The organism is Rhizorhabdus sp. P4_G5 (genome assembly GCF_056401065.1).
This window is the reverse complement of record NZ_JBFUKB010000004.1, coordinates 228,947-282,397: the sequence shown is the minus strand read 5'-3', so window position 1 is coordinate 282,397 and position 53,451 is coordinate 228,947. Positions and strand designations below refer to the sequence as shown.

Below are 53,451 nucleotides of genomic sequence, written 5' to 3'. Positions count from 1 at the left end.
CTACCTCCTCGGGCAGATCCTCTTCACCGATGGCGGCACCGAGGCGCTGCTCAGGCCCATCGCCGTCTGAGCCACGGTTGTCGTGGGAGAGGATCCGGGCCGCCCTCAGGCCGCAAAGCCTCTCCCGCCCCTGTTAAATCCATGCGGTACACCCTAAGGTCCATCCTGACCTATGAGTGATGGATCTCCGACATTAGCCCGCATTCGGCCCGGGCGCGTGAGCGCGACCGAAGCCGCGCGACGTCGCGATCTGTTGCTCGACACTGCCATGGACGAATTCACCACGCATGGCTTCGCCGCGGCAAATCTCGATCGCATCGCCCGCAATTGCCGCATCAGCAAGATGACCATCTACCGCCAGATCGGCGGCAAGGAGAATTTGTTCCTCGAGGCTACTCAGCGCGGCGCGCGGGAGTTGCTGAACAGCTTCCAGGCCATTGTCGACAAGGGCGAGTCCCCGAGGAAAACCATCCTCGCCATCATCCGCCAGTGCCAGCAGGCCAGCGGCGAAACCGATTTCGGATCGCTCCAGATGGCAATTGCGGAATGCCGCTCCTTTCCCGAAATCGCCAACACCATGCTGGAGGACACGCTCAATATCTACCGGCCGGTGGCCGACTATTTCTACGGGATTTGCGCGGGCAGCATTTCCCGCGAACAGGCGCACCGCGAAGCTCTGATCCTCATGAGCATGTCCGTCGGCGGCTTCCTGAAGCTGCTGGGTTCGACCGAGCCGGACAGCGCCGAATGGGCGGAAGACGTCTACCGGATCTTCATGCAGGGCGCCGGCATAACCGAGGCGATGATCGGCGCGGGAGACGACTGAAGGCCTTTTTCGAACTCAGCTTTCCGGAACGGTGGGCGCGTTGACGCGCACGGCGATATGGCGGTGACGAATGCGCCAGCCCTTGTCCGTACGGCAGGCGATATCGGTGTAGGCGACATTGCTGATGGCGCCGCCCACGGTGCTGACCAGCGCGCGCGACAGCATGTCGACCGTCCCATCCTCCCGCAGATCGGCCACGATATTGGAGGCGAGGTGGATCACCTCGGTGCTCAGGGTCTTGCGCCAGAACTCCTTGATCGCCGGCAGGCCGATACAGATACCTCCGCCCACGTCGCTGAAATCGACCGTTGCGTCCTCGGTGAACACTTCGTTCGCGCGGGAAAAGCGACGATCGTCGATCGCATGGGTGTAGAGCCACACCACTTGCTGCAGTTCCGCAAAATCAGCCGCGTCGATCATGATGCCACCTCGCCCTGTTCTCCAGCGGCATGGCGCATCGCCCGCCATGCATAGACCATCGCCGGTCCAAGCGTTCCGCCGGGTCCGGGATAACATCTTCCCATCACGCTGGCGGCGGAATTGCCCGCGGCGTAAAGTCCGGCGATCGGATTGCCGTCGCGATCCATCACGCGGCCATCGCCATCCGTCAGCAAGCCGCCCTTGGTTCCCAGGTCCCCGGGCCAGATGCGTATGGCATAGAAGGGCGGTTTCTCAAGCGTGCCGAGATTGGGATTGGGGCCATGGAAGGGATCGCCCCAGCCATTGTCGAACCGATTGCCGCCGCGCTGGTAGTCCTCGTCCACGCCCTTGCGGGCAAAACCGTTGAAGCGGTCGATCGTGGCGGAAAGCGCGGCGGCATCCAGCCGGGTCTTTCCGGCCAGTTCGCGCAGGCTGGCAGCCTTGATCATGAACCCGCCGTCCAGCCAATCCCGCGGCATCTGGCGCGCCCCGAGATAGGTAAAGGCGTAATTGTCCCGGTGCCGGCTATCCATGATCAGCCAACTGGCCTCGGTGCCGGCATGGTCCAGCATCGCGCGGCCGCAATCGCAATAGGGTTGCGCCTCGTTCAGGTAGCGCTGCGCATGCTGATCGACGATCAGGCTGTGCGGCAGCGACCGTTCCGTGAGCGTCAGGGAATTGGTGCCATCCGGCAGCCGAACCACCGGCATCCACCAGCCTTCCTCCATGAGCGCCGTGTCCGCGCCCAATGCCATCGCCGCCTCGATCGGTTGGCCGGTATCGCCAGGGGCGGTGGTGGTGAATTCTCCGCCCATCGGCTGATAACGGCGACGGAAGGCATCATTGCGAGAATAGCCTCCTGCCGCCACCAGCACGGCCTTGCGCGCCTGCACGCGGACATGCCGCCCGTTGTGACGAAAGAGCACGCTATCCACCCGCCCGTCATGGCGTTCGAACGCCTCGACATCGGCCTCCAGCAGCAGGTCGGCACCGCTCTTTCGGGCCAGCCGCATCAGTTCGCCCATGGTGGCACGCCCGGCCAGCAGGGCCGTCCGGCCAGAGAGCTTCCAGCGCAGCGTGCGCGCGAAGATCCGGGCCAGCGTCCACAAATGGCCGAGCTTGCGAAAGGGTGCGAGCAGGGCCAGAAATTCGTGCCGTTCGAACACCAGCGGAATGGGATGATCCTGCTGCCGCAGGGTCTTGAGGTCCCCGCCCAGCCCGCTCCCGTCGATGATCGGACAAGCGAGGCCCCGGCCCACCTTGGCGCCCGGTAATTGCGGATAATAATCGGGGTAATAGGTGAATTCCCAGCGCATCCCCAGATCGCCGAAATGGGCAACCATCTCGGGGCCGGCATCAATGAAGGCCGCCATGCGCTCGGGTGCTGTCGGCGGACCGCAATCGCCTACCGCATGTGTCAGATAATCCCACGATTCCTCGCGGCTGTCCGCCATGCCGTTTTCGGCCATCAACGGGTGATTGGGCACCCACATGCCACCGCCGGAACAGGCCGTCGTGCCGCCCCATTTGTCGGTCTTTTCCAGGATCAGGACTGACAGGCCAGCATCCGCGGCGGTGATCGCGCCAGCCAGAGCGGCTGCGCCGCTGCCCACCACCACCACATCCACCGCGGACGGGATGCTTCCGGTCATGTATCTCTCCCGCGATCTTTCGCTGCGGGCCTTGTCTGGCACAGCCCCCTGGCGGTGCCCACTCCCATCTACCCGTCAGCCCTGAGTGACGATCAGGGATTCGTAACTCCTGACGAAGCTGTCCTTCAGTTCCGGCTCTTCGGCCAGGTGCAGTTCGGGCAAGCGCGTGACCATCGCCTTGAACATGATGCAGGCTTCCTGCCGGGCCAGCTGGTTGCCCAGACAGAAATGCGGCCCCGCGGCGAAGGCAATGTGGAAATTGTTCTTGCGGGTGATGTCGAACCGGTCCGCTTGCGCGAAGCGGGTGGGATCGCGGTTGGCGGAATTGAGCGCGGCGACCACCGGGGCCCCGGCCGGAATCACATCATCGCCCATGGGCACATCGACAAGTGCCTCGCGCGGCAAGGACCAGTGCGAAGGGCTTTCGTAGCGCAGCATCTCTTCCACCGCCGCGCGCACCAGTTCCGGGTCTTCGCGCAGCAGGCGATACTGGTCCGGGTGCTTGAGCAGGAGGTAGGTGCCGTTCACCACCAGGCTCGCGGTCGTTTCATGGCCCGCCATGATCAGCAGTTGCAGCGTGCCGAGCACTTCCAGCTCGCTCAGCTTGTCGCCCTCGTTCTCCGCGCGGATCAGGACCGAAACCAGATCGTCGGACAGGTTCTTCGAGCGCTGCCGCACCAGATCGCGGAAGTAGTAATAGAAATTGCGCTGCGCATCGCGGATCTTGGCGATCTGTTCCGCGCTCGGCGCATAGGTGCGAGGCGCCCGGACGATCGCATCCGTCCACGCTCCCCACAGGGCGTGGTCTTCGTGCGGCACGCCCATCAATTCGCACATGACCTTTTCCGGCAGCGGAAAGGCCAGGTCTTTCAGGACGTCGAATCGCGGCTTGTCCCGCACCCTGTCGATCAGCTCATGTGTGATCGCCTTTACCCGCGGGATCCACGCAACCACGCTGCTCGGCTTGAAGGCGCCTTCGAGGATATTGCGCATCCGCCTGTGATCGGGCTCGTCCATGTGGATCAGCATGGAGGTAAACGCCCGGCGCGCGTTCTCCAGATCCTGGTCATTCCCGATATCGCCGGTATTGGCGTTGATTTCGGCTTCCGCCTGGCGCGCACGGCTGAAGCGTTCATCGCGATAGACCGCGACGACATCGTCATAACGGGTGACGAAGCGCATATCCCCCGCCGGGGCGACGGGTTCATTGTCCCTCAGCCAGCCCAGCAGCGGATAGGGATCCGAAAAATCCTGATGCCTGGCAAGCAACTCCCCGGCCGTGCCGAACGGATGGCCTGCTTCGGCAGAAAGATTACCCATCACATCCCTCGCGATTCTGAGTTGCGCATCCAATGATACTGGTTAGTATCGAAATCAAGGAAAATGTGAGTCAGAGGAGCCGGACATGGCGCAACAAGTGGGGGGCACCGCCGTCCCAGCCCATATCCCCGCGGACATGGTCGTCGATCTCGACCTCTACAATCTGCCGCTGACCAACGCCAAAGACCCTCAGGCCGCCTTCATGGCCTTTCGCGATTCGGGCGATATCTTCTGGACGCCGCGCCATGGCGGGCACTGGGTCGTGACTAGGCCGGAAGACATCCGCGCAATCCAGAACGACACCGAAAACTTCGACCGTTCGCAGCAAAGCATCCCGAATTTCGACATGGGCGGCCGCAGCCTGCCGATGATGTCCGACCCGCCCGAACATGAGTTCCTGCGCCGTCCGCTCACCCGCGCCTTCCTGCCGCAGGTGATGGCGCAGATGGAAGACAAGGTGCGCGGGATCACGGTGCAACTGATCGAGACCTTCGCGGAGCGGGGCGAGTGCGATTTCGTGGAAGAATTCGGCAAGGTCTTCCCGATTCTCGTGTTCTTGGACCTGGTCGACCTTCCCCGCGCCGATCGGGTCACGTTGCTGCCGATGGCCGAAGCGCTGACCCGCGGCGCTTCCGCAGAAGAACGGGTGATCGCCTGGAAAGAGATTCTCGATTATCTGACACCCATCGTCACCGCGCGGCGCGAAAAGCCCGGCAATGACCTGATCAGCCTGATGGTCAATACGGACATCGGTGGCGAAAGGATTTGCTTCAGGGATGCGCTCACCATGTCCGGCACGGTGACGCTGGCGGGGCTCGACACGGTGGCCGCCATGCTCGGCTTCGTCATCCGCCATCTGGCGATGAACCCGAAGGATCGGGAACAGATCGTCGAGTCTCTGGATGACGATGAGTTCATGAAGCTTGTGGTGGAGGAGCTACTCCGCCGCTATCCCATCGCCAACAGCGGCCGCGTCGCCAGCCACGACATGGACTGGCGCGGCGCGCCTATCCGCAAGGGTGACATGGTGCTGGTCGCCAACGTCTTTGTCGGCCTCGATGAAGCGCGATTTCCGCATGCGCTGGTCGTCGATTTCTCACGCAGCAACGTCCGGCATCACAACAGTTTCGATTCCGGCCCGCACACCTGCGTCGGCGCGTCTCTGGCGCGGCGGGAACTGCGGATTTTTCTGGAAGAATGGCTAAGGCGCATCCCGAAGTTTTCCATCAAGCCCGGAACCACCCCGATGATGGCGACCGGCATGGTCTCCAGCGTATTGGCCCTGCAACTGGAATGGCCCGTCAAGGGCTGACCGCCATAGACTCTCCGCGCGCGGCAACCCGGCTTGCGCCAAACTGGAATGCGGCGCGAACAAGCATCGGCACACACATCAAGCGAGGCAAGAAGCACATGGGTGAGAAAACGGATGCCATCATCGTCGGAGCCGGTTTCGCCGGCCTCTACATGCTGCACAGGCTGCGAGAAAACGGTCTCAGGGCCCGGCTGATCGAGACCGGTTCCGATGTCGGCGGGGCCTGGTACTGGAATCGTTATCCGGGCCTGCGCTGCGACGTCGAAAGTCTGGACTACCAGTACCAGTTTTCGGAGGAGCTGGAAGCCGGCTGGAACTGGCCGGAGCGCTATTCCGAAGGGCCGGTGATCCAGAAATATCTGGCCTATGTGGCAGATCGGCTAGATCTGCGCCGCGACATCACTTTGAATACGCGCGTCGAATCCGCCAGCTTCGACGAAGCCGCCAATGCCTGGCGGGTAGGTTGCGACAATGGCGAAACGCTGTCCGCTACCTGGCTGCTGCTGGCAGTCGGCCCGCTCACTGCGGTCAACACCCCGCAATTCGAAGGCCTGGACAGCTTCAAGGGCCGCATCCTGCATACGGCCCGCTGGCCGCACGAAAAGGTGGATTTTTCGGGCCGCAAAGTGGCCGTGATCGGTACGGGTTCCTCCGGCATCCAATGCACGCCGATGATCGCCCAGGAAGCCGCCCAACTCACCGTTTTCCAGCGGACACCGGCCTACAGCATGCCCGTCACCAACCAGGTGATGAGCCCGGACGATCAGGCCGCCGCCCATGCCCGTTTCCCGGCGGACCGCGATGTCCGTTATGCCTCTGCCGGCGGCATGGTGTTGTCGCCCAACCCCAAGAAGGTGTTCGAGGTCTCTGCCGAGGAACGCGAGGCGGAATTCGAGCGCCGCTGGATCATGGGCGGTTTCGGCTTCCTCATGTCCTTCAGCGACATTCTCATCGATGAGGCCGCCAACGCCGAGGCCGCCAATTTCGTGAAGCGCAAGATCCGCGAAAAGGTGAAAGACCCGAAGACCGCGGCGGCCTTGACGTCACAGGACTATCCCCTCGGCGCGAAGCGCCCGTGTCTCGACGTCAATTACTATGAAAGCTTCAACCTGCCGCATGTGAAGCTGGTCGACGCCCGGAAGAACCCGATCGAGCGCTTTTCCGAAGAGGGGATCGTGGCCGGCGGAGAGACCTATCCCTTCGACGATATCGTGCTCGCCACCGGTTTCGACGCCGTGACGGGGGCCGTGCTCAAGATCCGCATTACCGGGCGCGACGGCGTGACGATGCAGGACGCCTGGCAGAACGGGCCGCGTACCTATCTCGGTCTCAGCGTAGCCGGTTTCCCCAACATGTTCACCCTCGATGGCGCGCAGAGCCCGTCCATCATCGTGAATACTCCCCTGGCGATCGAGCAGCAGGTTCGCTGGGTGGCGTCCTGCATCGAACATGCGCGCCAGAACGGATACGCCACGATCGACGCGTCGCCCGAAGCGCAGTCCGAATGGGTCGATCATGTGAATATGGTGGCGAGCTACACGCTCTACCCCAAGGCCGATTCCTGGGCGATAGGGGCCAATATCCCCGGCAAGCCAAGGGTTTTCATGTTCTACCTCGCCGGTCTGGGTGGCTATGGGAAAGCCTGTGACGAGGTGACCGCAGCCGGTTATCGTGGCTTCCATATGCAAAAGGCGACCGGAATGGTCGACGCGTGACAGAGGCATGGTCGCGGTGGTCGGCGGGATCGTAGTCCATTTCGTCGGCCTGGATCGGGGGCGGACCGCTCGCAATATCCACGCCGGCACAGAAATCGACGCCCGCGCCCCGGATGACGACGACCCGCACCTAAGATCGCTGACGTACCTTGGCGAAATCGGCAGGCGCGAAACCTAATCCTGGGGGACGTATTCCGGAGCGTCGGTGCGCCTATGCGGAGAGCATTGCACAAGCGCGATCTACACGCTGAGGGCCGAAGTGACTGTCGACTACGATCCCTATTCCGACGAGGCGATGACCGACCCCATGCCGCTCTATGCGGCGATGCGGGCCGAAGGTGGGCCACACTACATCCCGAAGTACGACGCCTGGGCCATTGCGCGGTTCGACGATGTGATGGAGGCCAGCCTGCGCGAGGATGTGCTCGACTTCTCGCAGGGCGGCTCGCCGGGGCAGGTACTGCTGAACGAGCCGTCGCCCGCCAGCTTTGCAACCGCCAATGCGCCCGTTCACCGCAAGTGGCGGCAGCTGGTCGCCCCGCAATATGGACCGGCGGCCATCCGCGCCGAGCAGGATCGCGCGCGCGCGCTGGCGCGGTCGGTCCTCGATCCGCTGTTGAAGCAGGGCCGAATGGACGCGCACAACGATTATGCGCGTCCGGTCATGTGCCGGAATTCCATGCACAATCTCGGTCTGCCGATGTCCGACGCCGAGACCATCAGCCGATGGCTCCAGCAGATGATGTTCCGCGAGAAAGGGCAGTCGGGTGCCACCGCGGCGCTGAACCAGGAGGCGGCGGGCCATCTTTTCGGCTATCTGGCGGACTGGGTCGCCCAGTTGCGCGCCGATCCGTCGAAAGCCACCGGGCAGAGCAGGAGGTTGCTGGAGGGCACCATCGACGGGCAGCCCACGACTGACGAGCAACTGATGGGCGATCTGTTCGTGCTGCTGATAACCGGGGCGGAAACGACGCCCATGGCCACCGCCGGCACGCTCTACTACCTGGCGCGGCATCCCGACCAGCGCGAGGCCGTGATCCGCGACCCCGCCCTCGCGCGCGCCGCTTTCCTCGAAACCTGCCGGCTGGACCAGCCTACCAACATGCTGGCCCGGGTCGCCGCCAAGGATTTCGAATTGTCCGGCCGCCATATCAAGGCGGGACAGAAAATCCTGATGATCTACGCCTCGGCCAACCGCGACGAAAAGCATTTCGAGCGCGCGGATAGCTACGACATGCATCGCAAGCAGCGGCGCGACATGTCATTCGGAATTGGCGGACATTATTGCCTCGGCGCGCATCTCGGGCCGGCGTTCGGAACGATCATGGTGCAGGAGGTGCTGCGCGCCGCGCCCCGCTATCGCATCGACGAAGCGGGCTGCAAGCGATCCTATGCGGAGTTCCTGGCGGGGTTCGTCGAGGTGCCGGTGATCTTCGAACCGTAAACCGTCAGCAAGGGCCGTCCATCGGAGGGCCGAGCCCAAGCTTAATCTACCGGCTCCAGCAGTTCCAGTCGTCGAGATTTGAGACGGTATGCGTGATGTAGCGCAACCCCGCCTGGCTCGCGAGCCCAGCGGTGCTGTTTGCGTGCGCCGGCGGCTTTTTCCGTCACAAGATGCGGAACACGAATTCACCGCAATTGTTCAGGCCGGCGACCGTTGACCGCGCTCGATCCGCCAGCAGCTTGCCGCGCATCCACAAATCCGGCGAGGCGGCCGGATCCCCGCGGTCGTGCGCGGAAACGGCGCAGGACGCGCGCGCCGGGTTGGCGAGGACACGGGCGAAGCCCAGCGGCATGCGGATCATCATGCCATCGGCCGGCGGCCCTTCCTCGATCAGCAGCACATTTGTCGCAGGATCGGCAGTCAGCCGCTCGGCCAGCACGCACCCGGCGGAACCGGCGCCGACGATGATGTAGTCCCAGCGGCCGGCAGCGCCAGCGGCGGTGTCAGCCGGCAAAGCTCTGCACCTCGCCGGCGTCGGTCACCGAGATCGGGGTCAGCACGCGGTGGCGGAAGCGCCAGCCCTCGACGGTGCGCACATATTGATCGGCATATCGGCAGTTCACCGTCACCGCCGGTCGACCGCGCCACTGCACGTTCTCGATCACCATCACATTGCCGCGCGCTCCATCGGCGGTCGCCTCCAGCCCGGAAAGCTGGGAGAGCTGGTGGATGAAGCCGATGGCGGGCAGGAAGCCCTCGAACATCGCGCGGATCGCCGCGCGACCGACGGTGTCGGGGTCGGGCTGGCCGAGCATTGGCGCGAAGCCGGTGAGGACGCCGTCCTCCGCGAATGTCGCGGCGACGTCCGCGGCATCGCCGGCGCTGGCCGCGTGGCTATAGCGCGCCACCAGCATCTGGATGGCGATGGCGTCGTCGGCAGTGAGGGTCATAAAGGGCCTCCCGTGGGCTGCGGCTCTGCCGCCGGTTGCTATCGGCGTGCGTCAGGCGAAATGCGGCGCGATGTCTTCCATGAACCATTGCGCGTAGTCGGCATAAGCCTCGGCATCCTCGACCGGCGGAATGGGATGCGCGGCGATGGTGACGCCGTTGCGCTGCAGCCAGCCCATCTTGTCGATCATCTCCTGCGCGGAGAAGATCTCCTTGCCGACCGGCGCCGCGCCCTCGACATGGCCCTCGCCGATGAACGTGACGGCCAGCATGTACATGACGTCGAAGTCGCCTCCCCGGAACTCCGGCAGCGAGCGGATAAAATCCAGCCGCGCGGGCAGTTCGTCGGGCTGGGTCAGGAACGGCACCCAGCCGGTGGCGAAGCGCGCCAGCCGCCGCAGTGCCGGATCCGAATCGCCTCCCAGCCAGATCGGGATGTGCGGCGCCTGCGCGCCCTGCGGGTCGCACACGACATCGCGGAACGACACGAATTCGCCCTCGAAGCTGGCGATCGGCTTGGTCCACAGCTCGATGATCGCGGCGAGGTATTCGTCCATGATCCGCCCGCGCTTGTGGAACGGCACCCCGAGCGCGTCGAACTCCTCCTTCAGCCAGCCGGCAGCAAAGGTCACGTTGGTGCGCCCGCCGCTCAGCCAGTCGATCGTCGACAGCGCTTTGGCGATGGTGATCGGGTGGTGCAGCGGCAGGATGGTGATCGAGGTGCCGATGCGCATCCGCTCGGTCGCGCCGAGGTAATAGCCCTGGGCGGCGGCGGCGTGGAAATAGTGCGAGCCGGACAGTTCCACATGGCTGCTGGGGACGACGAGGTGCTCGGGTACCAGCACCATGTCGTAGCCCAGCGCCTCGACCCGCTTGAGCATCCGGGTCTGGATGGCGCCGGTGACGTCGGCCTCCCACTCGTGGGCGACGTTCTTCAGGCGGGTCATGTTGGGCAGGGTGAAGGCGAATTTCATCGGGCGGCTCCGGCAAAGGGCGAGGGGTCAGTCGCAGCGGATGTGGAGGTGTTTGGGCACCCGCAGCCAGATGCCGCGGATCGCCGGCGGCGGCATCGCGGGGTCGAGCCGCGCGTTCGGCATGCGCGCGATCACTGCCTTCAGCGCCCGACCCATCTCCAGCCGGCCGAGGTGCTGGCCGATGCACAGGTGCGGGCCTTGCGCGAAGGCGAGGTGGCGGTCGGAATTGGCACGGAAGATGTCGTAGCGGTCGGGATCGGGGAAATGCGCCGGATCGCGGTTGGCCGAGCCGATCGACACGTCGATCACCGCTCCGCCCGGAATCTCCACCCCCGCCAGCACGGTGTCGCGGGCGGTCCAGCGGAAGGTGAGCGAGACGGGCGGGTTCCAGCGCAGCCCCTCCTCGATCGCCCGCGGGATCAGCTTGGCGTCCTCGCGGACCGCGGCGAACTGCTCCGGGTTGGTCAACAGTCCGGTCAGCAGCACGCTGGTGCCGCGGTAGGTGGTGTCGCCGCCGGCGTTGAGCAGCTGGCGGAAGAACGAGATGATCACCTCGTCGGGCAGGCGATCGCCATCGATCTCCACCTGCGACATAACGCTGACGATGTCCTCGCCAGGCTTGCGCCGCCGCTCCGCGACGAGATCGGCGATATAGGCGCCGAGCTTGTTGCTGGCGTCCACCGCGTTCTCGACGCTGGCGACGAAGCTGGTCTGCGCGACCGCCAGCTTGTGGAACAGCGCCATGTCGCTTTCCGGCAGCTGCATCATCGAGAAGATCACCTGGAACGGGAAATGCAGCGTGAATTCCTGGATGAGATCGCCATGGCCGCGCGCGACGATCGGATCGAGCAGCCGCGAGACCACCGGATCGACCAGCTTTTCGCCCCACAGCGCCACATATTGCGGCAGGAACGCCTTCTGGAAGATGCGGCGGAAGCGGGCATGCTGGGCGCCGTCCATCGTGCTCACGCTCGCCCCGAAGCTGATCCCCAGGTTCTTGGCCAGCGCCTGTTGGGTGAACACCTCGGGCGTGCGCAGCACTTCGACGACGGCGTCGTAGCCTGTGACGGTATAGTGTGGAAACGGCGCCAGGGTGGGGTCGGTGCCGCAGTCGAACAGGGTGGGATAGTTGACCTCGTGGACCGAGCCCTTCCCCATCAGATCGTGGATCAGCGGATAGGGATCATCGAAATCGCCGATCACCATTTCGTCGGCGAAGAACGGGTCGAAGCTGCGATCGTCGAGGTCCTGCAGGGGTGGAATCGCGGTCATGTCTTGCCCTTCGTCAATCCGGAGCATCGTGCGTGATCACAGCGTGTCGCCGTCGACGGTGCGGCCGGTGGTCGGATCGGCAAGGCCGGCCCAGCAGTCGACCACCTGCTCCTCGCCAAGCCATGCGGCCACCCGGACCCCGATCTCGCGCCCTTCTGCGACCAGCCGGTCAAGCACCGGCCGCACCACCGCGTTGAGCCGAGGTTCGGCCATCGTCATCCTCCCGCCGGTCGTGCCGCGCCCAGCCGGTTGCCAGCGTCGTCCCATAGTGCGTCGGCCAGATCGCGCGCCTGCGCCGTCCAGCCGCCCAGCTCACCTTGGAGCAGCTTGAGCCGGTAGGTCCAGAGGTGCAACGGATACTCGAGGGTGAGCCCCATCGCGCCGGTGAACTGGTGGCAATCGTAAATCACCGTGCGGACGTTCTGCTGGATGTAGGTGAGCGCGGTCAGCGCGTCGGCCGGGATCAGGCTGTGCGCGGCGCGCAACGCCAGCCAGCGGGCCGCCGAGACGATCTGCTCGCACCGGGCGAGGCGGTGCTGCACCGCCTGGAAGTCGCCGAGTGGCTGGCCGAACTGCCAGCGGTCCTTCACGAAGCCCACCGTCGCATCGAGCGCGCCGCGCATGACCCCGGCCGCCTCCGCCGCCACAGCCAGCCGCCAGCGCCGCTCGACCGCGCACGCCGTATCGGCATCGAGCAGGCGTGCGCCGGAGGGCAAGGCGTTCAGCATGCCGACCGGGTAGGCGATCACGGTGTCGAGCGGGATCACGTCGCCAGTCGAGATCGGGGCGACGACCAGCCCTGCGTCGGTGCGGATGCAGGCGAGCGAGGCCACAGTGAGGAAGCGGGTCGGCAAGCCGATGCCCTCGCACATCGCGATGCCATCGCCCGGATCGGCGCCCAGCAGCGGCCCGACCAGCGCGCTGGCGGCGACTTCGGCGCTGCACGCCAGTCGCCCTGCCCTCTCGACCAGCAGCGCGGCGTCGAGCGGGCCGAAGCCCTCCTCCCCGGCAATGGCGAGGAACCCGGTCTCGGCGATATCGGCGCGCAGCTCGGCACGGTACGCGGTGTAGGCGGCATGCTCGGCATCGAATCCGGCATGCCGCTCCAGCAGGCGGTCGAGCGCATCGAGCAGCATCGCCTGATCTTCGGAAAAGTCGAGGTCCATCAGTCTTTTAGTCCCAGGCCTAGTACATCGCGGGCGATCAGGTTGAGCTGGATTTCCGCGGCGCCCGAGGCGATGCCGGCGGCGATGGCGCGGCGGTGGTGGGTCTCGATCATCGGATCGTCCAGCCCGGCCAGCAACGACGGCTGAAAATCGAGCACGAATTCGGCCACCGCGTTTTCCGCCGCGATCGTCGCCGTGCGCGCGACGCTGGTGCCGCCATCGGGGGGCAGATTGCGGGAGCGCCGGTCGATCACCTCGTAGGTCAGGTTGCGGGCCGCCTCGCAGGCGGCCTGGGCGGCTGCGGCCTTTTCGCGCGCGGAGGCGCCGAGCGCGCCGTTCGCGCCCATGAGCCGCACCGCGCGATCGAGAATGCGCGTGGCCAGCGCATAGCGCGGGATACCGACGCGCTCGAAATGCAGCGCATAGCGCGCCACTTTCCAGCCATTACCGACCCCGCCGAGCACCTCGTCGGCGCGAACCTCGACATCGTCGAAGAACACTTCGTGGAGGTCGCCGTCACCGACGACGCTGCGGATCGGACGAACGGTGATCCCCGGGCGGTCCATCGGCAGCAGGAACACGGTGATGCCGCGCTTCGGGTCGGCCTCGGGGACGCGGGCGAGCAGGAAGCAGTAATCGGAGAGGGCGGCGTACGAGGTCCAGATCTTGGAACCGTTGATCCGGAACCCGTCGCCATCCGGCTCGGCGCGGGTGCGCAACGCAGCCAGGTCCGATCCGGCCGACGGCTCCGAGAAGCCCTGGCACCAGACCACGCTGCCCGCGCTCATCAGCGCCAGATGGTGACGCTTCTGCGCTTCGCTGCCAAAGGCCATGATCGCCGGGCCCAGCCAGTTGACGTTGTAATATTGCGGGCCGCGCGGCTCGCCCGCCTCCCACATCAGCTCGCCCAGGATGAAATGCTCCCACGGCGGCGCGTCGCGCCCGCCGTGCTCGCGGGGCCAGTGCGGCACCAGCAGCCCGGCCTCGGCCAGTTTCGGGCAGAACGCGCGCGAGAAATCGGTCAGCTCGCGCGAGCCGGGGCTGCGCCGCGCGATGTCCTCCCAGTTGGTCGGCAGTTCACGGGCGAGAAAGTCGCGCACCGCCTCGCGGAACGCCAACTGGTCGCCAGACCAGGCAAAATCCATCGCGACGACGCCTCTCCAAAGGTTGTCCACATAATGGGATTAATGGGTAACATTAAATCGCGTATTCCTTACTTGTCAAAGACTCGTTTTCCCATATTATGGCACACCATGTCTGGATTGCAGCCCACAGGCGCGAGTCACACGGCCGGCGCCCAGGCCATCGGCCGCGCGGCGGAAGTGCTGCGGGCGGTGGCGGCGTTGCAGCGCGCCGGCGCGCCGCTGGCCGCAATCACCCGCACTACCGGGCTCAGCCGCTCGACCGCGTTCCGCATCCTGCGCGCCCTGGTCGAGGAGCGGCTGCTCGATTTCGATCCGGCCCAACGCCGCTACGTGATCGGGCCGCTGGCCTTCGAACTGGGGCTGGCTGCGACGGAGGGCCGGCCGGACGGCCTGTGGACCCAGCGGATCGAGGCGATCAGCCGCGCCTCGGGGCTCACCGCCTATCTGGTCGCGCGATCGGGCGCGGACGTCGTGTGCCTCGCGACGGCGCAGGGCTCGTCGGTGATCCGCGCGGTGCCGCTGGTGGTCGGTCAGCGCCTGCCGCTGGGGGTCGGCGCCGGCAGCCTCGCCATCCTCGCCACGCTGCCGGACGACGAAGTCGATGCGCTGCTCGCCGCCAACGCCGGCAAGATTGCCCAGATCGCCCGCGGCCGGGCAACGCCCGCGCTGCTGCGCGCCCGCATCGCCCAGGCGCGCGCCGACGGGCATGCCTTCAGCCGCGATTCAGTGGCCCCTGGAGTGGCCGGGGTGGGCATCGTCGTCACCAGGCCGCACGAGGCGGCGACCTACTCGGTCAGTGTTGCCGCCGCTGCAGAGCTCGATCGCGCCGAGCAACTGCGGCTGGCCGCGCTGATGCGGGAAGTCTGCGCGCGCTCGGCCGAGGGCTGAGCCTCGGCCGCTCTCGAAGGTCCCAATCCCCTGATCGGCGACAGCCAGAATATCGAGGCCGCGAACGCTACGCTGCAGCAATACCGGCCGACATCAAGCGAGCCTGATTTCTTGCACCCGTCAGTTCAAAGGTCGTTCGCGGCGGGCTTTGCCGGCCATTGGTCTGCCAGGATTGCCGGCAGCATGTCTATTAGGCGCACGCCGGCTTCATCTTCCTTATCGTCGGCACTGTAGATCACCGTTCCTTCGACCGCCAGGTGCGCCAGCCCATGCAGCGAGGCCCACATGCCCACCACGACAGGGTGGCGGGACGATTCCATTTGCGCCCGCAGCGGAATGCCCTGGTACGCGGCCAGTGCGAACGATACCCGATAGAGTGCCTGCTTGCTCGCCTCCCTGAACGAAGAGCTCGTCCGATCCGTCAGCCCTTCGCGGAACATCAGTCGAAATAGGCCGGGATGCTGCGCAGCATACTCGACATAGCGTGTCGCCACAGCATGCAGTTCCACAACCGGATCGTCGTCCCGCGGTTCGCGGTCGATATATGCGCCCAGTTCGCAAAAGCCCCCTTCGGCGACCGCTGTCAGAAGCGCACGCGCGTTGGCGAAATGGTGCGCCGGCGCAGTGGCGGATACGCCGGCGCGCTTGGCGGTCGCGCGCAGGGAAAAACCTTCCGGCCCGACCTCCTCGATCATCTCGCGCGCGGCTTGCACAAGGGCCTGCCGTAGGTTGCCGTGATGATAGGTTTGCGACTGGATGTCCATTTTATCTGTTTCAGGCCTCTCATCGGATGACTATCTTTACACCGTAAAGATAGTCGGCTAAACCCCATCTTGATAAATTTGTTCGAGTCGACTCGTCGATCCTTTCCCTCTCTGGGCGATCGATCGCGACCGGCATCCGACGTCTGGGAGTCTATCGATGCTGGCGGAGTTCCGTGCGGGCGCCAATGCGGAAGAGATCGACGCGTTTCTCAACGCGTTCGATCATCACTCGGAATTCTATCGTGACAATTATTTCAACGTGATCGAGCGCTTGGCCGAGCGCCGGATCCGGGCATTGCGCACAACCGCTTGGGACAATGGCTACAGCATCGTCACCAGCTACGACATGGTGCGCAAGGTCACCGACCGGCCCGACCTGTTCACCAACGAATTCGGCTATCGCGTCGTCCCCAAGACCGTGATGCCGCTCATGGCGCCTACCGACCTTGATGGTGAAGCGCACGCACGGATGCGCAAGGCGCTCAATCCCTGGTTCTCACCGGCGAACATCCTTCGCTATCGCGAAACTGTGCTCGCCGATATCGAGAGGATCACGGTCGATCTGCGTCAGCGCGGCGAGTGGGACTGGGCTGCCGATTTCGCCCAGCCGGTCACTGCGCGGGTCACCATGCGCCTGCTCGGCCTGCCCGAGGAGGAATGGTCCGAATACGCGCTACCCATCCATAATGCTGCGTTCTGCATCGGCTCGGTCGAAAGCCGTATCGAAGGCGCAAGCCAGTTCGGCCGCAAGGTGCACGAAGAAGTCGCGCGCCTGGCGCAGGATCCGGAGGGGCCCGGCCTCATCTGCCATCTGGCGAGGACGGATTTCGACGGATATCGGTTTTCGGCCGAGGATATCGAACGCTGCGTCCTGAACATCATCATCGGCGGCCTCGATACCACCCAGGCCACCTTCAGCTGCGCTGCGGTGTATCTAGGTCGCAATCCCGAACGCCGGCAGGAATTGCGCGACAACCCCGATCTGGTGCGTACCGCAACGCTCGAATTCCTTCGGGTTTTCGCATCCGCGCCGATGACCGGCCGGTATAATGCCGAAGATGTCGAGATCGATGGCTTCCGCTTTCCAAAGGGCGAAGCGACCCTGATCTTCTGGCCGGCGGCCAATTTCGATCCAGCCTTCCTCGGCGCGGCCACCGAGATGGATTTCACGCGGTCTGGCGCACGGAGCGTCACATTCGCCGCCGGGCCGCACCGGTGCCTTGGCCAGCATCTGTCCAGGATGGAGCTCGAAGCCATGATCGGCACGCTCGCAAACTCGGATTATGAACTTGTCGAAAGCGGCGTCGAACCTGCCGGCAACATATCCGCGGCACTCGCCTATCTCCACGTGCCCGTCCGTTCGAAGCAATAGAACGAGCCCGCCTCCCCTCCCAGCTCAGGTAGTCGTAATGGATCGCAAAACCCAGGTCTCCATCGCCAAGCGCTTCCTTGCCCATCTCGAAGCAGGAACCACCGACAGTGCGGACAGCCTGATGTCGGTCCCCGTCTCGGACTACATCGATCGCGACATGTGGGACGAGGAAATCGAGCAGTTCTACAAGCGCAAGCCGGTCGTCGTCGGGCTCTCGGCCGAATTGCCCGAGGTCGGATCCTTCCTGTCCGTCACGATTGTCGATGTTCCCATCCTCATCACCCGGACCGCAGAAGGCTTGCAGGCATTCCTGAACGTGTGCCGTCATCGCGGCGCGCAGGTCGCGCCCGAAATGTGCAGTGGCCGGCAGACACGCTTCACCTGCCCATATCACGGCTGGACCTATGACAATGCGGGTAAGCTGATCGGCGTTGCCAATGCCAAAACCTTCGGCTCCTTCGACACCGCGACGCGCGGCCTCACCCGGATCGCCGTCGCCGAACGCTGCGGCATCGTCTTTGCCGTCCTCACCCCCGGCATCGAAATCGATATCGAGGAGTGGATGGCAGGCGCCGATGTGCACATGGGACTCGATAATCGGTTCGAAGACTACACCCTTGTCGGCACGCGCGAAGTCGAGGCCGCCAACTGGAAGCTCGTGGTCGAGGGGCATCTCGAAAGCTACCACTTCGCCTCCCTGCACCGTGACAGCATCGCGCCTTTCATGGTTTCGAATTGCACCACATTTGATCGCTTCGGCCCCCATATCCTCATCACCTTCGTTCAGCAGCACATCGAAAAGCTGCGCGACATGCCGGAGGAAAGCTGGGAACCGCTGAAAGAAGACATGATCAACCTCCAGTACGTGATGTTCCCGGGCACCATGGTGGTCGTCTGGCAGAACGCCATCGGGCTCCAGATCATTCAGCCGAGCAAGGAGCCTGGCCGCTCCACCAGTCGCCTGGTCTACGCCGTGCGCACCGAATGCCTCGACACCGAAGAGGCGGTGGCCAAGGCCAACGCAACGCTCGATTTCAATGCCAACCTCGTGGCAACGGAAGACTACGTCGCCAGCTTCCAGATCCAACGCGGCTTTGAAACGGCGGCGCAGTCTGAAATCCTGTTCGGCAAGAACGAGTTGGGACTGCATCTGTTTCGTCAGGCTCTGGAATCCCAGCTTCCGCAAGCAGCGGAATAGCTGGCAGGAGCCACGGGCCAGAATCGTCAAGATGCCGATCAGGAAAAAAGATCACCGAATGTTCGTCGAGCGCTCGGTTCGTCGAGTTGTCAGGTGGCCATGACGCGATGCATGACACGCGGATAGGCGCGATCGAAGACGAGGTAGTGCTGGGTCAGCTCGTTGTTCCACATCACGATAGTGCCAGGTTCCCAGCTGACTCGGAGCTGCAGTTCGGGAATCCGTGCCTGCTTGAACAGGAAATCAAGTAGGGCGTCGCTTTCGTCACTGCGCAACCCCTTGATCGACTTGGTGTAAACGCGATTGACATAGAGCGCGCGGGCGCCGGTGCGCCTGCATGTCAATATGACTGGATGGTAGACCGACGGGGAGCCGGGCTTTTGCAGGCCCCAATTATGTTCGGCCGTCAGCGTTTCCAGAAAATCCTTGATGGGCGCGGACAGCCTCTCATACGCCGTTACCATGTCGGCGAACAGAGTGTCCCGGCCGTATTCGGGAATGTCGATCGCCTGCAGGACGCTGATGTAGCGGGTATCAGTCCGCGTCGCGCCGTCGGTATGCCAGCTATCGGCAAATCGGTTGCCGACCTCCTTGGCGTCGCTGCGCAGGACTTTGACACCCACGACGCCATCATAATCGGGATGCTGCGGATGCTCCGCGGTTTCGGGCTCGCCGAAATGGCTGGCAAACTGAAGGAGATGCCTCGGCTGCACATTTTGCTGGTCTCGAAAGACGAGGACTCGGTATTGATCGAGCGCCGCGTAAATGTGGTCGAGAGCGTCCGCATCGAGGTCTTTCGACAGGTCGATACCGGAGATCTGCGCTCCAAACACGCCCGATAGCTGCTTGACGGCGATCGACGGTCGAGCCGCCGACGGCGACGCCAGCTGAATATCGCTTGCCATGGTTGGACCTCTCCACGATCGATGGCCGCCTTTTTCAACGAGTGCGTGCCGAGTGTTGAGGTTATACCCGCCCAATCCGGCGAACCGAATGAGAAATCGCAACACCAGGCTTCAGGTTTCTCACCGCCGGAGTCATTGCAGTCCGGAAAGCAGAGGCCGCAGTGGTGCGAGCACATCTAAATGCGGGCCCGCGGTCCGCGTTCTTCTATCGCACGAAAATTGGAAAAATGGTGCCCAGGGACGGGGTCGAACCGCCGACACTGCGATTTTCAGTCGCATGCTCTACCAACTGAGCTACCTGGGCACTTGGCGTTGGAAGGCGTGCCTATAGAGGCGGGGTGCGCGGTATGTCCAGCCTGCTTTTGCCGATTTATTCGGGTTCCGGATCGGCGGGCGGGCCGGGGATGCGATAGCCCTCGTCCAGCCATTTCAGCAGGTCCCTGTCGCGGCATCCCTGGCTGCAGAAAGGGCTGAACTTCTGCTGCTCGGGCTTGTGGCACAGGGGGCATCTAGGGATTTTCGGCGTCGACATGTCCGGCCGATATGGCGAGTGCGGGGTCGGCGCGCAAGTTGATGGATGCGCCGATTCGTCGCGTCAGCTCTTCGCGCCACGCCACATTCTTCTCGATCAGCGCGATCACCACCGGCGCCGCGGTCAGCGTCCGCAGGCCTGCGCCCGGCGTCCGTTCGGCACGGCGCAGCAGGGCGCGCGCCGCCACGCCCGCCGGATCCCCCTGCACGCGCTCCGGCAGCGACAGCTGGGCGCGGCGGCGGACGATCTGGAGGAAGCCGAAGCCGTTCACCGCGGTCCGCTCGAACGGCTGCGGCAGGACGGCGTCGACCGCTTCGGCCGCGGCGAGGCGGGCCGCCTTGCTGCCTGCGGTCGGCAGGTCGATGCCGATCGAGCCGCTGATGCCGTGGCGCAGGATCATCCGAGCTGCCGCGGCGGCCCCCGCAATGGCGAGATCGGCGGGCGGGAGCCAGCCGTCGACGTCGATCAGGCTCATCGCCGGGGTGAGGGACAGGCGCAGCGCCCCCCCGTCGAACCCGGCATGGCCGGTCGCTGCCTCGTCGATCAGCTCGGACCAGCCCGCCGCCTCCAGCGCATCGGGCTGGTGCGGGTAGAGCCGGCGCACGGGATCGCCCGATGCCGTGATCCGATCGAGCAGCGCGGGCGCCGGTCCGGGCACCGCGTCAGCCGCCGCCGGCCGTGCGAGCGCGAGCTTGGCGCGGCCCGGCTCGGGCAAGGCCGCGCGATGGATCTCCACCATCAGCCGCCCACCCTCGGAAACGCCGCCCGGCACGGGCTCGATCAGGGCTTCCTCGCCGGTGTCGAGCCTCACCACGGCGCGGCGGCCGGGAATGACGATGCGGGCGAGTCGCGCCGATGCCACCGTGCCTGCGCGCACGCCATCGTCATCGGCCTCGATCGCGGCGACAACGATCGCGCCGTCCTCGATCAGCGCGGCGCGCACCTCGCCGATGCCGGCTTCATATAGCCATTCACGCATCGGGGCGATTTCGGCGTGGACCGATCGTCTGCCGATCCGGACATCGCCGAAGAATCGGCATCTAGCGCGGCCGATCCGATGCGATCGGATCATGAACGGCACCAGCCGCCGGCAACAGTCCCGCCGATGCGAGCAGCGCCCGGGTTTCGAACAGCGGCAGGCCCATCACGCCCGAATGGCTGCCCGACAGCATCCGGATCCAGCTCTCCGCATAGCCCTGGATCGCATAGCCACCGGCCTTCCCGTGCCACTCGCCATCGATCAGATAGGAGTCGATCTCGGCCACCGTCAGCCGCTTGAAGGCGACGATGCTGGTCGACAGGCGATGTCGCGCGACGCCGCCGGCGTCGATCAGCGTGACGGCGGAATGGACCCGGTGGCGCCGCCCCGACAGCAGCGTCAGACAGTTGCGCGCAGCCTCGGCATCCTCGGTCTTCGGCAGGATCCGGCGGCCGGCGGCAACCACCGTATCGGCGCCGAGAACAGCCATGCCGGGGTGACGCGCCGCCACCGCCATCGCCTTTTCCGCGGCCATGCGGGCGGCATAGGGCAATGGCAGCTCGCCCTTCCCCGGTGTCTCGTCGATATCTGCCGGATCGATGGCGGCAGGGCTCAGCCCGAGGCGCGCGATCAACTCTGCCCGGCGCGGACTGCCCGACGCCAGGACCAGCGGACTTGCGGAGCGGGACAACGGCCGCCCTTATTTGAAGCGATAGGTAATGCGACCCTTGGTCAGATCATAAGGCGTGAGCTCGACCAGAACCTCGTCGCCGACGAGCACCCGAATGCGGTTCTTGCGCATCTTTCCGGCGGTATGGCCGAGGATTTCATGGTCGTTTTCCAGCTTAACGCGGAACATGGCGTTGGGCAGAAGCTCAACCACCTGCCCGCGCATTTCCAGCAACTCTTCTTTCGCCAAACCGCAGCCTCATGGGGATATAATATTGGAATCGGCGCCGCCATACCCGCTTGACCGACAAAAGAAAAGCCGCACCGGGGCGATGCCCGCGAAGATCGGGCGGCGTATGATTGCGCCCCGACGAGCATTTCTTTAGCGCCAAAGTGGCCTCACGGAGAACAAGATGACCGACGACGATATCAAGGACGGTTTCCGCAACGCCATGCGCCGGCTGGCAACCACCATCGCGCTGGTCACCGCGGGCCGTGGCGAGGGCTGGACCGGAATGGCCGCCACCGCCGTGATGTCGGTCTGCGCCGAACCGCCGACCTTGCTCACCGCGGTCAACCGCTCCGCCAGCATCCACCCCGTCCTGTCGGAAGGCTCGCACTTCTGCGTCAATCTCCTGGCCGATCGGCACCGCGATCTGGTCGGCATCTTCAGCGGCCAGAAAAAGGGCCGCGCGCGCTTCGAGACCGGCGGCTGGATCGAAGGCCCCGACGGCATCCCGGTGCTGCAGGACGCGCTGGCGAGCATGGTCTGCCGAACGACCCAGACGATCGACATCGGCACCCACACATTGTTCATCGGTGAAGTGGAACAGGTTCTCAACCATGACGAGATCAACCCACTGGTCTGGGTCGACGGCACCTTCGCCAACGCGGCGCGCTGACGTCGCGAACCCATGAAGGAGGCCGCATGCTGACGGCCCGCCTGCCTGTTCCCGTCGCCCTGGGCTCGCCCCCGGGGCCCGCTGCTTCTCATGGCGCCGGACTGTAAGCGGGCCCGGGCTACGTCGAACGCGGTTCACCGACATCGTAGACGCGCAGGTTGCGATCACCGATGCCGAGGCCTGGCCAGGCCGCCCGCCACTCGGACAAATGCGGGGCCGCAAAATGGCGGTCGAGCGCGATCTGATCGGTCCACATTTCCTTCACATGGATGAGCCCAGGATCGAAAATGTCTTCGGCATAGCCATATTCCAGGCAGCCTTCCTCGGCGCGGCTTATATCCGCCATCCGTTTCATGATCGGCCGAGCCGCTTCCAGATTTTGGGGCGGCAGGCGAACGGTTCCTACGATCAGCAACATGACGCGACCCTATCGAGGCAATCGGGCGATGGGAAGAATGCTCCGCCTGCGATGCGAGCCGATCTGGAAGCAGCGGGCGCCCGACCCGGCCATATTGCACCAGTGTGGATGGAATGACAGTAAGCGAGCGCTTGCAGACAGGCGGCCGCCGCCTGTTACCGCAACGACCCCGCGATTGCCTCTCAGCCTCTTGCCTTGGCAGCCCGAAAGCGGCCATCGTCGGTCTGGACAATAGCACATGAACGGGAGCAGGCGCATGTTTCACCTGTCGCTGCCAGTAGCTGCCTTTTCTGAATGCATCGCCTTCTATCGCGACTGTTTCGGGGCGGATATTGAGATGCTCGGCGATCGAGCAGCCAATCTCTATGTGTTCGGCGGCCAGCTCACTTTGCACGACAAACCGGGTAGCGCCATACGGGCCGAACAGCGACAGGAGATGCACTTTGGCCACGTCGTCGCGAACGCAGAGTGGTTCGCGATCCGCGATCGCGTCCGATCCTCGGCGCAGGCGGTGCTTCACTGCGTGGAGCCGGTTGCAGCGGCAGGGACCCGAGGAAAGTTGCTCGTGGTCGATCCGAGCGGCAATATCGTAGAGATCAACAGCGGCCCTTCTCCTGCTGGCCGTTGCTGACTGTTCTGGCACGGGGCAACGGGTCTCAGGCAACGCCCCGCCGGGACTTGGCCACTGCCAGAACCTGTCGCGAAATGTCGGTTTTCCACAGTGAACGATCGAAACTGCCCGACCGCGACGACCCGCCCAGGCAGTTCGACATCCGCCGCCGCACCCTATTTCAACCGCTTCGCCTCGATGATCTCCACCGGCTTCCTGATCAGCTGGCCCTTCATCGCGCCCGATCCGCCGGGCCAGGTTCGCGACGCGAGGATGCGCTTGACGACGGGCATGCCGGATATCACCCGTCCGAACGCGGCATAGCCGGCCGTGTCGCCGCGCCCGCCGGGCTGCGCATCCATCGCCGGGGCATCGCCGACCAGGATGAAGAACTCGCCCTGCGCGGTGCCGGGCTCGCGCCGCGCCATCGATATCGTGCCGTCGAGATGATGGATGCCGGTCTTGCTCGTCGGCTCATGCGCGATCGGCAGCAGCGAACGGCGCGCGTCGCGGTGCACGCCGCCCTGAATGAAGCCCCGCTTCGCATTACCCAGAGCGCGCGCCGCGCGATAGAATTGGGTGCCGTCGAGCTTATGCTGGTCGACATAGGCGAGAAAATTGCCCGCCGTGATCGGAGCATGGCGGACATCGAGCGCCAGCACGAACGTCCCCTCGCTGGTCTTCACCGCGACCTTGGCCTTGTCCGGTGCGGCGAGCGCCGGCGTGGCGACAAGCAAGGCAAGCGAGATGGCGATCAGCTGTCGACGAATCATTTTACTGTTTCTAGCGGCCCGGCAGCGGTCGTCCATCGTCAAGACGGGCGTGCGGAGCGATGGCCGTGCCGCCCGCCCGCCGCTTATGGCTGGCCTATCGCGGGCCATATGCGATAGACAGGCCCTGCTATGCCGGGAGTGAAATGATGAAGCCGAAGCGCGCTGCCATGGTCGCGGGTCTGTTGATTGCGTGGCCGATCGCAGCACCGGCGAACCTGACCGATCCGACATCGGAGATGCGGCAATATGTGCATGCCCGGCTCGCCGACGCCAACGGCATGCCCGAGGCGGCCGCTGCGAGCTATGCCCGCCTGCTCCAGGCGTCTCCGCAGGACAGGCAATTGGCCCTGCGAACCTATCGCCAGGCGCTGACGGCAGGGAATTTCAAGCTGGCGAGCCTTGCCGCGAACCAGCTCGACAAGGCCGGCGCGCTGCCCGCCGACGCCGTGCTGATGCTGCTCGGCGATGCCGTCACCGCGCGCAACTGGAAGCGCGCCGCCGCGCTGGTCGACCGGATCGAACGCGAGCAGATCTTCGCCTTCCTCGTTCCGGCGATGCGCGGCTGGGTGGCGCTGGGCCAGGGTGAAAATGATCCGGCCCGCAGGGCGTCTCCGGCGGCAGGGACGCCGCTGGCCAACGCCTATGCCCGCGATCATCATATCCTGATCGCGCTGGCGACCGGGCGCACCGACGTCCTCACCGACCTGCGGCGCCTGATCGCCGCTGGCGACAGCCGTGCGACCCGGCTCCAGCTGGCGACGGCAGCTTTGTTGGCCAAGCGTGGAGACAGCGCGGGCGCCCGTTCGATCCTCGACGGCCGGACCCCGGAGCTGGCGGCCGCACGCGCGGCGCTGGATGCGGGAAAGCTGACGACAGGCGCCATCGACACGCCCGCGCTGGGCCTGTCCGAACTGTTCGCGCAGCTCGCCATCGACGTGAAGGGCGACGGCCGTTCGCCGGTATCGCTCCAGCTCGCCCGGCTCGCCGGCTATATCGCGCCCGACAATGCCGCCGCGTCGATCGCGACCGCCGATCTGCTCGCCGCGAACGACTATCATGATGCCGCGCTGGCGCTGCTCGCCCATGTGCCCGCGGACAATCCGCTGTCCGAAGCGGCCCGGCAGGAACGCGGCGGCATCTTGCTGGCGATGGGCAATCGCGAGGGTGCGCTGGCCGACGCGAGGAAGCTCGCCGCTCAACCCGGCGCCGACGCGGCGGCGTTCGTCGAGCTGGGCGGCATTCTCTCCGATCTCGATCGCTCGGCCGAGGCCGCAGGCGCCTATCAGCGCGCCATCGATATCGATGCGGCCCGCGGCCAGCCCAACTGGGTCCATCTCTTCCTCAAGGCCGGGGCGATCGACCGGGCGGGCGATTGGCCGGCGGCCAAGGCGCTGCTGCTCCAGGCCAACAGGCTCGATCCCAGCCAGGCCGTCGTCCTCAACTATCTTGGTTATGGCATGCTGGATCATGGCGAAAACCTGGCCCAGGCGCAGGTCTATATCGAGCGCGCCAGCGGGCTCGACCCCAATGATGCCGCGATCGCCGATTCGCTGGGCTGGCTCTACTACAAGCGCGGAAACTATCCCGGCGCGATCACGACGCTGGAGCGGGCGGTGTCGAGCGAGCCCGGCCAGTCGATAATGAACGAGCATCTTGGCGACGCCTATTGGTCGGCGGGCCGGCGGATCGAGGCGCGCTACGCCTGGCGCGCCGCGCTCGTCCAGGCCGACAAGCCGAGCGCCGCCCGGATCAACGACAAGCTCGCCGACGGACCAGGCGCGACGATGACGGCGAAGTGACCGGCCGGCACGTCGAGAGAGCCTATGCCAAGATCAATCTCGCGCTGCATGTCCGCCGGCGGCGCGCGGACGGCTATCATGACATCGAGACGATCTTCGCCTTCGCCGAGCATGGCGACCTGATCGACATCGTCGACGGCGCCGCAGGGCTGGCGTTGACCGGTCCGTTCGGCGGCGCCCTGGCGACCGATAATGCCGAGGACAATCTGGTGATGCGAGCCGCCCGCAGGCTTGCCGCCCTGCTGGGCCAGGGCGATCCGCCTGCGCTCCGGCTGGACAAGCGGTTGCCCGTGGCAGCGGGCGTGGGCGGCGGCTCGGCCGATGCGGCGGCGGCGCTGCGGATGCTGAGCCGCAGTTACGGCGTTGCGATCGACGATCCCCGGATTGTGGAGCTTGCGCGGGGACTTGGCGCGGATGTGCCGGCCTGCCTCGCCTCGACCACCCTGCGCGGCGACGGGCGTGGCGACGCGCTGACGTCGATCGCGTCCAGCGCCCTTGCCGGTCTGCCGCTGCTGCTCGTCAATCCGGGCACCCCGTTGGCCACCGGCCCGGTGTTCGCCGGCTGGGACGGCATCGACCGGGGGCCATTGGCCCCGGGCGATCCGCTGGCGGCAGCACTGGCCGGCCGCAACGATCTCGAGCCGCCGGCCCGAAAACTATGCCCGGTGATCGGCGATGTCGTGGCGATGCTGGCGGACCAGCCCGGGGTTCTGCTCGCGCGTATGTCGGGATCGGGCGCAACCTGCTTCGCGCTGTTCGATGACGAGCACAAGCGCGACGCCGCCGATCAACGGATCGCCGCCGCGCACCCGGACTGGTGGCGGCTGGCCAGCAGGCTGCGTTAGGCGCGTTGCGAAGAGGCCCCCTGCCCCAGAAGGCCACCGCCTTCACAGCTTTCCCTTTTGTTCTTCATTCCAGCGAACGCTGGAATCTCTCTTGGCACTTTTCTCGACAAGGTAGCGCAGAGAGCGATTTGGGCGTTAAGCCGCCTTGGCGACCGTGACGCCTTCATATTTGGAATCGCTGGGATCGTAGAGCGCCTGGACCACGAAATTCTCCGCGGTCAGCGAGACATTGCTGAGTCCTGCCAGCTTGAAGGTGCCGAGCTTGAGCTCGGCCGGAACCTTGCCGTCGCGCAACGTGACGACGCCGTCGATGAACAGGTCGTCATGACGGGTGTAGAGGATGTGCGGCGCGATCTGCATGGCAGTCCGGTTATAGACCGCGACGATGCACAGCTTGCGGCGCACTGCCTGCGCCAGCATTTCGGCTTCGGGCGACAGCGCGGGGCCATCGGCGGGCGCTGCGGCTCGGCTGAGCGAAAGGGTCTTGCGGGGCGTCGACATCGAAGGCGCGCATATCGGTGCTGGGCCGACAACGCAAGCTTGGGGCGGTTCAGCGTGCCGCAAGGATGACGCGATTAGCGCCACGGGATGATCCGCACCCTCATTGCCGCCTCGCTCCTGGCCGCCAGCCCCGCCCTCGCGCAGGTCGAAGACGCCGAACATCGTGCCGACCGGTTGCGCACCATCGAACTGAACAGCCGCGCGCAGGCGGCGGTCAACCGCCGCGATCGTTCGAACGCGGATATCCGCGCCGCCAACCGCCGGGCGCAGGCGCGCTATGAGCGCGAGCGCGCCGAATGGCGCGAACGAGTCGCCGCCTGCCAGGATGGCGACTACAGCGCCTGCAGCCAGTAATCGCCCAAAACGAATGGGCCGGCGTTTCCCCCGGCCCACCCGCATCACATGTTCGGATAATTCGGCCCGCCGCCGCCCTCGGGCGTCACCCAGTTGATGTTCTGGGTCGGGTCCTTGATGTCGCAGGTCTTGCAGTGGACGCAGTTCTGCGCGTTGATCTGCAGGCGCGGCGTGCCCTCGTCGCGGCCGACGATCTCATAGACGCCGGCCGGGCAGTAGCGCTGCTCGGGCGCGTCGTAGAAGGGCAGGTTGATGTCGATCGGGACGCTCGGGTCCTTGAGCTGCAGGTGGACCGGCTGATCCTCCTCGTGATTGGTGTTCGACAGGAACACCGAGGACAGGCGATCGAAGCTGATCACGCCGTCGGGCTTGGGATAGACGATCTTCGGCGCGATATCCTGGCGCCACATTCCCTCATTGTCCTTGTGGTGCTTGAGGGTGAAGGGCAGCCCGATGCCGAGATTGCGCATCCACATGTCGACGCCCGCCAGCAAGGTGCCGGCGAACGGGCCGAACTTCGCGACGAACGGCTCGCTGTTGCGGACGATCTTCAGTTCCTTGGCGATCCAGCTGTCGTTGAGCGCGACCGGATAGGCCGAAAGCTCGTCGCCCTCGCGCTCGGCTGTGATCGCCTCGAACGCGGCCTCGGCGGCGAGCATGCCCGACTTCATCGCGGTATGGCTGCCCTTGATGCGCGGCACGTTGACGAAGCCCGCCGAGCAGCCGATCAGCGCGCCGCCCGGGAATACCAGCTTCGGAATTGCCTGCCAGCCGCCCTCGTTGATCGCCCGCGCACCATAGGAGATGCGGCGCCCGCCCTCCAATATCTCGCGAATCTTCGGATGCTGCTTCCAGCGCTGGAACTCTTCGAACGGATAGAGGTGCGGGTTCTTGTAACCAAGCCCGACCACGAAGCCGAGCGCGACCTGGCCATTGGCCTGGTGATAGAGGAAGCCGCCGCCGACCTCGTCGGTGAGCGGCCAGCCCTGGGTGTGGATCACCCGGCCGGGCACATGCTTCTCGGGATCGATGTCCCACAATTCCTTGATGCCGATCGCATAGGTCTGCGGCTGGCAGTCGGATTCGAGATCGAACTTGCCCTTGAGCATCTTCGACAGATGACCGCGCACGCCCTCCGCGAAAAACGTATATTTGGCGTGGAGTTCCATGCCGGGCTGATAGTCCGGCTTGTGCTCGCCTTCGCGGCTGACGCCCATGTCGCCGGTCGCGACGCCCCTGACCGAGCCGTCGTCATTATAGAGGATCTCGGCGGCCGCGAATCCCGGGAAGATCTCGACCCCGAGATTCTCCGCCTGCCCGGCCAGCCAACGGCAGAGATTGCCGAGCGACAGCGTATAGGTGCCCTCGTTGTTCATGAAGCCGGGCATCGCGATGTGCGGCATCGAGAACTGCCGGTTCTTGGTCAGGATCCAGTGATGATTCTCGGTCACCGGCACCGTCAGCGGGCTGTCGAGGTCCCTCCAGTCGGGCAGCAGCTCGTCGAGCGCGATCGGATCGACCACGGCGCCCGACAGGATGTGGGCGCCGACCTCGGAGCCCTTTTCCAGAACGCAGACGCCAAGTTCGCGCCCACTCTCGTTGGCAAGCTGCTTCAGCCGGATCGCGGCAGCAAGGCCCGCGGGGCCCGCTCCGACAATCACGACGTCATAAGCCATGGAATCGCGCGTCGACATGTACCTCGTCCTCGTTACTGCTTCCGATCATCGCGTCAAAAAAACGTCACGCCCTAAAGCCGCTGCCCGCAGATTGACGCCTTCGTCAACCCATTCCTTTACTCCCGGCCATGATGGGTGGGGGAAATATCGGATCACCGGCGGACATTGCCAGCCTCTTGGGCTGGTGGCAGGACGCCGGTCTCGACACGTTGATCGACGAGGAACCGCGCGACTGGCTGGCCAAAATCGAGCGGCCGGCGCCGGCCGTTTCACCGGCCTCCGTTCGCGCCCAGCCTGTCCAGCCCGCCGCGCCGGATTCGCCGGCCGCCTTTCCCGACACTCTTCCCGCATTCCAGGCCTGGCTCGCCAGCAGCGACAAGCTCTCGATCCCGCTCCACGCGCGGGTTGCGGCGATGGGCGATGCCGCCTCGGGCCTGATGGTGCTGGTCGACCTGCCGGAGGCGGACGACAGCGCCCTGGGCACGCTGCTGTCCGGCGCGGCCGGCCAGCTGTTCGACAAGATGCTGGCGGCGATCGGCCGCAGCCGCGATTCGCTCTATCTCGCCGCGATGGCCCCGGGGCGTCCCGCCGGCGGCTATGTCGACAAGGCGTCGGGCGCGCTGTTCGGCGAGCTGGCGCGCCACCATGTCGCGCTCGCCAAGCCCCGGGCGCTGCTGCTGATGGGCGAGCAGCCCTCGCGCGCCTTCCTGAACCTCGGCTTCGTCGAGGCGCGCGGCCGGCCGCATGACGTCAAGCTCGCCGGCGGCGCCACCACCGCCATCGCCACCTTCCACCCGCGCACCCTGCTCCAGCACCCCGAGCAGAAGAAACGGGCGTGGGAGGACCTCCAGTTGCTGATGAAGACGCTCGGATGATGCGTTCGCTTTTCCTCGCCGGCGTGCTGGCGTTCACCCCCGCCATCGCCGCCGCGCAAAATGCCGTCGCCGTCCCGATCGCCGCCGCCGGCCTCGCCGCCGCGGCCCAGCCATTGCCGATCGTCTCCGGCCTGACCGTCGAGCAGCGCGGCAAGTACCGCGCTATCTTCAGCGCCATCCGCGGCAGCGACTGGGCCGCGGCCCAGGCCGGCATCGCCGCGTTGCCGGGCGGGCTCCTGACCGATGTTGCCCAGGCCGAGCTCATCCTCGCCAAGGGATCGCCCAAGGTCTCCGACGACGCGCTCGCCGCTGTGTTGACCGGCGCTCCGGATCTTCCCGAGGCCGCCGAACTCGCCGTCCTCGCCTCGCGCCGCGGACTGAGCACGCCCGCCCTGCCGCTGGCCCGCGACTTCGTTCGCTTCGCCGGCCCCTCCAAGCGCCAGTCCGCCCGCGCCATGCGCAACGACAGCGCCGCCGCCGCGCTGGCCCAGATCGTCACCCCGCTGCTGCGCAGCGACCAACCCAGCGAGGCGGAGGCCATCATCATCGCCCGCCTCGGCGATCTTTCGCCGGAGGCGCAGGCCGAATGGCTGCAGCGGCTTGCCTGGGGCTATTATCTTACCGGCGACGACGCCAACACGCGCCGCATCGCCGATCAGGCGCGCGCCGGCGTCGGTGACTGGGCCGTCCAGGCGAGCTGGGTCGCCGGCCTCGCCGCGTGGCGGCAGAAGGATTGCCTGAACGCCGGCATCGCCTTCGAACAGGTGTCGGCGCGCGCCCGGGATCCGGAAATGATCGCCGCCGGCCTCTATTGGACCAGCCGCGCCGACATGGCGTGCAACCATCCCGAGCGGGTCGAGCCGCGGCTGCGCACGGCGGCGCGGATGAAGGAGAGTTTCTACGGCCTGATCGCGCAGAACGCGCTCGGGCTGAGCGACGACGGCGCTGCGACCATGAAGCTCACCGCCAACGACTGGGCGGGGATCGGTGCGCTCGCCAACGTCCGCCGCGCCACCGCCCTGGCCGAGATCGGCGAGGCCGCGCTGGCGGAGTCGGTGCTGCGCCACCAGGCACGCATCGGCCTCAGCCGCGACCATGAATCGCTGGTCCACCTGGCCGCCCGGCTCAACCTGCCGGCGACCCAGATCTGGCTGGCCCAGAACGGCCCGTCCGGCACGCAGCTCTCCGCCAGCGCGCGCTATCCGATGCCGGGCTGGACCCCGGCCTCGGGCTGGCAGGTCGACAAGGCGCTGGTCTTCGCCCATGCGCTGCAGGAATCGCAGTTCCGCACCGAGGCCACCAGCTCGGCCGGCGCCCGCGGCGTCATGCAGCTGATGCCGGCGACCGCCGCCATGATCGCCCGCCACCAGGGCCGGACGCTCGATCCCGCGATGCTCGCACAGCCAGCCACCAGCATCGAGCTGGGCCAGGCCTATCTGCGCGAGCTGGCCGATAATATCGGCTCCACCGGCGGCCTGCTCCCGAAGGTCATCGCGGCCTATAATGCCGGGCCCAATTCGGTCGCCAACTGGAATGCGCGCGGCCGCAACCTCGCGGATCCGCTGCTGTTCATCGAATCGATTCCGTTCAGCGAGACCCGCGCCTATGTCGCGATCGTGCTGCGCAATTACTGGATGTACCAGCGCCAGTCGGGCACGAAGCCCGCCAGCCTGGCCGCGATCAGCCAGGGGCTCTGGCCGCGCTTCCCCGGCCTGCCGGGCCGCGACGCGGTGCGTCTGACCTCGCTGGGCGCGCCGGCCGCGGCGGACTGATCAGGCAAGATCCTCTTTACCCGCTCCTCCTGAGGAGCCATTGAGCTTGGCGAAATGGCGTCTCGGAGGATGCTTCGAGACAAGGCTTCGCCAAGCTCAGCCTTTCCTCAGGATGAGCGGAAAAAGGACGATCATGCCGATCAAGGACGACCTCCCCTTCCATCCCGTGCGCATCGCGGTGCTCACCGTGTCCGACAGCCGCGATCTCGCCCAGGACCGTTCGGGCGACACGCTTGTCGCGCGGATCGAAGCTGCCGGCCATGCCCTCGCCGACCGCGCCATCATCCGCGACGAGGTCGAGCTGATCGTCGCCCGCCTGCACGGCTGGATCGACGACCCCCAGGTTGACTGCGTCATCACCACCGGCGGCACCGGCGTCACCGGCCGGGACGTCACCCCCGAGGCGCTGCAGCGCGTGTGGGACAAGGAGATCCCCGGCTTCGGCGAACTCTTCCGCTGGCTCAGCTACGCCAAGATCGGCACCTCGACGATCCAGTCGCGCGCCACCGCCTGCGTCGCCCGCGGCACCTATATCTTCGCGCTGCCGGGCTCGACCGGCGCGGTTAAGGACGGCTGGGACGACATCCTCGTCCATCAGCTCGACAGCCGCCACATGCCCTGCAACTTCGTCGAACTGATGCCGAGGCTGACCGAGCGGTAGCGCCGCTGTCTCCGCGAGCCGCCATACCCTGTGCCGTCATGCTGAATTTATTTCAGCATCCACTCAGTCACACGCGAGCGGCCCTGGCGGAAGAGTGGATCCTGAAAGGAGTTCAGGATGACGCCCTATCATCCAGCCGCCCGTCCTCACGCGATTTTCAGCCCCTCGATGTTCATCGCCTTGGTGAGCTTCGCATTCTCCTCCTCGCTGAGCAGCCCGCGCAGCCTGGGGAAGATCTTCTCCTCCTCCTCGCGCATATGCTCCTGGATCATGGTCCGGAAATCCCGCAGCTTGGGCAGGAATTGCGGGTGGTCCGCGGCCATGCTGCCCAGCTCGAACAGATATTGCTTCACATAGCCATGATCGCTGTTGAGGTGATCGGCCTCTTCGGCCTGGCCGTGGGCGCGCAGCGTCGTATAGACCGCATTCTCCTCCTCGAGCGCATGCTTGGTCAGCGCATGGGTGAGCTGGGTGAGCAGAAGCGAGCGGCGGACCTTATGGCTGTCCTCGGTCTTCTCGAGCATGTCGAAGATCCCCAGCGCCGCCTTGTGCTCGGCGGCGAGCGCATCGTCCCACTGCCCCGCCATCATCGTCGGCGCCTGGATGAAGATCTTGCGGACGGCATTGGCGGCAAGCCCGGCGGTCAGGCCGGCGGCCGCTCCGATCGCGAAACTGCGGGTGGTCTTTTCCTCCAACATGGCTGCTCTCCTGATCTCATGGAATCGGCGGTCACAACGAAGCACACCCCGCAGGGTTGCGGAAACGCAGGTGAAACAACCGGTTAGAACAAGTCGAGCTGGTCGGTAGGGACGCGGAACAGGTCGGTGCGCAACACCAGCCGCTCGGCATTCAGGCCATGTCGCGCACAGGCGATCCTGAAGCGCGTCTTGAGCGCCGCGGCATAAGCGCCCCTGGGCTTGAACCGGTCGAAGAAGTTGGGATCATTGTCGCGCCCGCCGCGCATCTCGCTGATCAGCGCCATCACCTTGGCGGCGCGATCGGGATAATGCACCGCGAGCCATTCGCGGAACAGCGGGGCCACCTCGTGCGGCAGCCGCACCACCAGCGAGAAGGCGCCGCGTGCCCCGGCCTCCGCCCCGGCCGCGACGATCGCTTCGATCTCATGATCGGTGATCGCCGGCACGACCGGTGACACGCTGATCGAGGTGGGGATCCCCGCCTGCGCCAGCGCCCGAATCGCCGCGATCCGCTGGCGCGGCGCCGACGCGCGCGGTTCCATCCGCCGGGCGATGACCGGATCGAGCGTCGTCACCGATATCATCACCGCGGCAAGGCCCTTGGCCGCCATCGGCCCGAGCAGGTCGATGTCGCGCACGATCCGCGCCGATTTAGTGGTGATGATGAGCGGATGATCATGCTCGGCCAGCACCTTGATCACCGATCGGGTGATCGCGAAGCGCGCCTCGATCGGCTGATAGGGATCGGTGTTGGTGCCCATCGCCATCGGCGTGCAGCGATAGCCGCGCTTCGCCAGCTCGTTGCGCAGCAGCACCGCGGCGTCGGGCTTGGCGAACAGCTTCGTTTCGAAATCGAGGCCGGGCGACAGGTTGTGATAGGCATGGCTCGGCCGCGCAAAGCAGTAGATGCAGCCATGCTCGCAGCCGCGATAGGCGTTGATCGAGCGGTCGAAGGCGATATCGGGCGACTGGTTGCGGGTGATGATCGTCCTGGCATGCTCGATCGTCACCTCGGTGCGCAGCGGCGGTCCCTCGCCGTCGATGGCGTCGCGCCCGTCGAGCCAGTCGCCATCGCTCTCGCGCGCCTTGTCGTCGAAGCGCGCGCTCAAGCCGGCATTGGCGGCGCCGCGCCCCTTGATCGGGGGCGGCAGAGGTGATGGCGAGTCGGGCACCGATAGAACATATAGAGAACAAATGGCCGTGCAAGCGCCGTGTAGAAGTTCTTCCGCTGCTTCCTGCCAGTCTATTTCGCTGCTGGCGCCTTTTCGGCCGGCGCGCTGCCGATCAGCCCGCCCGCCTTGCGGCGATTACCCACCCAGTCGACGATCGCGCGGCCGGTCGCGTTCAGCAGCGGGTGGGTGCGCGAATTGCGCATCCAGCCCGGCCGATCCGACGTCGCGCCATAGAGCGTGTCATAGCCGAGGTTGATCAGCAGATAGGCCAGCGTGACGATGATCAGCCCTTTCAGCGCGCCGAAGCCGAAGCCGAGCACGCGGTCAAGCGGCCCGAGCACCGAGGTCCGCGTACGCCGGCCGAGCGAACCGGCGATCAGCTTGCCGCCGGCATAGACGATCAGGAAGACCAGCGCGAAGGCGAGCACGCTCGCCCCGCTGGCATTGCCGACGACATGCAGCAGAAGAGACGTCGCCGGACCATGGAACAGCTTGAGCGCCAGGATCGCCGCGACCCAGGCGAACAGCGAGATGATCTCGGTGATGAACCCCCGGATCAGGCCGAACACGGCCCCCCCGAAGATCGCGAGCAGCACGATGATATCGAGACCGGTCAAGCCATGCATGAAACAAACCTGACACCATTACGAAAACGACCGCTCATCCTGAGTAGGGGCTGAGCTTGTCGAAGCCCCATATCGAAGGACCCGAATAATCCTTCGAGACGCCATTTCGACAAGCTCGGTGGCTCCTCAGGATGAGCGGAGGTGTTTGATATCATGGGCTGGCCTAACTACCGCCGCCCGAGGATATGGTCAACGAGCGCACCCAGGGTCGAGAAGCTCGCCAGCCGCATTCCGGCCTGCTTTTCATCCTTGCCACCCGGCGCCCAGGCCGAACCGAAGCCTAGCTTGGCCGCTTCCTTCAGCCGCAGCCCGGCATGCGCCACGGGCCGGATCTCGCCCGACAGCGCGACCTCGCCGAAGGCGATGCAGTCGGTCGGCACCGGACGCTCGGCCAGCGCGGAGACCAGCGCCGCCGCCACCGCGACATCACCGGCCGGGTCCGAGATGCGATAGCCGCCGGCGACGTTCAGATAGACTTCGGCAGTGGAGAAGCTCAGCCCGCAGCGCGCTTCCAGCACCGCGAGGATCATCGCCAGCCGCCCCGAATCCCAGCCGACCACGGCGCGGCGCGGCGTCGCCCCGCTCTGCAACCGCACCGTCAGCGCCTGGATCTCGACCAGCACCGGCCGCGTCCCCTCGATCGCCGGGAAGACTGTCGCCCCGCTCATCCCCTCGCCGCGGGCGGTGAGGAACAGCGCGCTCGGATTGGCGACTTCGTCCAATCCCTCTTCCGCCATCGCGAACACGCCGATCTCGTCGGTCCCGCCGAAGCGGTTCTTGACCGCGCGCAGGATGCGGTACTGATGGCTGCGCTCCCCCTCGAAGCTCAGCACGGTGTCGACCATATGCTCGAGCACGCGCGGCCCGGCGATCGCGCCGTCCTTGGTGACATGGCCGACCAGCACCAGCGCGGTGCCGCGATCCTTGGCGAAACGGATCAGTTCCTGCGCGGAGGCGCGGACCTGGCTCACCGTCCCCGGCGCGCCCTCGATCAGGTCGCTGTGCATCGTCTGGATCGAATCGATCACCAGCAGCGCCGGCGCGGCTTTCCCGAGCGTCGTGAGGATATCGCGCACCGACGTCGCCGAGGCCAGTTGCACCGGTGCCATCCCCAGCCCCAGCCGCCGCGCCCGCAGGCGCACCTGGTCGGCGGCCTCCTCCCCGGAAATATAGGCGACGCTCTGCCCTGCGAGGGCCATCCGCGCCGCCGCCTGGAGCAGCAGGGTCGACTTGCCTATGCCCGGATCGCCGCCGATCAGCGTCGCCGAACCCGGCACCAGCCCGCCGCCCATCGCGCGGTCGAACTCGGCGATGCCGGTCGACCAGCGCTTCGGCAGCGGGATATCGGCATCCAGCCCGACCAGCGCGATCGCCCGGCCGCCCGAGCGCAGGTCATGCTTGGCCGAAAACACGGTGACGTTCGACGCCTCCTCGACCATGGCGTTCCATTCGCCGCAATCGACACACTGCCCCTGCCAGCGCGTCGCGACACTGCCGCATGCCTGACAGACGTAGCGTTTCTGCGGTTTGGCCATGGGGAGTCCTGTGCTTGCGTTCCGAACAAAAGGGGTACATTATCGATAGCGCCATGACAAGCAACCGCGATGACGCCCGCAACCGGGACGACGAAAGCCGTATCGACCTTAGCCGCGCAAGGCTCGCGCTGCTGTTGAAGACACCCCCGCCCCCTGTCGATAGCGAACAGACGATCGAGAATCGACGGATCTGGTCCCGCGCCAGCGAGCAGCAAAGGCGGCGCATGCTCAAGGATTGCGGCTGGCTGTGATCCCGAACAGGCGCTAAGCCACGACGATGCGGGAGAAGGAACTGCGGCTCGCGCTGGTCTGCTACGGCGGAGTCAGCCTGGCCGTCTACATGCATGGGATCACCAAGGAACTGTGGCGGCTCGCTCGTGCCAGCCGCGCCTTCCATGACGGCGCCACCGGAAGCGAGGGCAGCGAAGCGATCTATCGGCAGCTGCTCGAACGGATCGAGGCCGACAAGAGCGTCAAGCTGCGCGTGCTGATCGACATCATCGCGGGTGCCAGTGCGGGCGGCATGAACGGCCTGTTCCTCGGCCATGCGATCTCGACCGGCCAGTCGCTCGAACCGCTGACGACGCTGTGGCTGGATCGCGCCGATGTCGAGGTGCTGCTCGATCCCGATGCCCGCCCGCTGTCGCGCTTCACGAAATTATGGGCGCTGCCCTTCGCCTGGATGCTGTCGCGCCGGCGCGGCGGAACCGTCGAGCGGACGGTCGCCCCCGGCACCCGCGCCGAGGTGCGCCGCAAGCTGTCGGGCTTCGTGCGCGCGCGCTGGTTCCATCCGCCGTTCGGCGGCGTCACCTTCACCAATCTCATCCTCGACGCCTTCGACGCGATGGCGGCCGAACCCGCCGGTCCGCCGCTGCTGCCCGAGCGCCAGCCGCTCGACGTGTCGGTCACCGTCACCGATTTCCACGGCTATAATCAGCGGCTGCGGCTGCACAGCCCGGCGCTGGCCGAGGAGCGCGAGCACCGGCTGACGATCGGCTTTGTCGATCGCGGCGTCGGGCCGCGCCACCTGGCGGAGCCGACCGAGCTGGCCTTCGCCGCGCGCGCCACCGCGAGCTTCCCCGGCGCCTTCCCGCCGTTCAACGTCGCCGAACTCGACGGCGTGCTGAAGAGCCGCGAGCGTGACTGGCCGGGGCGCGAAACCTTCCTCGACCGGATATTCCCCAGGGCTGCGGCCAGCGGGAGTCCGGAGGATTTGGTGCTGATCGATGGCTCGGTGCTCGCCAACGCGCCCTTCCGCCCGGCGATCGAAGCGCTCCGCAATCGCCCGGCCCGGCGCGAGGTCGACCGACGCTTCGTGTATCTCGATCCGACCGCCAACATACAAGGGCCTCCCGAGCGTCATCGCGACGGCAAGGTCCGCCTGCCGGGCTTTTTCGCCACCATCTTCGGAGCGATGTCGACCATCCCGCGCGCGCAGCCGATCCGGGACAATCTCGAGCTGATCGAGCAACGCTCGATCAGTATCGCGCAGACGCGGCAGATCATCGAGGCGATCCGGCCCGAGGTCGATGCCGCGGTCGAAGGCGCCATGGAGCGCCAGATCCTGCTCTACCGTCCGAGCCCCGAACGCATCGGCGGCTGGCGCGCCCGCGCCCATGAGCAAGCCGCCCGCCGCGCCGGCTTCACCTATGCCGGTTATGGCCAACTCAAGCTGACGATCATCGCCGACGAGCTGAGTTCGACGATCGCGCTGCTTGGCGCCGCCGAGGATGCCGCCGCACGCCACGCGATCCGCAGCAGCATCGCCGCGCTGATGCGCGCGCAGGGCTTCGAGGGGCCGGAGGCGCTGGGAAGCGGCGGCACCAGCGACACGCTGCTTGCCTTCCTGCGCCGGCACGATCTCGATTTCCGCATCCGTCGCCTCCGCTTCCTCGCCGACCGGCTGACCGAGATCGAAGCCGGCAAGGGCGGCAGCAGCGAGCTCGCCCTGCAGGCGGCGCGCAATGCGATCTACACCTCGCTGGCGCCGTTTCTCGATCTGCAGATGCGCGATCATTATGCCCGGCCGGTGGTGGCCGCCGCGCAGCATTTCGCGGAAGATCCTGCCACTGCCCTCGCCAGCATCGCCGCGGCGCGCAATCTCGAAGCGCTGGACGTGGATACCGATCGGGCGATCGCCGCCGTCCTGCCCCGCCTCGCCAGGGCCGATCGGCGGGCGCTGCTGCTCGGCTATCTTGGCTTCAGCTTCTATGATCTGGCGACGCTGTCCCTGATCCGCGTGCAGGGCACGCAGGAATTCCATGCGATCCAGGTCGATCGGATTTCCCCCGATGACGCCGGCTCGATCCGCAAGGGCGGTGCCGCCGCCACCCTCAAGGGGATAGAGTTCAACCTGTTCGGCGCCTTTTTCAGCCGAGCCTATCGCGAAAATGATTATCTGTGGGGCCGCCTGCATGGCGCCGAACGGATGATCGACCTGGTCATATCGGCGATCCCCCCGGGCGAGACGATCCCCGGCGAAGATATCGCCGCCCTCAAGCAGACGCTGTTTCGCGCCATTCTCGACGAAGAGCGCGGACGGCTGGCAGCGATACCCGAACTGGTCGCGGCGATCGACGAAGAAATCGGAGTTTAGCGCCCCTCCCGGAACTTTGCCCATCGCACGAAGAGATCGTTCGAATACAGGAACTTTCTCCACCCGTCATTACAGCGAAAGCTGGAATCTCTCTGCGCTAAGCTCTTGAGAAGGTACCAAGAGAGATCCCGGCTTTCGCTGGGATGACGAACAGAAGGAAAATCTGTGAAGGCCGTAGCCCGGAACAGCGGAAAACGCAGACCCGTGTTACCCGTCTTGACCACGCTTCGTCGCTGGAGGACAAGCGGCGCCATGCATTTTCTGAAGACCTTGTTTTGGGTGATCCTGGCCGTGGTCGCGGTGATATTCTCGCTGCGAAACTGGACACCGGTCCCCGTCAACCTGTGGGCCGGGCTGACCGCCGACGTCAAGCTGCCGATGCTGATGGTGATCGGCATGGCGGTCGGCTTCCTTCCGACCTATGCGGTCCATCGCACCAAGCTGTGGCGCCTCAAGCGCAGGATCGACAATCTGGAGCGTAACGCATTGCTGGCCAGCGCGCCGGCCCCGGAGCCCACTGCGCAACCGATGGGATCCACCTTTGAAGCGTAGCCCGATCTATGTGGCGATCGACACGCCCGATATCGTCCGCGCGAAGGAGATCGCCGCGCGCGTCCATCACCATGTCGGCGGCATCAAGCTGGGGCTCGAGTTCTTTTCGGCGCACGGCCAGGCGGGCGTCCGTGAGATGGCTGCGCTCGATCTGCCGATCTTCCTCGATCTCAAGCTCCACGACATCCCGAACACCGTCGCCAAAGCGGTACAGGCGTTAGGCGGCCTCCAGCCCGCCATCCTCACCGTCCACGCGGCCGGCGGGCTGGCGATGATGGAGGATGCCAAGGCGGCGGCGCCGGTGGGCACGAAGGTCGTCGCCGTCACGGTGCTGACCAGCCTGGACGATGGCGATCTGGATTCGATCGGCGTCCCCGACGACAGCCACGTCCAGGTCCAGCGCCTGACGATGCTGGCCCGGGAGGCGGGGCTCGACGGCGTCGTCTGCTCGGGCAACGAGGTCAGGGCCGCCAAGAAATTGTGGCCGCAAGGCTTCTTCGTCGTGCCCGGCATCCGCCCTGCCGATGGCAACGGCCTGGCCGACCAGAAGCGGGTGATGACACCGCGCCAGGCGCTCGATCAGGGTGCCTCTATCCTCGTGATCGGCCGGCCGATCACCAATGCGGCCGATCCCGATCACGCCGCCCGCTCGATCGAGGCGACGCTCTGACCGGCGGCGAGGTCGATGAGACGGGGCTGCTGCAGCGTGAAGGCGGCGGCTTCGTCCTCAAGCGCGACCAGGGCGGCTATTATAGACTCGAGCTGCACAGGACCCCGGTCGACCTGGTCGAGAAACGCGTGCGCCTGATCGGCGTGATGATCGGCCGCGATCATGTCGCCGCAGACGGCGTCCAGCCTGCCTGAAGACGGTTGAGAGATCATCGGCAAATGAGCAGTACGGCTCATGGAACGCGGCACGAAAGCCCGCGTTGGCGTAGGTTGGCACCCTGCGCATAGCCTTATCTACCGAAACGATAGATTTTCTTTCTTCTCTTTCGCATAGGTAGAGATAACTATCGTCGCAGACAAACAGGGGAAGATAATGAAGAAACGTCTCACCATCTTCACGGCTCTCGCGGCGGCGCTCGCAGCGGTTCCGGCTACTGTCGTCCAGGCGGCACCGGTACAGTTGCTCAACGTGTCATACGACCCGACCCGCGAGCTGTATGTCGCGATCAATGCGGCCTTCGCCAGGAGCTGGAAAGCCCAGACCGGCCAGGACGTCACGATCCGACAGAGCCATGGCGGCTCCGGCAAGCAGGCGCGCTCGGTGATCGACGGGCTGCCCGCGGACGTCGTGACGCTCGCGCTCGCCTATGACATCGACGAGATCTCGTCGCGCGGCAAGCTGCTGCCGGCCAACTGGCAGTCGCGCCTGCCCAACGCCAGCACGCCTTATTATTCGACGATCGTCTTCCTCGTCCGCAAGGGCAATCCGAAGAACATTCGCGACTGGGACGATCTGGTGAAGCCGGGCGTCAAGGTCATCACCCCTAATCCGAAGACCAGCGGGGGCGCCCGCTGGAACTATCTGGCGGCCTGGGGCTATGCCCAGCGCAAGACCGGCAGTGTCGCCGGCGCGCGCGACTATCTGGTCAAGCTGTTCCGCAACGTGCCGGTGCTCGACAGCGGCGCCCGCGGTTCGACCACCACCTTCGTCCAGCGCGGCCAGGGCGACGTCCTGCTCGCCTGGGAGAATGAGGCGTTCCTCGCGGTCAACCAGCTGGGCAAGGGCAAGTTCGACATCGTCGTGCCTTCGGTCTCGATCCTCGCCGAGCCGCCGGTCGCCGTCGTCGACGCCAATGTCGACAAGAAGGGCACCCGCAAGGCGGCCGAGGCCTATCTGCGCTTCCTCTACACGCCGGCTGCGCAGCAGATCATCGCCAAAAATTACTATCGTCCGCGCAATCCGCAGGTGGCGGCGCAGTATAAGGGGCAGTTCCCCAACGTCGCCCTGTTCACGATCAAGAATTTCGGGGGATGGGCGAAGGCGCAGGCGGTCCACTTCAATGATGGCGGCCTGTTCGACCAGATTCTCGAAGACGCCAAGAAATAGGCTTTGTTTCCCCCGCGCGGGGGGAGCGGGCGACCAGCTCGCCCTCCCCGCTTCGGGAAATGCTTAAAACCAGAACTCAGGGAGTTTCCCATGCGCCATCTATTGCTGGCAGGCGTCGCCTGCCTGGCCCTCCTGCCTGCGCCGCTTCTCGCCCAGGACGCCGCGCCGATCCCCGACAAGGTCGACGCCTTCCCCGACGATGCCAACACCATCGACACGGTGATCCCTTCCGAAGATGCCCCAGCGGCCGCGCCGGTGGCGAAGACCGGCGATGCCGTGCTCGACCGCCTCAACGCGCTCGAGGCCAAGGTCCAGCAGCTCGAGGCACGCAACAAGCAGCTCGAGGACGAAGCCAGCGCCACCCAGACCCGCGTCGAGAAGGTCGAGGTTCGCGCCGCACGCGCGGTCCAGGCCGGCCCCGCCCCGACCTTCGCCGATGTCGGCGGCAATTTCACCTTCAAGCCGCGCGGCACCTTCCAGATCGACTATGCCGCCTATAATCGCCGCGGTGCGGGCCGCTATGATTACAACAGCGGCACCGATATCCGCCGCGGCCGCTTCGGCTTCGACGGCACCTTCTACAAGAATTTCAAATACCGCATCGAAGCCGAGTTCGTGAAGAACAGCGTCAACCTGCTCGACGCCTATGTCAGCTATGGCGGCATCAAGAACTGGGTGTTCACCGTCGGCCAGCAGAAGGCGCCGTTCGGCCTCGAAGCCAACACCACCGACGCGCTGAACAGCTTCCTCGAGCGCGGCATGGCCAACGCGGCGTTCGGCGCGGTGGGCGCCGAGCGGCGGGTCGGCGTGACGGCCGCCTACCAGACCGACAAGCTCAACGCGACGATCGGCCTGTTCGGCAGCGGCGAAGCGGTGCAACGTAACGAATCGACCCCCGACGAGACTTACGGCGTCAACGCCCGCGTCACCTGGGATCCGATCCTCGACACCGGCCGGCTCCTCCACGTCGGCGCCTCCGGCTTCAAGGTTGCGAGCATCGCCGCGCACACCATCTCGGGCCTCGGTGATCGTCCGGGCAGCCGCGTCGACGGTGGCCGTCTCGTCTCGATCAACATCAACGGCACCGCCCCGTCGGGCGGCATTCCCACCGGCGCACGCAACGCCACCTACTGGGGCCTGGAAAGCGCCGCCGTGTTCGGTCCCTTCTCGGTCCAGGGCGAATATAACCATCTGAGCGTCGATCGCTTCGGGGCAGCCCCCACCGTAAATGTCGACGGTTTCTATGTATTCGGTAGCTGGTTCCTCACCGGCGAGTCGCGTAGCTTCAAAAATGGCGTGGTCGATCGGGTGAAGCCGTTCAGCGACTTCGCACCCGGCGGCGGCTGGGGCGCGATCGAGCTTCTCGCCCGCTACGACACGCTCGACCTGACCGACGCGGGCTTCCAGAGCATCGCCGGCCGCGCGGTGAAGCGGAAGGGCGAGACCTGGACGCTGGGCCTCAACTGGTATCTGAATCCCAACGTGAAGTTCGTCGCCAACTATATCCGCTTCAAGGGTGAGAATTCACCACTGGTTTTCCCGACCATTCCGGCTAACAGCCTCAATGGTCCGAACACCACCGCCAAGGGTGATGTAATCGGAACGAGGCTGCAGGTTGATTTCTGATCGATCTGCCACGATGTCAGGGGCCGGGCCACGTCCGGCCCCTGTGTCGTATATCCATGGTAAAGGCGGGCAAGGTATGACGAGCAGGGCGACGGGACGCCCGGCGATGCGGATATTACCGGGATTTTCCCTCACCATGGGGCTGACCATCACCTGGCTCAGCCTCATTGTGCTTATTCCGCTGAGCGCCGTTTTCATCAGGTCGATGGGACAGGGATTCGGTCATTTCATCGCGGTCGCCTTTTCCGAACGGGCGCTCGCGAGCTACCGCGTCACCTTCGGCGCGGCGGCGATCGCCGCGCTGGTCAACGCGATCTTCGGGCTGCTGATCGCCTGGGTGCTGGTCCGCTACAAATTCCCCGGCCGGCAGCTGCTCAGCGCGGTGATCGACCTGCCCTTCGCGCTGCCGACCGCCGTCGCCGGCATCGCCCTGACCGCCATCTATGCCGATACCGGCTGGCTGGGCGAGCCGCTCGCGAAGCTCGGCATTGCCGTCGCCTATCAGCCGCAGGGCATCGTCGTCGCGATGACCTTCATCGGCCTGCCTTTCGTGGTGCGCACGGTCGAGCCGGTACTGGCCGATCTGGGTCGCGACATCGAGGAGGCCGCGCTGACGCTCGGCGCGCACGGCACCCAGATCTTCGCCCGCGTGGTCCTGCCCGAGATCATGCCGGCGCTGGTCACCGGCACCGCCCTCGCCTTCGCCCGCGGGGTCGGCGAATATGGCTCGGTCATCTTCATCGCCGGCAACATGCCTATGATCTCGGAGATCTCGCCGCTGCTGATCATCACCCAGCTCGAGCAATATGATTATGAGGGCGCCGCCGCGATCGCCGTGGTGATGCTGCTCATCTCCTTCTCGATGCTGCTGGTCATCAACCGCATCCAGGAATATAACCGCCGGAAGGCTGGACTATGAAGCGCCGCGATCCCCTCCAGGCGCCGCGCCCGGTCATGCTCGCGCTGCTCGGCATCGCGGTCGCCTATGTGGGCATCATGCTGCTGCTGCCGCTTGCCGCGGTGTTCGTCGAGGCGCTGGCCAATGGCTGGGAAGCCGCCGAGGCTGCCATCGTCGAGCCCGACGCGCTGGCTGCGATACGGCTGACCCTGCTGGTCGCGGCGATCTCGGTGCCGTGCAACCTGATCTTCGGCATCTCCTCGGCCTGGCTGATCGCCAAGCATGATTTCCGCGGCAAGGAGTTCCTGCTGACGCTGATCGACCTGCCCTTCTCGGTATCACCGGTGGTGGCGGGGCTCATCTATGTGCTGCTCTACGGCGCGCATGGCTGGCTCGGCCCGCTGCTCGACAGGTACGACATCCACATCATCTTCGCGACGCCGGGCATCATCATGGCGACGATCTTCGTCACCTTCCCCTTCGTCACGCGCGAACTGGTGCCGCTGATGATCGCGCAGGGGCGTGCGGAGGAGGAGGCGGCGCTGTCGCTCGGCGCCAACGGCTGGCAGACCTTCACCCGCGTCACCCTGCCGAATATCCGCTGGGGCCTGCTCTACGGCGTGCTGCTCACCAACGCGCGCGCGATGGGCGAGTTCGGCGCGGTATCGGTCGTCTCGGGGCATATTCGCGGCGAGACCAACACTATGCCGCTTCACGTGGAAGTGCTGTATAACGAGTATAATTTCGTGGCCGCCTTTGCCGTCGCGGCGCTGCTTGCACTGCTCGCACTGGTAACGCTTACGCTCAAGACCTACTTGGAATGGCGTCACCATGATGCCCTCGCTGCTTCGGGACATTGATCCTATGACGATCACGATCGACAATATCGCCCGCCGTTTCGGCCAGTATGCGGCGCTCGACGGCGTCTCGCTCGACCTCCCCGAGGGCGAGTTCGTGGCGCTGCTCGGCCCCTCTGGTTCGGGCAAGACGACGCTGCTGCGCATCATCGCCGGCCTGGAATATGCCGAGCAGGGCACGATCTCCTTCGGCGGCGAGGATGTCACCGACATGCCGGTGCAGAATCGCGGCATCGGCTTTGTCTTCCAGCAATATGCGCTGTTCCGCCACATGACGGTGGCCAAGAACATCGCCTTCGGGCTCGACGTGCTGCCGCGCCGGGCGCGCCCGCCCAAGGCGGAGATCGCGGCCCGGATCGACGAGCTGCTCGAGCTCGTCCAGCTTCCCGGCCTCGGCGGCCGCTATCCGTCGCAACTGTCGGGCGGCCAGCGCCAGCGAGTCGCGCTCGCCCGGGCGCTGGCACGCAACCCCCGCATCCTGCTGCTCGACGAGCCGTTCGGCGCGCTCGACGCCAAGGTGCGCCGCGAATTGCGCAAGGCGCTCCGCCAGATTCATGACCGGCTCGGCATCACCTCGATCTTCGTCACCCATGACCGCGAGGAGGCGTTCGCGCTCGCCGACAGGGTCGCCATCCTCAATCTCGGCAAGATCGAGCAGTTCGCGACCCCCGCCGAGATCGAGCGCGCGCCGGCCAACGAGTTCGTGCGGGAGTTCGTCCGCGACGAGATCGACGACAAGCCTTCGCTTGCGGTGGTGCACGGCTGATTGCTTTTGCCGCGCCGCGGCCATAGGCGGCGGGGATGCTAGGTCTTTCCTATACGCGGCTCGGCGTGCTGATGGGCGCCGCCGCCTATGCGCTCTGGGGCCTGCTGCCGCTCTATCTGCGGGCGCTCGCGCCGCTGCCGCCGCTCTCCATCCTGGCGCACCGGGTGCTCTGGTCGCTGCTGCTGCTGGCGGTGATCGCGCTGCTGTTCAGGCGCGGCGCGGCGGCGCACGACGCGATCCGCCGGCCGCGGATCCTGCTGGCGCTGCTGGCCTCGACGATGCTGATCGGCACCAACTGGCTGCTCTATATCTACGCGGTCAACAGCGGCCACGCGCTCCAGGCGAGCCTCGGCTATTTCATCAATCCGCTGGTCAACGTGCTGCTCGGCGTCATCTTCCTGCGCGAGCGGCTGGGGCGCCCGGAGCTGGTGGCGATCGCGCTTGCCGCGGCCGGCGTCGCGCTGCTGGCGATCGGGCAGCAGGCACTGCCGGTCATCCCGCTCGTGCTGGCGCTGAGCTTCGGCGCCTACGGCCTGGTCAGGAAGATGATCGGCATCGGCCCGGTCGAGGGGCTGCTGATCGAGACCGCCATCCTTGCCCCCTTCGCGCTCGGCTGGCTGGCGCTGCAGGGCGGTCCGTCCGCCGCGCCGGGCGCCGGGCCATCCCTGTGGCTGCTGATGATCAGCGGCCTGGTCACGACCGCGCCGCTGCTGCTGTTCAACGGCGCCGCCCAGCGCATCCGTTATTCCGATCTCGGCCTGCTGCAATATATCGGGCCCAGCATCCAGCTGGTGATCGCGGTCCACATCTTCGGCGAACCGCTGCTGCCGATCCACATCCTCTCCTTCGCGCTGATCTGGACCGGCCTCGTCATCTATGCGGCCGCCACCTGGCATCGCGCGCGCGTCACCCCCGCGCTGCCGGAGTGAAGCTCACAGCGTGAGCTTGCCGCGCACCAGTTCGCTATAGTCCTTCTGCATCTGGCGGGTCAGGTCGCCTACCTCGAAGTTCCACGGCCCGGCCGATCCGACCGGCACGATCTCCGCCGCCGAACCGGTCAGGAAGAACTGCTCGAAGCTCTCCAGCTCCTCGGGCCAGATCGCCCGCTCGATCACCTCGATGCCGCGCCGCCGCGCCAGCTTGATCACGGTCTGGCGGGTGATGCCGTTCAGGAAGCAGTCCGGCGTCGGCGTGTGGATCACGCCGTCGCGGATGAAGAAGGCGTTCGCGCCGGTCGCCTCGGCCACCTGGCCGCGATAGTCGAACATCAGCGCGTCCTGGAAACCGCGCGCCTCGGCATGATGCTTGGACATCGTCGCGATCATGTACAGGCCCGCCGCCTTGGCCTGCACCGGCGCGGTGAACGGCGCCGGCCGCCGCCACGGCGCGATGTCGAGCTTCAGCCCGCCGGCGCCGGGATCGAGATAGGTGCCCCAATACCAGCAGGCGATCGCCATGTGCGGCTTGGTCCGCTGCGCCGAAACGCCCATCTGCTCCGAACCGCGCCACGCGACCGGGCGGACATAGGCGTCGGTCAGGCCATTGGCCTTCATCGTCTCGATGCAGGCGGCGTCGATCTGCTCGACCGACCAGGGCAGGTCGAAGCCCAGCATCGCCGCGCTGTCGCGCAGCCGCCGGCTGTGCCAGCTCAGCTCGAAGATATTGCCGTCATAGGCGCGCACGCCCTCGAACACGGAGGAGGCATAATGCAGCGCATGGGTGAGGATATGGACATTGGCGCTGCGCCAGGGAACCAGCTGGCCGTCGAGCCAGATGAAGCCGTCGCGATCGTCGTATGTCGGTTCCTCAGCCATATTTCCTGCATCCTGCGCGTGATTCTTGCGTTGCGTTCGATTAATGATGCTGGCAAATTACGTCAACATGGCTGTCCAAAATTCTCCTGATCCGCTTCGCCCGGATTCGTTTCGCGCCGCATCGCCGCTGTTCCTGCGCGAGGCGGAAATCCGCCGCGGCATCGAACTGCTCTATTTCGGCTACAGCCATCTCTATCGCGGCATCGACGAGGGGCTGGCGAAACAGGGCCTCGGCCGTGCGCACCATCGCTCGCTCTATTTCATCGCCCGCAATCCGGACATCACCGTCAGCGACCTGCTGCGCATCCTGGCGATCACCAAGCAGTCGCTGGGCCGGGTCCTCAACGAGCTGACCGAGCGCGGCCTGATCGAGACGCGCACCGGCCGCGAGGACCGCCGCCAGCGCCTGCTGCGCGTCACCGAGGCCGGCGCCGCGCTCGAAGGCAGCCTGTTCGAAGCCCTGCGCGAACGCCTCTCGACCGCCTATGCCCAGGCCGGCCAGAACGCGGTGACCGGCTTCTGGGCGGTCCTCGAAGGCCTCGTCCCGCCCGACGAAAAACCCCGCATGACGCAGCCGGGCAAGCCGGGATAAGAATGCACGGACTCGCAACAGTTTCACACGCACCGTCCCGGGATCCGGGATCTCGCTTCTTCTCTTCCCCGTCGACCTGACAGGAGCAGCACCACCGATGACCGCGATCTACGATTTCTCGGCGACAGCCATCGACGGCACCCCGGTTCCGCTCGACCGGTATCGCGGCAAGGTGCTGCTGATCGTCAACACCGCCAGCAAATGCGGCTTCACCCCGCAATATGACGGGCTGGAGACGCTGCACGAGCAGCTATCGGACAAGGGCCTCGTCATCCTCGGCTTCCCCTGCAACCAGTTCGGCGGGCAGGAGCCCGGCGGCGAGGCGGAGATCGAGAGCTTCTGCCGGCTCACCTATGACGTCAAATTCCCGATGTTCGCCAAGATCGAGGTCAACGGCGCCAACGCCCACCCGCTCTACGCCTGGCTGAAGAGCCACGCCAAGGGCATCCTCGGCACCGAAGGCATAAAGTGGAACTTCACCAAATTCCTGATCGACCGCAACGGCGCGATCGTCTGCCGCTACGCGCCGACGACCAAGCCGGAGGCGATCCGCGGCGACATCGAGGAACTGCTGGAGACCGCGTGAGCGCAACCCTCGATCCGCGCTCCGCGCCCCACATCGGAAGGGCGCCCAGACACCCTCGGCAAGGCGAATTATGTGGCGCACATGTTCGCCTAATCTACAGCCGGGCACAACGCCGGCCGGCTGAAGCGGGACGGCGCGATCGTCACGCATCACCCCTCATCTTCAGGGGAGGGGCAGGGAGGTGGGGCCTCTCCTCAAGCACCGCGCGAAGCGATACGCCCCCAGGTGCAATGCGCCATCAGCCGACCACTTGATCAAGCCCGCGCTGTCCGAGCTGCCCCAACCCCGCTCATCCTGAGGAGCTGCTGAGCTTGTCGAAGCGGCGTCTCGAAGGACATCCCACCGCCACGCGGCGTGCGAGGCGGTGGCGTGACAGATGTCAGCCACCGCCCAAGGTGGCGTAAGGGGTCCCTTGAGTGTCATTGACCTATACGTCAATGGCGCATAAGTCCTGCCAATGAGCAAGGCCGAGCAGGCGGACCTCATCGCATTGAGCAAGGCTCTGCTCGCTTATTATGGAGATCGGCCATGAGCGCCTATGAGAGCATCCGACAGGGGCTGACCGAAGCCCTGGCCTTCGCGGAGGGCAAGGAGACCGGAGCGGTCGTTCACCAGGTTGCGGTGCCCGCCGTCGATGTCGCCGCCATCCGGGCCAGCACCGGCCTGTCGCAGAGCGCGTTCGCGCGCAGCATCGGCGTCGCCAAGGGCACGCTGCTCAACTGGGAACATGGCCGCCGCCGCCCGACCGGCCCCGCCCAGGTGCTCCTCGCGATGATCGCCAAGAGGCCGTCGCTGGTCAGCGAGCTTCTGCGCTGAGCGGGAGAAGTTCGGCGCTGTCGTCGTCCATGAGAACGAGCGCAATCTTAACAACAAGATCAGCAGGGGCGGCTTTACGGCTGCGCTCCTGCTCCAATGCCCACGCGGTCTACGGCTGACCTGCCCCACCCCGCTCATCCTGAGGAGCCACTGAGCTTGTCGAAGTGGCGTCTCGAAGGAGGCCAAAAATTACGCCGCCGATAATCGCCCAGCATGATATCAGCCGCCATGGCTTTCGGCGTCTTCATTCACCGGTCCGATTCGATCTACGACGACACCCCGGCGGAGAGATATCAGTTTCCCAAACAATATCTCGAGCGTGCGAGAACATGCGCGGGCGACTGGATCGTCTATTATGAACCGCGCAAAGTCTTGGACACGAAGGGCTATTACGCTGTCGCCAAGGTAGAGCGCATCATTGCCGACCCCTCAGCGCCCGGAATGTACCTCGCATTGATCGAGCCTGGCACCTATCTCGACTTCGCCACGCCAGTTCCCTTTGCCGATGAAAATGGCCCGATCGAACGCGGCGTGCTCAATGAGGCCGGAAGAATTTCGGGACGCGCGCAGGCGGCCGTTCGCGGGCTGTCGACGAGCGACTTCAACCGCATTGTCGAGGCCGGCCTCGCCGATAAAGATCCCCTGCTGCCGCGAACCGACCTTGCAGCCATCGGCCCCAGCGTCCGCGAGGAGCACACCCCCTTCATGGTGGACGAAGCCCGGGAGCGCGTATCCGCAATTGTGTCTCGCATCGTGCGTGATCGCGTCTTCCGGCGGATCGTTCTGCGCGCTTATGACGAACGCTGTGCCGTCACCGGATTGAAGCTCATCAATGGCGGCGGGAGGGCCGAGGTCGAAGCCGCCCATATCCGTCCGGTGGAAGCGAACGGCCCCGACATCGTCAGCAACGGCCTTGCGCTTTCAGGAACAGCCCATTGGATGTTCGATCGCGGCCTGATCGGGCTGGATGACGACATGCGCATCATGGTCTCGCGCCAGGCCAACGACCCCGACAGCATCCGCTCCGTCATCAATGCCAGCGGTCGCATAATGATGCCACCTCGCGAAGCCGATCGCCCGCATCCCCAATTCGTTCGATGGCACCGCGAGCATTGTTTCAAACATTGAAACATGGAAGCGGCCGCGCCCGTGCCAATCCGATACGGCAGGAAGTAACTGCGTTGATTATTACGCAATTCTGTAATCGATACTTTTCAGCGCTTAATCCCAGCGAAGTCGAACGTAACCCGTAGCCTACGCTCCTTTCCTTGTGGATCAGCTTCGAATTCCTTACTGCCAATCCGAATAGCCCCATCGCACAGATCAAACTTTCGACCGAACAACGGCTCCGCGACATTTGTGGTACATCTCACGATCACACCGTTGGGTGACACGTCAAAGAAAGACTCCGATATCACTTTACGGATGCCATACATCTTACTTGGTATAATGATTGACTGTGGGTCGACTATAGTAACTTGAAGGCCGACATCGACCTGCTGCAGCGTCGACAAATCCACTCCGAGGACGCCGCTAAGGGCTTGCTCGTATCTGAATGTATCGCAGTTTACCATATCGGCTTCATGATGGCCGAAATTTCTGATGTTGCAGCCCGTTATCGCGCCATCAATGCCGATCGAATATGAAATAATCGAGCCTTGCTCGGTCAACTTGTCCCTGGGTATCGCCCATCGAACCCGCTGCGCATATTCGCCTCGCGTCGGCAGCCCTTTGCTATCCCGCGCGGGCATGAACCGAGCTCGTCTTTTGAGAAGATCACAGGTCAACTCATCTAAGCTCTCGCTCCCCGATGACGCCTTAACGGAACATCCCGCCGGATTACCGGCGACGTCTACTTCCAACGCGACGACCACAGAGCCTTCTTTGTCCTGCTCAATCGCCGATCGTGGATAATCCGTAGCCGATATCCATTCGGACGGGTCGGAAAGAGGCATCGGCCGGCTTTGCACAACCGCGCCTATGGCAGCCATTATCAGTAGCAACTTCGCCCCCAGTCTGAACCCACGTTGGAATATCGCTTTTTACGCATGTGCAACCATTTCCCTCGGAATGTTGGCCACAAGGCAGCGCCGGATTAACGGGGACAAAATCGTAGCACCAGCCACAGGCGCGCAAGAGCAGTAATCAGGGTTGCTGGTCAAGCTCGGCACTGGTCCGTAATGGATTTAAGTGGCCACGGCTTCAGATCGCTAGCGGCAAGCCAGAAATTTGAGAGGATGCACCGACCATGGAACCCGAAACTACGGTGGCAGGGCAGCAATTCGGCAGTAGGAGGCCGACAGACGCCAACTCACGCGCGCAAAAGTCGAGAGCCTATTAACGATAAATACTGCGCTCCCCATCGTTGGATCGGTGGAACCCGAACCTCCCGTCAAGCTATTCTGAAGCCCCCTCCCCGGAGACTCACAGCATGGCAAAGCTCGTGTTCGGAATGAACCAGTCGCTGGACGGCTATGTCGACCATATGGCGTTCGCGCCGGACCGCACCCTCTTCCGCCACTTCATCGCGGAGGCGCAGGCGCAGGCCGGCAGCCTCTACGGCCGCAGCATCTATGAAATCATGCGCTACTGGGACGATGATCGTCCCGAATGGGATGCCGACGAGCAGGCCTTCGCCACGGCGTGGCGCAGGCAGCCGAAATGGGTCGTCTCGCGCTCGCTGATGTCGGTCGGCCCCAACGCCACGCTTGTCGGCGATGATCTTGAGGGTGCGATCCGCGCACTGAAGGCCGAGCGGGACGGCGAGATCGAAGTCGCCGGCCCGCATCTGGCGCACAGCCTCACCCAACTCGGCCTGATCGATGAATGTAGCATCTACCTGCACCCCGTCGTCCTCGGGCAGGGCAAGCCTTATTTCGCCGGCCCCCGGCCGCCGCTCCGCCTGATGTCCAGCGATCGCATCGGCGCGGATGTGATCAGACTGGCCTATGGTCCTGCCTGAACGACGGTGACGAACCGAAGCACCGTTCCGATCGTTCGTTCTTGATTTGTTCCGTCATTTCTGCTAGGCACCGCGACCCCTTCCTGGAGCCCGAGCGCCCATGACAGACCTGACTACCGGCACGACCCCCTCTGCGCCGTCCACCACCGGGCCGCCCGCCGACCAGACCCCGGCCCACTGGCCCGACGATCCCAACGAAATGCTGAACGAGATGATGTCCGAGCAGGCGAATTCGCTGCACAACATGTTCGGTTCGCTGAGGGATTATGCCGGAGAAGTCTTCCCCACGTCCCCGCATGCGGCGCAGGTCTATATCCGGCTCGCCCTGCGGGCCCAGGCGAATTGCCGGTCGACGATGGAGTCGATCGTCCGGGCCGATCGCGCCAGCCGGCGCGACGCAGCGGCCCCGGCAAAGTGAACAGCGCCACGAGCACCCCGATGCAGCCGGACATCCTCGCCAGCGCACCCCGCTGCGGCGCGCGCACCCGTGCGGGTTCGCCCTGCCGCGCCCCGGCCGTCAACGGCGCCCGGCGCTGCCGGATGCACGGCGGCAAGGGCAGCGGCGCCCCGCGCGGCAATCGCAACGCCTGGAAGCATGGCGTGCGCTCCGCC

Annotated in this window: 60 protein-coding genes, 1 tRNA gene and 3 pseudogenes (2 of these 64 only partly in view); 37 read left to right on the top strand and 27 right to left on the bottom strand. The window is 65.5% G+C overall.

All coding sequences use genetic code 11. The annotated features are described in order from the left end of the window. Together AC1DQK_RS09580 and AC1DQK_RS09575 are read left to right on the top strand one after the other, a co-directional pair. Positions 1–70: the 3' portion of an SDR family oxidoreductase gene (locus tag AC1DQK_RS09580; RefSeq protein ID WP_477869799.1), read on the top strand. 695 nt of this gene lie to the left of the window's left edge; only the last 70 of its 765 coding nucleotides appear in the window; the start codon falls outside the window, past its left edge; its stop codon occupies positions 68–70. A gap of 102 nt (positions 71–172) precedes the next feature. After that, complete coding sequence (locus AC1DQK_RS09575) at positions 173–826, top strand: TetR/AcrR family transcriptional regulator (protein ID WP_477869797.1); 654 nt, start codon at positions 173–175, stop codon at positions 824–826. Positions 827–841: 15 nt separating this feature from the next. Here the strand turns inward: AC1DQK_RS09575 and AC1DQK_RS09570 are convergent, their stop codons facing one another. The 3 genes from AC1DQK_RS09570 to AC1DQK_RS09560 form a co-directional block, all read right to left on the bottom strand. Beyond that, on the bottom strand, positions 842–1,246 hold the full coding sequence (locus AC1DQK_RS09570) for a nuclear transport factor 2 family protein (protein ID WP_477869795.1): 405 nt from the start codon (positions 1,244–1,246) through the stop codon (positions 842–844). Continuing rightward, complete coding sequence (locus AC1DQK_RS09565) at positions 1,243–2,898, bottom strand: FAD-binding protein (RefSeq protein WP_477869793.1); 1,656 nt, start codon at positions 2,896–2,898, stop codon at positions 1,243–1,245. Before AC1DQK_RS09565 ends, AC1DQK_RS09570 begins: the two co-directional genes overlap by 4 nt. 75 nt (positions 2,899–2,973) lie before the next feature. Further along, on the bottom strand, positions 2,974–4,218 hold the full coding sequence (locus AC1DQK_RS09560) for a cytochrome P450 (protein WP_477869791.1): 1,245 nt from the start codon (positions 4,216–4,218) through the stop codon (positions 2,974–2,976). A 136-nt stretch (positions 4,219–4,354) separates the two neighbouring features. Between AC1DQK_RS09560 and AC1DQK_RS09555 the strand changes: the two genes are divergently transcribed. The 4 genes from AC1DQK_RS09555 to AC1DQK_RS09540 all read left to right on the top strand — a co-directional run bounded on the left by AC1DQK_RS09555 (position 4,355) and on the right by AC1DQK_RS09540 (position 8,689). Further along, positions 4,355–5,530, top strand: coding sequence for a cytochrome P450 (locus AC1DQK_RS09555; RefSeq protein WP_477869790.1), 1,176 nt, complete (start codon positions 4,355–4,357; stop codon positions 5,528–5,530). A 98-nt stretch (positions 5,531–5,628) separates the two neighbouring features. Continuing rightward, entirely contained in the window at positions 5,629–7,245 is a 1,617-nt protein-coding gene (locus AC1DQK_RS09550) for a flavin-containing monooxygenase (RefSeq protein WP_477869788.1), read from the top strand. Between the two features lie 7 nt (positions 7,246–7,252). Then, complete coding sequence (locus tag AC1DQK_RS09545; protein WP_477869786.1) at positions 7,253–7,423, top strand: hypothetical protein; 171 nt, start codon at positions 7,253–7,255, stop codon at positions 7,421–7,423. Positions 7,424–7,504: 81 nt separating this feature from the next. Beyond that, on the top strand, positions 7,505–8,689 hold the full coding sequence (locus AC1DQK_RS09540) for a cytochrome P450 (protein ID WP_477869784.1): 1,185 nt from the start codon (positions 7,505–7,507) through the stop codon (positions 8,687–8,689). Positions 8,690–9,067: 378 nt separating this feature from the next. Here AC1DQK_RS09540 and AC1DQK_RS09535 read toward each other — a convergent pair. The 7 genes and pseudogenes from AC1DQK_RS09535 to AC1DQK_RS09505 all read right to left on the bottom strand — a co-directional run. Beyond that, positions 9,068–9,203: pseudogene (locus AC1DQK_RS09535) on the bottom strand (lycopene cyclase family protein); the annotation flags it as partial. Next, positions 9,193–9,639 carry a nuclear transport factor 2 family protein gene (locus AC1DQK_RS09530; RefSeq protein ID WP_477869782.1) on the bottom strand — a complete coding sequence of 149 codons (447 nt, stop codon included), beginning with the start codon at positions 9,637–9,639 and terminating at the stop codon, positions 9,193–9,195. The pseudogene AC1DQK_RS09535 and the gene AC1DQK_RS09530, both read right to left, overlap by 11 nt. 51 nt (positions 9,640–9,690) lie before the next feature. Beyond that, a complete protein-coding gene (locus AC1DQK_RS09525; protein ID WP_477869780.1) occupies positions 9,691–10,611 on the bottom strand; it encodes a TIGR03619 family F420-dependent LLM class oxidoreductase in 921 nt (306 codons plus the stop codon). Positions 10,612–10,638: 27 nt separating this feature from the next. Then, positions 10,639–11,883, bottom strand: a complete 1,245-nt coding sequence (locus tag AC1DQK_RS09520) for a cytochrome P450 (protein ID WP_477869778.1) — start codon at positions 11,881–11,883, stop codon at positions 10,639–10,641. Between the two features lie 36 nt (positions 11,884–11,919). Next, the gene (locus tag AC1DQK_RS09515; RefSeq protein WP_477869776.1) at positions 11,920–12,096 is read right to left on the bottom strand and encodes a hypothetical protein; all 177 of its coding nucleotides are present in this window, start codon (positions 12,094–12,096) and stop codon (positions 11,920–11,922) included. Positions 12,097–12,098: 2 nt separating this feature from the next. Beyond that, positions 12,099–13,049, bottom strand: a complete 951-nt coding sequence (locus AC1DQK_RS09510) for an acyl-CoA dehydrogenase family protein (protein WP_477869774.1) — start codon at positions 13,047–13,049, stop codon at positions 12,099–12,101. Beyond that, a complete protein-coding gene (locus tag AC1DQK_RS09505; RefSeq protein WP_477869772.1) occupies positions 13,049–14,194 on the bottom strand; it encodes an acyl-CoA dehydrogenase family protein in 1,146 nt (381 codons plus the stop codon). Before AC1DQK_RS09505 ends, AC1DQK_RS09510 begins: the two co-directional genes overlap by 1 nt. A 108-nt stretch (positions 14,195–14,302) precedes the next feature. On the opposite strand from AC1DQK_RS09505, the gene AC1DQK_RS09500 reads away from it, so the two are divergent. Then, on the top strand, positions 14,303–15,082 hold the full coding sequence (locus AC1DQK_RS09500; protein ID WP_477869770.1) for an IclR family transcriptional regulator: 780 nt from the start codon (positions 14,303–14,305) through the stop codon (positions 15,080–15,082). A 125-nt stretch (positions 15,083–15,207) separates the two neighbouring features. Here AC1DQK_RS09500 and AC1DQK_RS09495 read toward each other — a convergent pair whose 3' ends face one another. Further along, complete coding sequence (locus tag AC1DQK_RS09495; RefSeq protein ID WP_477869768.1) at positions 15,208–15,846, bottom strand: TetR/AcrR family transcriptional regulator; 639 nt, start codon at positions 15,844–15,846, stop codon at positions 15,208–15,210. Between the two features lie 157 nt (positions 15,847–16,003). On the opposite strand from AC1DQK_RS09495, the gene AC1DQK_RS09490 reads away from it, so the two are divergent. Next, positions 16,004–17,218, top strand: coding sequence for a cytochrome P450 (locus AC1DQK_RS09490; protein WP_477869766.1), 1,215 nt, complete (start codon positions 16,004–16,006; stop codon positions 17,216–17,218). 37 nt (positions 17,219–17,255) lie between these two features. Next, positions 17,256–18,416, top strand: coding sequence for an aromatic ring-hydroxylating oxygenase subunit alpha (locus AC1DQK_RS09485; protein ID WP_477869764.1), 1,161 nt, complete (start codon positions 17,256–17,258; stop codon positions 18,414–18,416). A gap of 89 nt (positions 18,417–18,505) precedes the next feature. Here the strand turns inward: AC1DQK_RS09485 and AC1DQK_RS09480 are convergent, their stop codons facing one another. From AC1DQK_RS09480 to infA, 6 genes are all read right to left on the bottom strand, one after another. Beyond that, positions 18,506–19,321 carry a TauD/TfdA dioxygenase family protein gene (locus tag AC1DQK_RS09480; protein ID WP_477869762.1) on the bottom strand — a complete coding sequence of 272 codons (816 nt, stop codon included), beginning with the start codon at positions 19,319–19,321 and terminating at the stop codon, positions 18,506–18,508. A 228-nt stretch (positions 19,322–19,549) separates the two neighbouring features. Beyond that, positions 19,550–19,625: transfer RNA gene (locus tag AC1DQK_RS09475), tRNA-Phe, on the bottom strand. A 66-nt stretch (positions 19,626–19,691) separates the two neighbouring features. Then, positions 19,692–19,853 carry a DNA gyrase inhibitor YacG gene (locus AC1DQK_RS09470; RefSeq protein ID WP_477869760.1) on the bottom strand — a complete coding sequence of 54 codons (162 nt, stop codon included), beginning with the start codon at positions 19,851–19,853 and terminating at the stop codon, positions 19,692–19,694. Continuing rightward, entirely contained in the window at positions 19,831–20,832 is a 1,002-nt protein-coding gene (locus tag AC1DQK_RS09465; RefSeq protein WP_477869758.1) for a ribonuclease, read from the bottom strand. The genes AC1DQK_RS09470 and AC1DQK_RS09465 overlap by 23 nt, the downstream gene beginning before the upstream one ends. A gap of 61 nt (positions 20,833–20,893) precedes the next feature. After that, on the bottom strand, positions 20,894–21,523 hold the full coding sequence (locus tag AC1DQK_RS09460; RefSeq protein WP_477869756.1) for a Maf family protein: 630 nt from the start codon (positions 21,521–21,523) through the stop codon (positions 20,894–20,896). 9 nt (positions 21,524–21,532) lie between these two features. Next, on the bottom strand, positions 21,533–21,751 hold the full coding sequence (infA, locus tag AC1DQK_RS09455) for a translation initiation factor IF-1 (RefSeq protein WP_010162480.1): 219 nt from the start codon (positions 21,749–21,751) through the stop codon (positions 21,533–21,535). 163 nt (positions 21,752–21,914) lie between these two features. Between infA and AC1DQK_RS09450 the strand changes: the two genes are divergently transcribed. Next, a complete protein-coding gene (locus tag AC1DQK_RS09450; protein ID WP_477869751.1) occupies positions 21,915–22,403 on the top strand; it encodes a flavin reductase family protein in 489 nt (162 codons plus the stop codon). Between the two features lie 118 nt (positions 22,404–22,521). Here the strand turns inward: AC1DQK_RS09450 and AC1DQK_RS09445 are convergent, their stop codons facing one another. Further along, complete coding sequence (locus AC1DQK_RS09445; RefSeq protein WP_477869749.1) at positions 22,522–22,821, bottom strand: putative quinol monooxygenase; 300 nt, start codon at positions 22,819–22,821, stop codon at positions 22,522–22,524. A 256-nt stretch (positions 22,822–23,077) separates the two neighbouring features. Between AC1DQK_RS09445 and AC1DQK_RS09440 the strand changes: the two genes are divergently transcribed. Further along, positions 23,078–23,452: a VOC family protein gene (locus AC1DQK_RS09440; protein ID WP_477869747.1), complete on the top strand. Its 375-nt coding sequence runs from the start codon at positions 23,078–23,080 to the stop codon at positions 23,450–23,452. A gap of 155 nt (positions 23,453–23,607) precedes the next feature. On the opposite strand, the gene AC1DQK_RS09435 is transcribed toward AC1DQK_RS09440, so the two are convergent. Continuing rightward, entirely contained in the window at positions 23,608–24,204 is a 597-nt protein-coding gene (locus AC1DQK_RS09435; protein ID WP_477869745.1) for a peptidylprolyl isomerase, read from the bottom strand. A gap of 143 nt (positions 24,205–24,347) precedes the next feature. On the opposite strand from AC1DQK_RS09435, the gene AC1DQK_RS09430 reads away from it, so the two are divergent. After that, positions 24,348–26,003: a tetratricopeptide repeat protein gene (locus tag AC1DQK_RS09430; RefSeq protein WP_477869743.1), complete on the top strand. Its 1,656-nt coding sequence runs from the start codon at positions 24,348–24,350 to the stop codon at positions 26,001–26,003. Beyond that, positions 26,000–26,848 carry a 4-(cytidine 5'-diphospho)-2-C-methyl-D-erythritol kinase gene (locus AC1DQK_RS09425; RefSeq protein WP_477869741.1) on the top strand — a complete coding sequence of 283 codons (849 nt, stop codon included), beginning with the start codon at positions 26,000–26,002 and terminating at the stop codon, positions 26,846–26,848. Before AC1DQK_RS09430 ends, AC1DQK_RS09425 begins: the two co-directional genes overlap by 4 nt. Before the next feature lie 135 nt (positions 26,849–26,983). Here AC1DQK_RS09425 and AC1DQK_RS09420 read toward each other — a convergent pair whose 3' ends face one another. Then, the gene (locus AC1DQK_RS09420) at positions 26,984–27,349 is read right to left on the bottom strand and encodes a hypothetical protein (protein WP_477869739.1); all 366 of its coding nucleotides are present in this window, start codon (positions 27,347–27,349) and stop codon (positions 26,984–26,986) included. Positions 27,350–27,436: 87 nt separating this feature from the next. On the opposite strand from AC1DQK_RS09420, the gene AC1DQK_RS09415 reads away from it, so the two are divergent. Then, entirely contained in the window at positions 27,437–27,703 is a 267-nt protein-coding gene (locus AC1DQK_RS09415; RefSeq protein ID WP_477869737.1) for a hypothetical protein, read from the top strand. A 44-nt stretch (positions 27,704–27,747) separates the two neighbouring features. Here AC1DQK_RS09415 and AC1DQK_RS09410 read toward each other — a convergent pair whose 3' ends face one another. Next, entirely contained in the window at positions 27,748–29,397 is a 1,650-nt protein-coding gene (locus AC1DQK_RS09410) for an electron transfer flavoprotein-ubiquinone oxidoreductase (protein WP_477869736.1), read from the bottom strand. A gap of 110 nt (positions 29,398–29,507) precedes the next feature. Here AC1DQK_RS09410 and AC1DQK_RS09405 point away from each other — a divergent pair, with 110 nt between their 5' ends. The 3 genes from AC1DQK_RS09405 to moaB all read left to right on the top strand — a co-directional run bounded on the left by AC1DQK_RS09405 (position 29,508) and on the right by moaB (position 32,687). Beyond that, positions 29,508–30,254, top strand: a complete 747-nt coding sequence (locus AC1DQK_RS09405) for a uracil-DNA glycosylase (protein ID WP_477869734.1) — start codon at positions 29,508–29,510, stop codon at positions 30,252–30,254. Continuing rightward, a complete protein-coding gene (locus AC1DQK_RS09400) occupies positions 30,251–32,026 on the top strand; it encodes a lytic transglycosylase domain-containing protein (protein ID WP_477869732.1) in 1,776 nt (591 codons plus the stop codon). Before AC1DQK_RS09405 ends, AC1DQK_RS09400 begins: the two co-directional genes overlap by 4 nt. Positions 32,027–32,159: 133 nt before the next feature. Continuing rightward, positions 32,160–32,687: a molybdenum cofactor biosynthesis protein B gene (gene moaB / locus AC1DQK_RS09395; RefSeq protein ID WP_477869730.1), complete on the top strand. Its 528-nt coding sequence runs from the start codon at positions 32,160–32,162 to the stop codon at positions 32,685–32,687. Positions 32,688–32,833: 146 nt separating this feature from the next. Here the strand turns inward: moaB and AC1DQK_RS09390 are convergent, their stop codons facing one another. The 4 genes from AC1DQK_RS09390 to radA form a co-directional block, all read right to left on the bottom strand. After that, positions 32,834–33,385 carry a hemerythrin domain-containing protein gene (locus tag AC1DQK_RS09390; RefSeq protein WP_477869728.1) on the bottom strand — a complete coding sequence of 184 codons (552 nt, stop codon included), beginning with the start codon at positions 33,383–33,385 and terminating at the stop codon, positions 32,834–32,836. Between the two features lie 83 nt (positions 33,386–33,468). Continuing rightward, on the bottom strand, positions 33,469–34,557 hold the full coding sequence (locus tag AC1DQK_RS09385) for a PA0069 family radical SAM protein (RefSeq protein WP_477869726.1): 1,089 nt from the start codon (positions 34,555–34,557) through the stop codon (positions 33,469–33,471). 71 nt (positions 34,558–34,628) lie between these two features. Further along, complete coding sequence (locus AC1DQK_RS09380) at positions 34,629–35,183, bottom strand: CvpA family protein (protein WP_477869724.1); 555 nt, start codon at positions 35,181–35,183, stop codon at positions 34,629–34,631. Between the two features lie 167 nt (positions 35,184–35,350). Then, the gene (radA, locus tag AC1DQK_RS09375; RefSeq protein WP_477869722.1) at positions 35,351–36,718 is read right to left on the bottom strand and encodes a DNA repair protein RadA; all 1,368 of its coding nucleotides are present in this window, start codon (positions 36,716–36,718) and stop codon (positions 35,351–35,353) included. 53 nt (positions 36,719–36,771) lie between these two features. Here radA and AC1DQK_RS09370 point away from each other — a divergent pair, with 53 nt between their 5' ends. The 11 genes from AC1DQK_RS09370 (at position 36,772) to rarD (ending at position 46,998) form a co-directional block, all read left to right on the top strand. Next, positions 36,772–36,969, top strand: coding sequence for a hypothetical protein (locus tag AC1DQK_RS09370; RefSeq protein WP_477869720.1), 198 nt, complete (start codon positions 36,772–36,774; stop codon positions 36,967–36,969). A gap of 26 nt (positions 36,970–36,995) precedes the next feature. Beyond that, positions 36,996–39,314: a patatin-like protein gene (locus AC1DQK_RS09365; RefSeq protein ID WP_477869718.1), complete on the top strand. Its 2,319-nt coding sequence runs from the start codon at positions 36,996–36,998 to the stop codon at positions 39,312–39,314. Positions 39,315–39,566: 252 nt separating this feature from the next. Next, positions 39,567–39,866: a LapA family protein gene (locus tag AC1DQK_RS09360; protein ID WP_477869716.1), complete on the top strand. Its 300-nt coding sequence runs from the start codon at positions 39,567–39,569 to the stop codon at positions 39,864–39,866. Further along, positions 39,856–40,536, top strand: coding sequence for an orotidine-5'-phosphate decarboxylase (pyrF, locus tag AC1DQK_RS09355; protein WP_477869714.1), 681 nt, complete (start codon positions 39,856–39,858; stop codon positions 40,534–40,536). Before AC1DQK_RS09360 ends, pyrF begins: the two co-directional genes overlap by 11 nt. Continuing rightward, positions 40,533–40,730, top strand: coding sequence for a DUF5818 domain-containing protein (locus tag AC1DQK_RS09350; protein WP_477869897.1), 198 nt, complete (start codon positions 40,533–40,535; stop codon positions 40,728–40,730). The genes pyrF and AC1DQK_RS09350 overlap by 4 nt, the downstream gene beginning before the upstream one ends. Positions 40,731–40,908: 178 nt before the next feature. Continuing rightward, entirely contained in the window at positions 40,909–41,922 is a 1,014-nt protein-coding gene (locus AC1DQK_RS09345) for a sulfate ABC transporter substrate-binding protein (protein ID WP_477869712.1), read from the top strand. Between the two features lie 90 nt (positions 41,923–42,012). Beyond that, positions 42,013–43,548 (top strand): OprO/OprP family phosphate-selective porin, encoded by a 1,536-nt coding sequence (locus AC1DQK_RS09340; protein ID WP_477869710.1) that lies wholly within the window; start codon positions 42,013–42,015, stop codon positions 43,546–43,548. A gap of 76 nt (positions 43,549–43,624) precedes the next feature. Then, a complete protein-coding gene (cysT, locus tag AC1DQK_RS09335) occupies positions 43,625–44,467 on the top strand; it encodes a sulfate ABC transporter permease subunit CysT (protein WP_477869708.1) in 843 nt (280 codons plus the stop codon). Next, positions 44,464–45,306, top strand: coding sequence for a sulfate ABC transporter permease subunit CysW (gene cysW, locus AC1DQK_RS09330; protein WP_477869706.1), 843 nt, complete (start codon positions 44,464–44,466; stop codon positions 45,304–45,306). The genes cysT and cysW overlap by 4 nt, the downstream gene beginning before the upstream one ends. Positions 45,307–45,310: 4 nt before the next feature. After that, complete coding sequence (locus AC1DQK_RS09325; protein WP_477869704.1) at positions 45,311–46,069, top strand: sulfate/molybdate ABC transporter ATP-binding protein; 759 nt, start codon at positions 45,311–45,313, stop codon at positions 46,067–46,069. A 35-nt stretch (positions 46,070–46,104) separates the two neighbouring features. Then, entirely contained in the window at positions 46,105–46,998 is an 894-nt protein-coding gene (rarD, locus tag AC1DQK_RS09320) for an EamA family transporter RarD (protein WP_477869702.1), read from the top strand. Positions 46,999–47,001: 3 nt separating this feature from the next. Here rarD and AC1DQK_RS09315 read toward each other — a convergent pair whose 3' ends face one another. After that, positions 47,002–47,883, bottom strand: a complete 882-nt coding sequence (locus tag AC1DQK_RS09315) for a branched-chain amino acid aminotransferase (RefSeq protein WP_477869700.1) — start codon at positions 47,881–47,883, stop codon at positions 47,002–47,004. A gap of 67 nt (positions 47,884–47,950) precedes the next feature. On the opposite strand from AC1DQK_RS09315, the gene AC1DQK_RS09310 reads away from it, so the two are divergent. The 6 genes and pseudogenes from AC1DQK_RS09310 to AC1DQK_RS09285 all read left to right on the top strand — a co-directional run bounded on the left by AC1DQK_RS09310 (position 47,951) and on the right by AC1DQK_RS09285 (position 51,523). Continuing rightward, complete coding sequence (locus AC1DQK_RS09310; RefSeq protein WP_477869698.1) at positions 47,951–48,475, top strand: MarR family winged helix-turn-helix transcriptional regulator; 525 nt, start codon at positions 47,951–47,953, stop codon at positions 48,473–48,475. A gap of 97 nt (positions 48,476–48,572) precedes the next feature. Continuing rightward, positions 48,573–49,061: a glutathione peroxidase gene (locus AC1DQK_RS09305; RefSeq protein WP_477869696.1), complete on the top strand. Its 489-nt coding sequence runs from the start codon at positions 48,573–48,575 to the stop codon at positions 49,059–49,061. Between the two features lie 528 nt (positions 49,062–49,589). Next, entirely contained in the window at positions 49,590–49,877 is a 288-nt protein-coding gene (locus tag AC1DQK_RS09300; RefSeq protein WP_477869694.1) for a helix-turn-helix domain-containing protein, read from the top strand. Positions 49,878–49,902: 25 nt separating this feature from the next. Beyond that, positions 49,903–50,031: pseudogene (locus AC1DQK_RS09295) on the top strand (DUF6471 domain-containing protein); the annotation flags it as partial. A 74-nt stretch (positions 50,032–50,105) separates the two neighbouring features. Then, a complete protein-coding gene (locus tag AC1DQK_RS09290; RefSeq protein ID WP_477869692.1) occupies positions 50,106–51,005 on the top strand; it encodes an HNH endonuclease in 900 nt (299 codons plus the stop codon). Positions 51,006–51,355: 350 nt separating this feature from the next. Then, positions 51,356–51,523, top strand: a complete 168-nt coding sequence (locus AC1DQK_RS09285; protein ID WP_477869907.1) for a hypothetical protein — start codon at positions 51,356–51,358, stop codon at positions 51,521–51,523. 51 nt (positions 51,524–51,574) lie between these two features. On the opposite strand, the pseudogene AC1DQK_RS09280 reads toward AC1DQK_RS09285, so the two are convergent. Continuing rightward, a pseudogene (locus AC1DQK_RS09280) lies at positions 51,575–51,832 on the bottom strand (energy transducer TonB); the annotation flags it as partial. Positions 51,833–52,308: 476 nt separating this feature from the next. Between AC1DQK_RS09280 and AC1DQK_RS09275 the strand changes: the two are divergent. The 3 genes from AC1DQK_RS09275 to AC1DQK_RS09265 all read left to right on the top strand — a co-directional run. Continuing rightward, positions 52,309–52,839: a dihydrofolate reductase family protein gene (locus AC1DQK_RS09275; protein ID WP_477869690.1), complete on the top strand. Its 531-nt coding sequence runs from the start codon at positions 52,309–52,311 to the stop codon at positions 52,837–52,839. Between the two features lie 100 nt (positions 52,840–52,939). Further along, a complete protein-coding gene (locus AC1DQK_RS09270; protein ID WP_477869688.1) occupies positions 52,940–53,257 on the top strand; it encodes a hypothetical protein in 318 nt (105 codons plus the stop codon). A 20-nt stretch (positions 53,258–53,277) separates the two neighbouring features. Continuing rightward, positions 53,278–53,451, top strand: partial view of an HGGxSTG domain-containing protein gene (locus AC1DQK_RS09265; RefSeq protein WP_477869686.1) — the start only. 219 nt of this gene lie beyond the right edge of the window; 174 of the gene's 393 nt are visible here — the first part of the coding sequence; it begins with the start codon at positions 53,278–53,280; the stop codon falls past the right edge of the window.

What these genes read in the sequence shown, in the direction of transcription:
- AC1DQK_RS09575 (WP_477869797.1), top strand. Translation starts at nt 173, where the DNA reads ATGAGTGATGGATCTCCGACATTAGCCCGCATTCGGCCCGGGCGCGTG.
- AC1DQK_RS09570 (WP_477869795.1), bottom strand. Translation starts at nt 1,246, where the DNA reads ATGATCGACGCGGCTGATTTTGCGGAACTGCAGCAAGTGGTGTGGCTC.
- AC1DQK_RS09565 (WP_477869793.1), bottom strand. Translation starts at nt 2,898, where the DNA reads ATGACCGGAAGCATCCCGTCCGCGGTGGATGTGGTGGTGGTGGGCAGC.
- AC1DQK_RS09560 (WP_477869791.1), bottom strand. Translation starts at nt 4,218, where the DNA reads ATGGGTAATCTTTCTGCCGAAGCAGGCCATCCGTTCGGCACGGCCGGG.
- AC1DQK_RS09555 (WP_477869790.1), top strand. Translation starts at nt 4,355, where the DNA reads ATGGTCGTCGATCTCGACCTCTACAATCTGCCGCTGACCAACGCCAAA.
- AC1DQK_RS09550 (WP_477869788.1), top strand. Translation starts at nt 5,629, where the DNA reads ATGGGTGAGAAAACGGATGCCATCATCGTCGGAGCCGGTTTCGCCGGC.
- AC1DQK_RS09545 (WP_477869786.1), top strand. Translation starts at nt 7,253, where the DNA reads ATGGTCGCGGTGGTCGGCGGGATCGTAGTCCATTTCGTCGGCCTGGAT.
- AC1DQK_RS09530 (WP_477869782.1), bottom strand. Translation starts at nt 9,639, where the DNA reads ATGACCCTCACTGCCGACGACGCCATCGCCATCCAGATGCTGGTGGCG.
- AC1DQK_RS09525 (WP_477869780.1), bottom strand. Translation starts at nt 10,611, where the DNA reads ATGAAATTCGCCTTCACCCTGCCCAACATGACCCGCCTGAAGAACGTC.
- AC1DQK_RS09520 (WP_477869778.1), bottom strand. Translation starts at nt 11,883, where the DNA reads ATGACCGCGATTCCACCCCTGCAGGACCTCGACGATCGCAGCTTCGAC.
- AC1DQK_RS09515 (WP_477869776.1), bottom strand. Translation starts at nt 12,096, where the DNA reads ATGGCCGAACCTCGGCTCAACGCGGTGGTGCGGCCGGTGCTTGACCGG.
- AC1DQK_RS09510 (WP_477869774.1), bottom strand. Translation starts at nt 13,049, where the DNA reads ATGGACCTCGACTTTTCCGAAGATCAGGCGATGCTGCTCGATGCGCTC.
- AC1DQK_RS09505 (WP_477869772.1), bottom strand. Translation starts at nt 14,194, where the DNA reads ATGGATTTTGCCTGGTCTGGCGACCAGTTGGCGTTCCGCGAGGCGGTG.
- AC1DQK_RS09500 (WP_477869770.1), top strand. Translation starts at nt 14,303, where the DNA reads ATGTCTGGATTGCAGCCCACAGGCGCGAGTCACACGGCCGGCGCCCAG.
- AC1DQK_RS09495 (WP_477869768.1), bottom strand. Translation starts at nt 15,846, where the DNA reads ATGGACATCCAGTCGCAAACCTATCATCACGGCAACCTACGGCAGGCC.
- AC1DQK_RS09490 (WP_477869766.1), top strand. Translation starts at nt 16,004, where the DNA reads ATGCTGGCGGAGTTCCGTGCGGGCGCCAATGCGGAAGAGATCGACGCG.
- AC1DQK_RS09485 (WP_477869764.1), top strand. Translation starts at nt 17,256, where the DNA reads ATGGATCGCAAAACCCAGGTCTCCATCGCCAAGCGCTTCCTTGCCCAT.
- AC1DQK_RS09480 (WP_477869762.1), bottom strand. Translation starts at nt 19,321, where the DNA reads ATGGCAAGCGATATTCAGCTGGCGTCGCCGTCGGCGGCTCGACCGTCG.
- AC1DQK_RS09470 (WP_477869760.1), bottom strand. Translation starts at nt 19,853, where the DNA reads ATGTCGACGCCGAAAATCCCTAGATGCCCCCTGTGCCACAAGCCCGAG.
- AC1DQK_RS09465 (WP_477869758.1), bottom strand. Translation starts at nt 20,832, where the DNA reads ATGCGTGAATGGCTATATGAAGCCGGCATCGGCGAGGTGCGCGCCGCG.
- AC1DQK_RS09450 (WP_477869751.1), top strand. Translation starts at nt 21,915, where the DNA reads ATGACCGACGACGATATCAAGGACGGTTTCCGCAACGCCATGCGCCGG.
- AC1DQK_RS09445 (WP_477869749.1), bottom strand. Translation starts at nt 22,821, where the DNA reads ATGTTGCTGATCGTAGGAACCGTTCGCCTGCCGCCCCAAAATCTGGAA.
- AC1DQK_RS09440 (WP_477869747.1), top strand. Translation starts at nt 23,078, where the DNA reads ATGTTTCACCTGTCGCTGCCAGTAGCTGCCTTTTCTGAATGCATCGCC.
- AC1DQK_RS09435 (WP_477869745.1), bottom strand. Translation starts at nt 24,204, where the DNA reads ATGATTCGTCGACAGCTGATCGCCATCTCGCTTGCCTTGCTTGTCGCC.
- AC1DQK_RS09430 (WP_477869743.1), top strand. Translation starts at nt 24,348, where the DNA reads ATGATGAAGCCGAAGCGCGCTGCCATGGTCGCGGGTCTGTTGATTGCG.
- AC1DQK_RS09420 (WP_477869739.1), bottom strand. Translation starts at nt 27,349, where the DNA reads ATGTCGACGCCCCGCAAGACCCTTTCGCTCAGCCGAGCCGCAGCGCCC.
- AC1DQK_RS09415 (WP_477869737.1), top strand. Translation starts at nt 27,437, where the DNA reads ATGATCCGCACCCTCATTGCCGCCTCGCTCCTGGCCGCCAGCCCCGCC.
- AC1DQK_RS09410 (WP_477869736.1), bottom strand. Translation starts at nt 29,397, where the DNA reads ATGTCGACGCGCGATTCCATGGCTTATGACGTCGTGATTGTCGGAGCG.
- AC1DQK_RS09405 (WP_477869734.1), top strand. Translation starts at nt 29,508, where the DNA reads ATGATGGGTGGGGGAAATATCGGATCACCGGCGGACATTGCCAGCCTC.
- AC1DQK_RS09400 (WP_477869732.1), top strand. Translation starts at nt 30,251, where the DNA reads ATGATGCGTTCGCTTTTCCTCGCCGGCGTGCTGGCGTTCACCCCCGCC.
- moaB (WP_477869730.1), top strand. Translation starts at nt 32,160, where the DNA reads ATGCCGATCAAGGACGACCTCCCCTTCCATCCCGTGCGCATCGCGGTG.
- AC1DQK_RS09390 (WP_477869728.1), bottom strand. Translation starts at nt 33,385, where the DNA reads ATGTTGGAGGAAAAGACCACCCGCAGTTTCGCGATCGGAGCGGCCGCC.
- AC1DQK_RS09380 (WP_477869724.1), bottom strand. Translation starts at nt 35,183, where the DNA reads ATGCATGGCTTGACCGGTCTCGATATCATCGTGCTGCTCGCGATCTTC.
- radA (WP_477869722.1), bottom strand. Translation starts at nt 36,718, where the DNA reads ATGGCCAAACCGCAGAAACGCTACGTCTGTCAGGCATGCGGCAGTGTC.
- AC1DQK_RS09370 (WP_477869720.1), top strand. Translation starts at nt 36,772, where the DNA reads ATGACAAGCAACCGCGATGACGCCCGCAACCGGGACGACGAAAGCCGT.
- AC1DQK_RS09365 (WP_477869718.1), top strand. Translation starts at nt 36,996, where the DNA reads ATGCGGGAGAAGGAACTGCGGCTCGCGCTGGTCTGCTACGGCGGAGTC.
- AC1DQK_RS09360 (WP_477869716.1), top strand. Translation starts at nt 39,567, where the DNA reads ATGCATTTTCTGAAGACCTTGTTTTGGGTGATCCTGGCCGTGGTCGCG.
- AC1DQK_RS09345 (WP_477869712.1), top strand. Translation starts at nt 40,909, where the DNA reads ATGAAGAAACGTCTCACCATCTTCACGGCTCTCGCGGCGGCGCTCGCA.
- AC1DQK_RS09340 (WP_477869710.1), top strand. Translation starts at nt 42,013, where the DNA reads ATGCGCCATCTATTGCTGGCAGGCGTCGCCTGCCTGGCCCTCCTGCCT.
- cysT (WP_477869708.1), top strand. Translation starts at nt 43,625, where the DNA reads ATGACGAGCAGGGCGACGGGACGCCCGGCGATGCGGATATTACCGGGA.
- cysW (WP_477869706.1), top strand. Translation starts at nt 44,464, where the DNA reads ATGAAGCGCCGCGATCCCCTCCAGGCGCCGCGCCCGGTCATGCTCGCG.
- AC1DQK_RS09325 (WP_477869704.1), top strand. Translation starts at nt 45,311, where the DNA reads ATGACGATCACGATCGACAATATCGCCCGCCGTTTCGGCCAGTATGCG.
- rarD (WP_477869702.1), top strand. Translation starts at nt 46,105, where the DNA reads ATGCTAGGTCTTTCCTATACGCGGCTCGGCGTGCTGATGGGCGCCGCC.
- AC1DQK_RS09315 (WP_477869700.1), bottom strand. Translation starts at nt 47,883, where the DNA reads ATGGCTGAGGAACCGACATACGACGATCGCGACGGCTTCATCTGGCTC.
- AC1DQK_RS09310 (WP_477869698.1), top strand. Translation starts at nt 47,951, where the DNA reads ATGGCTGTCCAAAATTCTCCTGATCCGCTTCGCCCGGATTCGTTTCGC.
- AC1DQK_RS09305 (WP_477869696.1), top strand. Translation starts at nt 48,573, where the DNA reads ATGACCGCGATCTACGATTTCTCGGCGACAGCCATCGACGGCACCCCG.
- AC1DQK_RS09300 (WP_477869694.1), top strand. Translation starts at nt 49,590, where the DNA reads ATGAGCGCCTATGAGAGCATCCGACAGGGGCTGACCGAAGCCCTGGCC.
- AC1DQK_RS09290 (WP_477869692.1), top strand. Translation starts at nt 50,106, where the DNA reads ATGGCTTTCGGCGTCTTCATTCACCGGTCCGATTCGATCTACGACGAC.
- AC1DQK_RS09275 (WP_477869690.1), top strand. Translation starts at nt 52,309, where the DNA reads ATGGCAAAGCTCGTGTTCGGAATGAACCAGTCGCTGGACGGCTATGTC.
- AC1DQK_RS09270 (WP_477869688.1), top strand. Translation starts at nt 52,940, where the DNA reads ATGACAGACCTGACTACCGGCACGACCCCCTCTGCGCCGTCCACCACC.